We start from the raw sequence: 57,671 nt of genomic DNA on the forward strand, positions 1-57,671 counted from the left end.
AGATTCTAAAGGATCGAAAGAAGGAAACGCTAAAAGATTATCTTCGTCAACATGGCCAAGGTGTTGAAGTGGTCGTGATGGACATGAGTCCATCTTTTAAAGCAGCTGTTGATCAATCGCTAGGACGCCCTATTATCGTGGCAGATCGATTTCATTTTTGTCGCTATATTTACTGGGCTTTAGAACAGGTAAGAAGGCATGTTCAACATTCATTTGATGCGTATGATCGAAAAAAGTGTAAACGAATGCGTCATGTTTTTTATAAACATCAAGAAAAACTAACGGATAAACAACACTGGTATTTAGAGCACTACCTTCATAAATCAGATTATCTTGAAAGAGCTTATCAGTTGAAAGAGGGTTATAGAAAATGGTTTGAAATAGCGAAGGCCTGTGGCCAAGAAGGTTTAGGGGAGATCAAAGACACATTATATAGGTTTTACGATCTTGTCAAAGCGTCAGGGGTTGTTGAATTTGAAAGAGCTATTTCAACCTTTCAAAATTGGCAAAAAGAGATTTTAAATAGCTTCGCTTTTGACTTGCATAATGGCTATGTTGAAGGCATTAACAACCAAACCAAGGTTATTAAGCGTAATGCCTTTGGTTTTGGGCGATTTGATCGGTTTCGATTAAAAGTTTTATTACATCATCAATATAAAGATGTGAAGATTCGAATTGCATAAAAAATAAGGAGTGAGCGTTAGCTCACCCCAACATTTGACTTAGAACCATAATTTTTAACTTTCTTTTTCTTCTTTTTCATCTTCATGAGAGCGAACGACCAATACATCACAAGGTGCGTAACGTACGATGTTTTCAGAAACACTACCAATTAAGAAACGTTCAACGGCGTTTAAACCTGTCGCGCCACACATGATTAAATCTGCATGGAACATTTTTGCCACATATTTAGGAATGCGAACTTTCGGTGAACCGTAATCAATGTGGGTTTCAACATTTTTAACACCTGCATGAAGTGCTTCATCTTTGTAATCACTTAACAATTTGCTAGCGTAACTTTCTGAACGATTGATCATGGATTGATCATATGTTTCAGCTGTTGAGATTGTTTTCGTATCAACAACGTGTGCGATGACTAGATCACCTGCATTTCGCTTAGCTACTTCAATTGCCTTTTTAAAAGCTTTTAATGATGCATGAGAACCATCAACGGCTACGACTATTTTCTTATATTGTTCTCTTGGCATGCTCATCACTCCCTAACTAATTTATATGATACTATACCACTAATTAAATAAGTGCAAACATATAAAATGAACTTGAAAAATCTATATGGATAAATTGATACTTTGAAAAAATAACTGTATAATAACACTTGCGGATAGACGATTAGTACAGATTAAAAAGTAAGGTGGGCTTGACCTTGGCAACTAAACATGAACAAATTTTAAAGCATATTGAATCATTAAAAGTTGGAAATAAAATATCGGTTAGACAAACAGCAAAAGATTTAAATGTAAGTGAAGGTACAGCTTATAGAGCGATAAAAGAAGCTGAGAATCAAGGTTTAGTAAGTACCATTGAACGTGTGGGTACGATTCGAATTGAACAAAAAAGAAAAGAAAACTTTGAGCATTTAACGTTTGCTGAGATCATCGGTATTGTAGACGGCCAAGTGTTAGGTGGGCGAGAAGGCCTTTATAAGACATTACATAAGTTTGTCATCGGTGCCATGAAGACTGATGCGATGATGCGTTATTTAGAAAAAGACTCTTTACTCATTATTGGTAACCGATCTGAAGCGCATCGCTTAGCATTAGAAGAAGGGGCGGCTGTTTTAATCACCGGTGGCTTTGATACAGATGATCAGATTAAACGTTTAGCGGATGAAAAACAATTACCGATTATTTCGACAAGTTATGATACGTTTACAGTTGCTGCTATGATCAATCGTGCTATTTATGATCAGCTCATTAAGAAAGAAATTGTTCTTGTTGGCGATATTTATACTGATTTCGCGCAAACACATTATTTGAATCGCTCAGAACCCATAAGTAGATGGTATGAGTTGAATCATCAAACAACCCATTCAAGATATCCCGTTGTTGATGATCAAATGCGTGTTGTCGGTATTGTTACGTCTAAAGATATTATCGGGAAACCAGAGCGAACGCAGGTTGAAAAGGTCATGACGAAGAATCCTATGACCGTCTTTAAACAAACTTCTCTCGCCTATGCAGCACATATGATGGTTTGGGAAGGGATTGAAATTGTCCCTGTCGTTAATCAAAACCATAAGTTAGAAGGGCTGATTTCAAGACAAGATGTTTTAAAAGCATTACAACATGTTCAAAGGCAACCTCAAGTGGGGGAAACCATCGATGATATTGTGACGAGTGGTTTACTAATGGAAGATGAAGGGTCGACGTTTAAATTCCATTCTAAAGTAACACCCCAAATGACGAATGCATTAGGAACATTATCAAATGGTGTTTTTGTTTCTTTTATTTCTGAAGTGAGTAGTCGGATTATGACCTATATGAAAAAAGGTGATCTTGTTGTTGAGAACATTTCGGTGTATTTTATTAAACCAGTCCAACTTGAGAGTGAAATTACAATTATCCCTAAAATATTAGAAATCGGACGCAAATCGGTTAAAATAGACATTGAGATCCACCATGAAAAAGATATTGTCGGCAAAGCTGTATTAATCGGTCAACTGATCGATCGGTAATGACAGAAAGATGGGAGCATTAAAAATGACAATTAAACAAGAAATACTTAATAAGATTAAAACGTACGATACGATTATCATTCATCGTCATGTTCGACCAGACCCTGATGCGATTGGTTCACAAGTAGGTTTATTAAAAGCGATAAAAGCGACGTATCCAGAAAAACGAGTGTTTAGTGTAGGCGAGAATGATCCTTCACTTACGTATTTAGCTACGATGGATCAAGTTCAATCTGATTATTATAAAAGTGCGCTTGTGATTGTTAATGATACAGCTAATCGACCAAGAGTTGATGATGAACGCTTTTCTGAAGGTGAGGCTATTATAAAGATCGATCATCATCCAGAAGTGGATCCTTATGGAGATATTAGTTGGGTGGATCCAACCGCGAGTTCAACTTCTGAAATGATTTATCAGCTAACTGATAATACTTTAAAAAACCGATTAGAAATTACAGATGATGTAGCAAGGCTGTTGTATGCAGGTATAGTAGGCGATACAGGGCGCTTTCTTTTTCCTAGTACATCCACTCAAACATTTGAAGTTGCTTCAAACTTAGTTGCGTATAATTTTGACCGCTCAACACTCTATAACAAGATGTATGAAGTCGATCAATCTTTAGCGAAACTAAAGGGCTATTTATTACAACAAGTTGATGTTGAATCAAATGTTACAAGCGTTAAATTAACAAAAGAAATTTTAAATGAATACAAGGTAAGCCCTGATGACACAAGTAAATTAGTAGGTACTTACGGTGATATTAAAGGTGTTTCTGCTTGGGCTATATTTGTTGAAGAAGAAGATATTATTCGAGTTAGACTGCGATCAAAACAAAATGCTATTAATGAACTCGCTGCAAGGTTCAACGGTGGAGGACATGCGCTAGCAGCAGGTGCAACTGTTTACAGTTGGCAAGAAGCGGATCAATTGATTACTGAGTTACAACAATTATGTCGATGAGATTTCAAGGTAAATTTCACTTGTTTCGCTCATAAATAAGTGAAGCACTTCCACATTATATGTTTCATGATCGATCGTGTACGTTTTGTTTTCTAATGTGCTAATAAGTAATGAATAGTGTTGATTAAAGGTGTTTACCTCTTTACCTAAAAGATTGTGAACATCCTCTTTAATCAACTCTTTCATTTCAAGCAGCATAAAGCGATCTAGCTTTAATTGTTCTTCGTTAACAATAATTAATTCAATGGTTTGAATACGTGTTTTTTGCTCATACCGCTCAGTTAAATCAGATAATTTGGTTTGAAGGGTTTCGTGATCTCGTTTTAGTTCTTGGTAGGTTTGGTACATCGTAATCTGATCCTCGATTCTTTTTTCAATCATGACACCATGCATGTACAAAAACACAAAATAGGCAATGAAAGTTCCGAAAAACAAACCGCTTATAAATGTTCGCCACTTTGAATAGATTGAATAACTAGGCATACGCATTAAGCGATTTCCTCTGGTGATAACCATTCAATCATCATGAGTGCAACTTGTACACCGGCCATTGCTGTTATAATAATGAGAATCTGTTTAACAATATCGATTGTTTCTCCTTCAATAATTCCACGTTCAAAATTTGAAATAACATCAAATGTTCCTCCGATAGAAGCAACAATTGCCCAAATGCGTAGACTTCTTGCAATGCGGTTCATAAGTGAAAATGGCGGTTCACCACTTGCGAAAGCCCCAATACTTCCAATAAATGCTCCGCCCAAGACAACACCTAATGCAATAAAAAAACATTGCATAATGGTAGCAAAAAAACGTTCATCCATTAGACAATCTCCTTTAATAAACCTCGACTACTACTAAGCTATGTTAAACTAACACTAACTATGTTTAATTATAAATAGTAAAAAAAGTCTCCATTTATCAAAGTTTTCTTAATAGAAATGAGGGTTGAATATGGCATTTGTTCATTTAGATATAAAGACTGGTTATTCATTTATGAAAAGTACGATCAAAATACCAGAGTTAATTAAGAAGGCAAAAGAAGACGGGATGGAATCTCTTGCCATCACAGACGCTAAAAATTTACATGGAGCAATTCAATTTTATAAAGCGTGTAAACAGGCATCGATTAAACCCATTATTGGTATTGAACTAACAGTAGACGGATTTGATCGCGAGCAAAGAATTATAATGTTAGCTAAGAATAACGAAGGATACCAAAATCTACTTAAGCTAAGTACAAAAAATCAAAAAGAGCTTATTCCATTGGATTTTCTTTTATCACATGCTAATAACTGTGTGATAATATTGCCTTTTCATTCAACTCAAATTTCTCAATTTGTGCACGCAAGCGATGATCAAGGTTTAGTATCTTTTATAGAACAATGGCCAGATCATACGAAGATTGGGGTTTCAAGATTCGATTTAGATCATATAGATGCTCTTTCTAATTATCGTGATCACTTAGTAGCAATTGGACGTGTTGTCATGCTAGATAATGATGATTATGATGCTTATCGTTATCTTTTGAAAATGGAAAGTGAACAAACTGAAATAGATGAAAAGAGACATTATTTATTTACACAAGGAGAAGCTGAAACGTTTTTTCATAATTACCCTGAATTAATTGAACGTTCAAAGGAATTAGCAGATGAATGTAAAGTGACGTTTGATTTTGATCAACAGATGCTTCCACGTTTTCCAATTGATTCTAATCAATCAGCGATTGACTATTTGAAGGAGTTAACTTACCTGTCTTTGGAGGATTATTACTCAAATCAAAATTATTCGATCGCTAAAAAACGTTTAGACCATGAACTGTCAATCATTCATAATATGGGCTTCAGCGATTATTTCTTAATCGTTTGGGATTTTGTACGTTATGCAAAAGAACAGAATATATTAGTAGGACCAGGTCGAGGTTCTGCTGCTGGTTCGTTAGTTGCCTATTTGCTCAATATAACAGAGGTCGATCCGATTGAGTACGATTTGTTGTTTGAACGATTTTTGAATCCGGAACGTGTGTCAATGCCAGATATCGATATTGACTTTCTTGATTATAGACGTCATGAAGTGATTGAGTATGTAAAAGATAAATATGGTGAGGACTACGTCGCACAAATTGGTACGTTTTCAACTTTCAAAGCGCGTTCGATTATACGAGAGTTAGCCAAAGCATTTGATTTAAATGATGGAGATTTACAGTTTATTTTAAAAGAGATGCCATCTGATTCAAGCACTTCTATTGTGGAAGGCGTTAAACGCTCGACATCTTTACTAGACTATATAAAAAACAATCAAAATTTACAGCGCTTTTTTAAAATTGCACGTCTTTTAGAGGGGTTACCTAGAAACTTATCAACTCATGCAGCCGGTATCGTCATGCACGATGAACCACTCGTTGATCATGTTCCATTGACGCTCGATTCAAGTGATGCCTACTTAACACAGTATCCGATGGAGGACTTAGAACAATTAGGTCTATTGAAAATGGACTTTTTAGGTTTGCGTAATTTGACAACGATTGAGAACATTATGAAAATGATCAATCGATTCGAGCCAAAAAAAATTGATTTAAATTCGATTTCCTTATCCGATCCATTAACATTAAAAGCTTTAGCCCTCGGAGATACGGTCGGGGTGTTTCAATTAGAGTCAGAGGGTATGCAAAATGTACTGAAACAGTTAAAACCGAGTCAGTTTGAGGATGTCGTGGCTGTCAACGCATTATATAGACCGGGACCTATGGCATTTATTGATACTTATATTAAGCGTAAACATAATGAAGAGACAACCGAGTATTTACATGATGACTTAAAGCCTATTATTTCAAAAACATACGGTGTATTGATTTATCAAGAACAGATTATGCAGTTGGCCAATCTGTTTGCCGGGTTTAGCTATGCACAAGCAGATCTTTTAAGGCGAGCGATTAGTAAGAAGAAAAAAGAAGATATCGACCATGCCAAACTCCAATTTGTTGAAGGATGTTTGGAAAATGGTTATCAAGAGACGTTAGCAAATGAACTATTTGCTTGGATTGAACGTTTCGCAGATTATGGGTTTAACCGTTCTCATGCCGTTGCTTATAGTATGATTAGTTTCCAGCTCGCCTATTTTAAAGCGAACTACCCTGTTTACTTTTATACAGAACTTTTAAACACAACTGTTGGTCAAGCGGGGAAACGGAATCAATTGATAAAAGAAGCGAAAAGAAAAGGAATTGAGCTTTTAAAACCGGATATCAATCGTAGCTTTGCAAAAGATCAACCCGAAAAAGGCAATATAAGACTCGGGTTGTTATCGATCAAAGGTTTAAGTTATCCGGTTATACAAGAAGTGTTGAAAAAAAGATCTGATGGTCCTTACCAAAGTTTATTCGATTTTTGCTTAAGGGTTTCACTTAACATTGTTAATCGACAGTCGATTGAACTATTAGTGCTATCTGGTGCATTTGATTTATTTAACGTTGAACGTGCAAGCTTATTAGCAACAATTGATCATGCGATGGAACAAGGTGAATTATTTGGTGATGATCATGGCGAAGGAAGCTTATTGAGTGACGTCCTCCAATTGGATGTTCGTTATCAGGATGTTGAACCATTTTCGCAAATGCAAAAATTATTAAATGAAAAAGAATTGTTAGGCATGTACGTTTCGCATCATCCATTAGGTGTTAATCGTCACATCATTCGTTCAAAAGGGTTTATTGACCTTTATCATTTGAAAGATCAGCCTGATAAATCAAAGGTTCATCTCTTGGCAGGCGTCCAATCCATTCGACAGATCAGAACGAAACGAGGCGAATCAATGGCTTTTGTTCTATTAACTGACGAAACAGATGAATTTGACTCTGTTTTATTCCCTGATGTTTATCGTGATTGCAGAGCATGGTTAAAAGAAGAGCAATTTGTCAAAATAGAAGGAACAAAAGAAACGCGACAAAATAAAGATCAGATTATTGTACGTGCGATTGAGCCAATCGATATGGAACAATTGTCTGTTCAAGAAGAAGAGAAAGAGCGGTTGTTCATTAAAATGCAGAATGGCTATGATATGGATGAAGCATTACTAAAAATACAACATATTGTTGACAGGTTCCCGGGTTCGATTCCTATTTACCTTTACAAAGAAGATAACCAGAGAACTTATAAGTTGTCTGAATCATACTTTATAGACCCACATTATAAAGCCATTCAGTCATTAAAGGCGATTTTTAACGATCGCAATGTTGTATTAAAAAAAGCGAAAAACAATTAAATATTCATGAAGCATTATCAAATAATCATGTCTTTTTTAAGAAATGGTTATTTGATTTTTTTAATTAGTATAATTTATCTGAATAGACAGTCAATTAAAAAAATAAAATGGAGATATTTACACCAGGTGCTAATTTGATATAATAGAGAAGTTAATTATGTGTATGGTTTCTGATATAAGACTGATAGAAGGGTATGATGGTTGTGTCAAATCTTAAAGAAAATGCTTTATTATTACATGAACAGCATCAAGGAAAATTAACAGTTAAAGCCAAAATGGCGGTTGAGAATGAAGAAGATTTAAGTTTAGTTTATTCTCCAGGAGTAGCAGAACCATGCCGAGAGATAGAAAAGAATGAAGATCTCGCTTATAAATATACAATGAAAAGTTCTATGGTAGGTGTTGTAACGGATGGATCGGCTGTATTAGGTTTAGGCAATATTGGTGCGCAAGCAGCACTTCCAGTTATGGAAGGAAAAGCAGTTTTGTTTAAAAACTTTGCAGACGTTGATGCATTCCCAATTTGTTTAAATACACAAGACCCAGATGAAGTTATTCAAGCAGTTACACAAATGGCGCCTACTTTTGGTGGTATTAATTTAGAAGACATAAAAGCACCTCATTGCTTTTATATTGAAGAGGAATTAAAAAAAACATTAGATATTCCAATCTTTCACGATGATCAACATGGAACGGCTATTGTGACATTGGCTGGATTAGTCAATGCATTAAAGCTAACTGAAAAAGAGTTTAGCTCGATTCGTGTTGTAATTAATGGGGCTGGGGCAGCAGGTGTTGCAATTGTCAAACTTTTAAGAGCATTTGGTGTGTCTGACATGATTTTATGTGATTCAAAAGGTGCTATTTATGAAGGCCGAAATGAAGGTATGAATAAGATTAAAGACGAGATTGCTTCGTATACGAATAAAGATAGGTTAAAAGGTGACTTGCGATCTGTCATAAAAGATTCTGATGTGTTTATAGGTGTTTCTTTGGCTGATTTAGTTGATGAAGAAATGGTTAAATCGATGGCAACAGATCCAATTATTTTTGCGATGGCAAATCCTGATCCAGAAATTCGACCAGAAAAAGCTATTCAAGCAGGCGCTAAAGTCATAGGGACAGGTCGTTCAGATTATCCTAATCAAGTAAATAATGTCTTGGCATTTCCAGGTATATTCAAAGGTGCATTATCGGTGTTTGCTTCTGAAATTAATGAAGAAATGAAAACAGCCGCTGTACATGCGATTGCTAATTTAATTAGCCGCTCTGAACTTACATCTGATTATGTCATTCCAAATCCTTTTGATAAGCGAGTTAGTGAAGCTGTTGCACAAGCTGTTTCTGATATGGCGGTTAAAACAGGAGTAGCTCGGACAAGATAAGTGAATCAGCATATTTCACATGTAGGGTAGTAGGATTGGAGTCAAAGAGGGGGAAAGTCGATGCAATTGAAAAAGATTTTTACTAAAAAGAAAAAATATGCAGCGATACCGACAGAAAAAGCAAAACAAGACATTCCAGAAGGGCTCGTCATCAAGTGTGAAGGGTGCGCTAAAATATATTATGAAAAAGAATGGAAAAAACATTTAAATGTTTGTCCGTCCTGTGAGCTCCATCACAAAATGACAGCTTTTGAACGTATTGAGAGCCTTGTAGATGAAGGTAGTTTTAAAGAGTGGGATCAAGATGTTGAAACGACAAACCCATTAGATTTCCCAGATTATGATGAGAAGCTGAAGAAAGATCAAGAAAAGACAGGTTTAAAAGATGCTGTTGTTATAGGTGAGGCTGCAATCGAAGAATTACCAGTTGCTATTGTGGTTATGGATCCGCGATTTAGAATGGCAAGTATGGGAGCAGTTGTAGGAGAAAAAATAGCACGAACGTTAGAAATCGCTAGAAAAAAGAAACTGCCCGTGATTATTTTCACTGCCTCAGGTGGTGCTAGAATGCAAGAAGGCATGATCAGTTTAATGCAAATGGCTAAAACATCGATTGCAATTGAACGATTTGATCGAAGTGGCGGTTGTTTAATTAATGTCATGACGAACCCAACGACTGGCGGTGTAACGGCAAGTTTTGCATCCATAGGTGATTATCATTTTGCAGAGCCTCAAGCACTTATCGGTTTTGCTGGACGTCGCATTATTGAACAGACAATTCGTGAAAAATTACCTCAATCCTTTCAAACAGCGGAATTTCAATTAGAACACGGGCAAGTTGATCGAGTTGTACATCGATTAGAATTAAAAGAATTATTAACAAAAGTATTAAAAATGCACCGTGTAAGGAGTGATGAGTCATGAAGCATATCCTTGAGTTTGAAAAGCCTGTCTATGATTTGAAAGCTAAGATTGATGAACTAAAAGAAATGGCTAACGCAAGTGACATTGATTTATCATCCGATATTCAAAAGTTAGAAACACGGTTAAAAAAACTAGAAGATGACATATATGGTCAACTTAAGACGTGGGATCGTGTGCAAATTGCAAGACACCCAGAACGTCCAACAGCGCTTGATTATATTGATTATTTGTTTGAGGATTTCATTGAACTGCATGGTGATCGTCAATTCAGAGATGATCCAGCGATTGTTTCAGGAATTGCTTTATATAAAAATACTCCTGTGACAATAGTGGCTCAACAACGTGGTAAAAATACAAAAGATAACTTATATCGTAATTTTGCAAGCCCGCATCCTGAAGGGTATCGAAAAGCTTTGCGTCAGATGCAATTAGCAGAAAAATTTAATCGTCCTATTATAACGTTTATCGATACAAAAGGCGCACACCCTGGTAAAGGTGCAGAAGAGCGAGGGCAAGGAGAGGCTATTGCACGTAATTTAAAAGAAATGGCGCGTCTAAGTGTTCCATCTGTATCAATCGTAATTGGTGAAGGTGGAAGTGGTGGTGCACTTGGTATCGGCTTAACCAATCATATATTAATGCTAGAGAATTCAACTTATTCTGTCATCTCACCAGAGGGTGCTGCAAGCATTTTATGGAAAGATTCAGCTAAAGCTAAAGATGCAGCTAAATCCTTAAAGATAACGTCTAAAGATTTAGAAAAACTCGGTATTATTGATGGCATTATACCTGAACCAAGAGGTGGCGCACATCATGATTTGAAAATGCAAGCCGCACACCTAGATGTCTATATTGAAAAGTCTTTAGATCGTCTTAACGAATTATCTAAAGAAGAGATTATTGACGGGAAATGGGAAAAATACAAACGAATTGGTGATTGTACTTAATCTCGCATAAAAAACACTATAACTTTAGAATTTCACCCCTAAAATTATCGATTTAGGGGTGAGATTTTGTGCGCTTTCATGTATAATCTTAATTGAAATTCATTTCGGGTGTATTTGTGTTATAATGATTTGGTTAGGAAACATTTTGATTGAGGTGAATGAAATGAAGAAAATAGGTGTATTAACAAGTGGTGGCGATGCCCCAGGTATGAACGCAGCCATTCGAGCTGTTGTGAGAAAAGGTATTTATCACGATATTGAAGTTTATGGTATCTATAATGGATTTCAAGGCTTAATGGATGGCAAAATTGAGAAGATGGAGCTTGGTACGGTTGGAGACATGATCCAACGAGGTGGAACCATGCTTTACTCAGCACGTTGTGAAGAGTTTAAAACAGATGCCGGTCAAAACCAAGGTATTGAACAACTTAAAAAGTTTGGTATTGAAGGATTAATCGTTATAGGTGGCGATGGGTCTTTCCAAGGTGCATCTAAATTAACTGCTAAAGGTTATCCATGTATTGGCGTTCCAGGAACGATTGATAACGATATTCCAGGAACAGATTTCACAATTGGTTTTGATACAGCATTGAATACGATCATAGAATCAGTAGACAAAATCAGAGATACAGCAACTTCTCATGAACGTACATACGTCATTGAAGTGATGGGGCGTGACGCTGGGGACTTAGCGCTTTGGGCAGGTCTTGCAAATGGTGCTGAAAGTGTCATTATTCCCGAAAGAGACGAGCCGTTTGACAGTGTAGTCGAACGATTAAAGCGAGGTCATAACCGCGGCAAAAAGCATAGTATTATTATGCTAGCTGAAGGTGTAGGTAGTGGTATTGATTATGGTAAACGTATTGAAGAAGAAACCAGTTTAGAAACACGCGTTACTGTTCTAGGTCACATTCAGCGTGGAGGTCGTCCAACGGGATTTGACCGCGTATTAGCAAGTCGTCTAGCTGGCAAAGCTGTCGATTTATTACGAAAAGGTGAAGCTGGTAAAATGGTAGGTATTCAAAATAACGAACTCGTCCACCATGATATTGTTGATATATTAAACAAACCACATGAATTAGACATGAAGTTATATCAGCTGATGAGTGAGTTATCTATATAAATACAAATATAATTTTGTATGAAGGTGTTTAATTATGAAGGAGGAAATGAACAAATGAGAAGAACTAAGATTGTTTCTACGATTGGTCCTGCATCAGAATCAACAGAAAAACTAACAGGATTGATTGAGGCGGGTATGAATGTTGCACGTCTAAATTTCTCACACGGTGACTTTGAAGAACATGGCCAACGTATTAAAAATATTCGTGAAGCTGCTAAAAAAGCAGGTAAAACAGTTGCGATTTTATTAGATACGAAAGGGCCTGAAATCCGTACAGGTACGATGAAAGATGGTCAAGTCGACATTGTAAAAGGTCAACATATCAATGTCACAATGGATGAAACGGTACTTGGAACAACTGAAAAATTTGCTGTTACCTATCCGCAATTAATTGAAGATGTTCATGTAGGTTCTAAAATCTTATTAGATGATGGCTTAATTGAGCTAGAAGTTGTTGAGATTTTAGAAAGTGAAAAAGAATTAAAAACAAAAGCATTAAACTCTGGAATTCTTAAGAATAAAAAAGGTGTAAACGTACCTAACGTAAGTGTTAACTTGCCAGGTATGACAGATAAAGATGCTAAAGATATTCTATTTGGTATCGAACAGGGTGTCGATTTTGTTGCTGCTTCATTTATTCGTCGTGCAGCAGACGTTCTATCAATTCGTGAACATTTAGACGATAATGGTGGTAAAGACATTAACATTATACCTAAAATCGAAAACCAAGAAGGTGTCGATAATTTAGATGCTATTCTGCAAGTTGCAGATGGCTTAATGGTTGCACGTGGTGACTTAGGTGTAGAAATTCCACCTGAAGATGTACCAGTCGTTCAAAAAGAAATGATTAAAAAATGTAATACAGCAGGTAAGCCTGTTATTACAGCAACTCAAATGTTAGATTCTATGCAACGTAATCCTCGTCCAACACGTGCTGAAGCTTCTGACGTTGCCAATGCTATCTTTGATGGTACAGATGCGATTATGCTTTCAGGTGAAACAGCTGCAGGTGATTACCCAATTGAATCTGTACAAACGATGAGCAATATCGCACTTAAAGCTGAGAGTGTGTTAGATCATAAATCAATCTTGAATCTACGTACAAAAACAAGTGAAATGACAATGACCGATGCAATTAGTCAGTCAGTCAATCATACAGCGATGAACTTAGATGTCGATGCCATTTTAACGCCGACAGTAAGTGGACATACAGCACGTATGATTTCTAAGTATCGCCCTAAAGCCCCTATTATTGCGGTTACGTTTGAAGAAAAAGTAAGCCGTCGCCTTGCATTAGTATGGGGTGTACATGCGATAGTTGGTGAGTTTGCTTACACAACAGATGAAGTGCTTGACTTGGCTATTGATCGTGGACTTGCAACAAACTGCTTCCAAAGAGGCGATCGTGTAATTATCACTGCTGGTGTACCTGTTGGTGAAAGAGGTACAACGAATATGATGAAAGTTCACATTATTGGCGATGTTTTAACAAGTGGTCAAGGCGTAGGTAAAGGAAGTACAATTGGACGCGTTGTATTTGCTAACAATGCTGATGAAGCGAATGAAAAAGTTAAAACTGGTGATGTTCTTGTTACACAAGGAACCGATAAAGATATGATGCCTGCACTTGAAAAAGTAAGCGGTGTTGTAACGATTGAAGGTGGACTTACATCACATGCTGCTGTTGTAGGACTTGACCTTTCGATTCCTGTTATTGTAGGCGTTAGTGATGCCATGAATGTTATGGAAGAAGGTAAAGAAGTAACAATGGATGCTAAAAAAGGTGATATCTACGCAGGTCGTGCGAGCATCTTATAAAAAGACAATATAAGTTCTATTTGTTATAATAAAGAAGGAGTTCAAAACTCCTTCTTTTTTTATGGAAAAAGAAAGGTTTATGAAAGCAAAATTTTAAAGGACGTGCTTACATGTTTAAATGGATTTTTCTATTACTAATTATCATGCCAGCTTTGGAGATTGGCGTGTTTATTTGGGCAGGCGGTCGTATTGGTGCTTGGTCTGTTATCGGTTTTATTGTTTTGACGGGATTCGTAGGTGCTACATTAGCTAAACAACAAGGGGTTCAAACACTTAGAAAGGCTCAATCTGATATGCAATATCAACAACTACCTAAAGAGGCTATATTTGACGGTATATGTATATTAATAGGGGGGATTGTTCTTTTAACTCCTGGGTTTATTACAGATGCGATCGGTTTTTTATTGTTAATTCCTTTCACGCGTACCCCATTAAAAAATGCACTAAAAACACTTATTCAACAAATGATTGCCAATCAAAGTGTTATGATCTATAGACGATTTTAATTTTTAGGGTTATAGCCGTACTTAACATAATTAACGATTTGTTTATCAATTTGTGATAAACGAATGGTTTGAATTAGAATAATAAATAGTGGTGTTAATAAGATGCCCCAAACATCAAATAATCGGTAGGAAAAAAAACCGATTGAAATAAGAAATAGAGGTTTTAAATTCATTGATTTCGCCATTAAATGTGGTTCAAGAATGTGGTGACTAAGTAAAACTGTCGTATACATGCAGGCAAGAATTATCACAACTTGATAGTGTCCACTAAGTGCTGCGTAGACAATCCAAGGCCATATTAAAATCCCGACCCCAATAAAGGGAATCCAATCAAAAAACCCCAGTATAATAGCGAGAACAAATGCATATTCGGCTGTTATAAATAGAAATCCAACGAGTAGGATGCAGGTCGTAACACAAGAAATCAGACATTGTGTTTTTATATATGCAAACAAGGTTTGTTTGAATGGTAACACCAATGATTCTATCGTTTGAATTAATGGGCTTAGACTAGGTTTATTTATAGAACGCATGACAAAGTGCCAATCTTTACATAGTAAAAAAGTCAAAATTATAACAATGAGCGTTGTCGATGTTAATTGTAAAATCGAAATGATCCCGTCTGCTAAAGTTAAAAATAATGTTGAAAATATATCTTTAATGCCGTTTTGAATTGTATTAGAAATGTTTTGTGTGATGTCATCACTAAAATAATGGGTTAACTGTAATTTGTCTAAAGACACATTGAGGCCTTGTTCTAATCTACTTGTGAGTGATTTTATGTGTTGAAAGGTTACTTTAAAGGTTTGGTTAATGGATTGTGGTGAAATCTCTACTAATTGATGTAATTGAGAGAGAATAAAAAAACCGACTTGTCTAAGCAAAATGCCAGCGCATAGAAGAGAGCCTACTATGCTTAGTAAACTTGCCCACAGACGATTGAGCTGTGTCATACGCATGATGATCGTAATTGGCTTTTGTAATAAAGAACTTAATAAAATAACAAAAACAAACGGCATGAGGTAATGATAAGTAAATAAAAACCCATAATAGATGCCAAAACATATGATAATGCTTAAAAGTAAACGAGCTATGATACGTTGTTTAGAAGATAGCATTAAAAAAGCGCCTCCGTTGATCCCATGTTAAACATAAAGTGCAAATAAATGTTTCAAAGTTTTCTATTCGTGACAATTTATGATAAAATAAGATTCAGTCAATGAAAAGTTAAATTAAGGAGAACACCCATGTTTAATCAATCTAGTTTGTTCTTATTGATTCTATTTATTTTAGGGTTAATAGGACGTAATCAGCCGATTATTATAGCGGTATACATTTTGTTTGGTATTCAACTTTTACGCATGGATCATAAAGTGTTCCCTATTCTACAAGATCGAGGAATGACCGTTGGTGTGACCATCATTACATTATCTGTTCTCATTCCTATTGCAACAGGTGAGATCGGTTTTAAAGAACTTATAGACAGTGTTCGAAATTATTATGGTTGGATTGCATTAGGATCTGGGATGTTTGTTGCGATTGTTGCAAGAGGTGGTCTTGATCTATTAGCAAACGATCCACACTTAACAACAGCACTTATAATGGGAACAATCATAGCGGTTGTCCTATTCCAAGGTGTTGCCGTTGGACCGTTAATTGGAGCAGGGATTGCATATATGATTATGCAAATCGTTGATTTTTTTATTGCTTGATTTTTGTGGTAAAGGAGAGATTTTATGACAACATCGAAAGGTTTAGAAGGTGTGATTGTTGCAGAAACAGATATTTCGTCTATTGTTGGCGATCAACTTACATATGTTGGGTACACAATCGATGATCTAGCAGAGAATGCATTATTTGAAGAGGTCGTTTTTCTATTGTGGCACAAACGGCTCCCAAAGCAAGATGAATTAACTGAATTTAGTGAAAAATTGTTTTCTGCTATGACGATTTCAGATGATATTTTTAACCATCTAGAAATGATGGTTAAAAATGAAGCAACGCCTATGGATGTCTTAAGAACGGCTGTTTCATTATTAGGGGTATATGATACACAAAATAATTATACAGACGAAACGATCAATTTTGAGCGTGCAATTTATCTTCAAGGTCAAATGGCAGCCATTATAACAACGTATTCGAGGTTAAGAGAGAACCAAGAACTCGTGACGCCGAAAAAAACATACACGTATGCTGAGAATTTTCTTCATATGCTTAATGGAACGGATATTACGCCACTTGAATCTGAGGCATTTAATAAAGCTTTAGTCTTGCATGCTGATCATGAATTAAATGCATCAACATTCACATCTAGAGTATGTGTGGCTACATTATCCGATCTATATTCAGGTATGACATCGGCAATAGGCGCATTAAAAGGCCCTCTACATGGTGGCGCGAATGAACAAGTGATAAACATGTTGATGGAAATTCAAGAAGTCGACCAGGCAATTCCGTATATTAAAGAGAAGATAGCCAATAAAGAAAAGATTATGGGCATGGGTCATCGTGTTTATAAATCTGGCGATCCAAGAGCCAAGCATTTAAAGGACATGTCCAAAAAGCTAACAAGTAAAGTTGGCCAAGAAAAATGGTATCAAATGAGTGAAAAAATAGAATCTTATATTAAAGAGCATAAAGGTTTACCAGCAAATGTCGATTTTTATTCTGCATCAGTTTATCATAGTATGGGGATTAAACATGATCTTTTCACCCCTATTTTTGCAATGAGCAGAACCTCAGGATGGGTGGCCCATATGCTTGAGCAATACAGAAATAATCGTTTAATCCGACCGAGAGCTGAATATGTAGGTCCGACTGATCAATCTTACAAACCCATTCATGAACGCTAATCGTTAGCGTTTAATATATACTATTATTTAGGAGGAATAAACATGTCAAAAGGACAAAAAATTACAGTTGAAAATGGTGTTGTTCAAACACCAAACGAAGCAATTATACCGTTCATCGAAGGTGATGGAACTGGTGCAGATATTTGGGCAGCAGCTAAGCGTGTTTTAGAAGGGGCTGTCAAAAAAGCCTATAGCGGAGAAAAAGGCATTGTCTGGAAAGAAGTATTGGCTGGTGAGAAAGCCTATAACCAAACAGGTGAGTGGTTACCTGAAGAAACGTTGGAAGCTATTCGTGAATATAAAATCGCAATTAAGGGGCCTTTAACAACACCAATTGGTGGCGGTATTCGCTCGTTAAACGTTGCCTTACGTCAAAAGCTTGATTTATTTACTTGCCTCAGACCTGTTCGTTATTTTGATGGTGTTCCTTCTCCTGTTAAACGACCAGAGGATACAGATATGGTGATCTTTAGAGAAAATACTGAGGACATTTATGCAGGAATTGAGTGGGAAAAAGGATCAGACGAGGTAAAGAAAGTCATTGATTTCTTAGAAAAAGAAATGGATGTAAAAAATATTCGCTTCCCTGAAACGTCAGGTATTGGTGTTAAGCCAATTTCTGAAGAAGGAACTAAACGTATTGTAAAAGCAGCGATCGACTATGCGATCAAAGAAGGTCGTAAAAGTGTCACGTTAGTCCATAAGGGTAATATTATGAAGTTTACTGAAGGTGCATTTAAAAATTGGGGCTATGAGCTTGCTGAAAAAGAATATGGTGATAAAGTCTTTACTTGGAAAGAGTATGATGAGATCGTAGAAAAAGAAGGACGTGACGCGGCGAATAAAGCACAAGATGAAGCTGAAAAAGCGGGTAGAATTATTGTAAAAGATGCGATTGCTGATATCTTCTTACAACAAATATTAACGCGCCCGAAAGAGTTTGATGTTGTCGCTACGATGAACCTTAACGGTGACTATGTTTCAGATGCCCTTGCAGCACAAGTAGGCGGTATTGGAATTGCACCAGGTGCAAACATCAACTATGAAACAGGTCATGCCATTTTTGAAGCAACGCATGGTACAGCTCCAAAATACGCAGGGTTAGATAAAGTGAACCCTTCATCAGTTATCCTTTCTGGTGTTCTAATGCTTGAACACTTAGGATGGAACGAAGCAGCGGATCTCATTACGAAGTCAATGGATAAAACGATTGGTTCTAAAGTTGTAACGTATGACTTTGCACGATTAATGGATGGTGCGACTGAAGTTAAGACAAGCGAATTTGCTGATGCATTAATTGAAAATATGGACGCTTAAACAAAATAGATTCACCAAAACCCACCTTTTATATGTAATGTAATTACCATTACTTTTATAAAAGGTGGGTTTTATATGTTTAATCAAAACGACTTTGTATACATAATCTTATCGATTATTTACATAATATTAATATTGTAAACAAAATTTTACTTATTAATTGTATAAGATCAATTCACTTTCAATTTTCAAACGTGTATGATGAAAGTACGAGAGATGAGAGGGGGACGTGTATTTATGGCAGAGAAAATTTTAATAGTAGATGATGAAGAATCAATTGTGACATTACTAGAATACACGATTCAAAAAGCAGGTTTTCAGACAGAAGTGGCCTACGATGGCATTGAAGCGATCCGAAAGGCGACAACAGAGAGCTATGACTTTATAGTATTAGACTTAATGCTTCCGGGTGTTGAAGGTACAGAAGTTTGCAAACGACTTAGACAGCATAAAGTTGATACGCCCATTTTAATGTTAACAGCTAAAGATGAAGAAATTGATAAAATATTAGGCTTAGAACTTGGAGCTGACGATTATTTAACAAAACCGTTCAGTCCTAAAGAAGTGGTCGCAAGAATTAAAGCCATTATGAGACGAGCGAGAAAGCAAGAAGAATCAACAGATGTTGTGTTGACGGTTGGGTCGCTTGTGATTTATCCAGAGCAGTATGAAGCGACGATTAATGATGAACAACTTAGTTTTACGAGAAAAGAATTTGAACTTTTGCTATATCTAGCACGTCATGAAGGAAAAGTATTATCAAGAGATCAGCTTTTAAGTTCTGTGTGGAATTATGATTTTACCGGTGATACACGTATTGTAGACGTACATGTTAGTCATTTACGTGAAAAAATCGAACCCGACACGAAACAGCCGATTTACATTAAAACGGTAAGAGGTTTAGGGTATAAAATGGAGGATCCATATAAATGATGCGACATCCAAATCGAATGTTTATTCTATATGGCGTCGTGACTTTTATTCTATTTATAATCATGACCCTTATGATCGTGCCACTGACAACGGCTGGTGACCAAGTCATTGCGACGCTTGTTTTATTAGGAGCATTTGCTGTTCACCTTGTTTTGTATTATCAAGTCTACTTAAATTATATACGACCTGTTCAGATGACAAATCGTATTATCGATGAACTGGTCAAAGGCAATTATCGAGTGAATGCAAATGAATCTTTTCACCAAGATACGGGTCACCTTGCTTATTCAGTTAACCGTTTAGCCAGACATCTACAAAGCTTAAATCGGCAGGAAAAAATGCATTCCCGTCAGTTAAGAACCGTCATTGATAACATGGAAAGTGGTATCATGTTAATTGATTTTAAAGGTTATGTTGATTTAGTAAATCGAAAATTTGTTGATCTATTTGGCAAAACGGAATCAAGTTATCATAATCAAATTTATTATGATGTGATGAAGCAAAAGAATGTATATCAAGTTGTGCAAGAAGCGTTTTTATATGAACAAACTGTCAAAGATTCCATCATTGTATCAAAAGATGGATATAAGAATTATATTGAAATTGTTGGTGCACCATTCTTTAATGAAAGTGATGATATTAGAGGCGTTGTGCTTGTTTTTCATGATATTACTGATTTAAAAAAAGTAGAAGAGATGCGAAAAGATTTTGTAGCCAATGTGTCTCATGAGCTAAAAACACCAATGACATCGATCAAAGGTTTTGCGGAAACATTAATAGAAGATGATCAATTAGATCAATCGGTACGTCATCACTTCTTGTCAATTATTTATAATGAGAGTACAAGACTACAAACGTTAATTGATGATTTACTAGAGTTATCTAAGATAGAAAAGGAAGGTTTTCAATTAACGCGATTGCCTGTTGATATACACGCATTGATTAATAGTTGTTTAACCATAATTGAACCAATAGCGGAGAAAAAACAAATTAAGGTGATCAGTCGATTGGACAAAAAGGTGACCATTCATGTTGATCACGATCGATTAAAACAAGTTATTTTAAATTTATTGTTTAATGCTGTTAGCTACACTCCAGAAAATGGTGAGATTGTTATTGATGTGACGAATCAAGATCACTGGTTTAACCTTAGTATACAAGATAATGGTATTGGTATTCCAAATGATTTAAAAAATCGAATTTTTGAGCGTTTTTATCGTGTTGATAAGGCGAGAAGCCGAGAGACAGGTGGAACAGGACTTGGTTTAGCAATTGTTAAGCATATTGTCGAAGCACATGGTGGCTTTATTGAAGTTGAAAGTGAATTGAATAAAGGATCCACCTTTACGGTATCGATTCCTGATTAATAAAACGAGTGTTCAACACTCGTTTTATTTTTTTTAAATCGCTGCAAAACATGGTAAGATGTGTTTAGGTAATGATGAAAAGGAGAATTAAGATGGAATCTAAACAAAAATTAGTTTTAATTGATGGCAATAGTATTTTGTATCGTGCTTTTTTTGCTCTTCCTTTGTTAAGTAATGATAAAGGAGTTTATACGAATGCCGTCTTTGGTTTTACAAAAATGTTACTTAAAGTACTTGAAGATGAAAATCCAACACACGTGCTCGTTGCGTTTGATGCAGGTAAAACAACATTCAGACATAAGACATACAAAGAATATAAAGGTGGACGTCAGAAAACGCCACCAGAATTATCAGAACAATTTAATTTAGTTCGTGAACTATTAGATGAAAGTTCAGTAAAACATTATGAACTTGATCAGTATGAAGCGGATGATATTATTGGAACATTAGCGAATAAAGCATCCCAGCAGAATATAGATGTTCAAGTGATTACAGGCGATAAAGATATGTTGCAATTAGTGTCAGATAATGTGAATGTTCAAATTACGAAGAAAGGTCTTAGTGAAATTGATGTGTATACACCTGAGTTCTTACGTGAAACGTTCACATTAGATCCGGATCAAATCATTGACATGAAGGCGTTAATGGGAGATAACTCAGATAACATTCCAGGTGTCGCTGGTGTTGGTGAGAAGACGGCTATTAAATTATTAAATCAATTTAAATCACTAGATGGCATTTACGAACAGCTTGATGACGTTAGTGGGAAAAAGCTAAAAGAAAAACTAAAAGATAATAAAGAGCTGGCCTATATGTCTCAACAATTAGTAACGATTAATCAAACATCACCTGTTGAAGTGACGCTCGATGATTTAGCTTACAACGGCTATGAGCCACAATCCCTGCAACAATTTTTCAAAAAAGTTGGCTTTAAGTCCTTACTTGATCAAGTGGGCGAAGAAGGAGACGACCAAGACCCAAAAGAGGAGTTAGAGTCGATCGAGGTGCACCACGTTAAAGATGTTCGAGATATAACCTTAAATTCACCATGTTCATTAGTGGTCGAAATGATTGAAGAAAACTATCATACAGCGCCTATACTCGGATTTGGTATTACGGTTGATCAATCAACGCATTATTTTATTCCAGAGGATATTGCATTAGCTTCTGATGTTTTTAAAAATTGGCTTCAAGACCCGAAACAAATAAAGTGGACATTTGATGCCAAAAAATTGACTGTTGCTCTTTTAAGACATGGTATACGCATCAAAGGTATAGGGTTTGATGCCTTACTAGCTTCATATTTAACGAACCCATCTGAGACAAACCACGATATTCCTGCGATGAGTCAACGATTAGGTTATTCTAACGTCTTATTTGATGAAGAAGTTTACGGTAAAGGAAAGAAACGTCAAATTCCAGAGGTTGATCAATTAGCTGAACATATCGTTCGAAAATCCAAAGCACTCTACACATTAAAAGATCAGATTGAAGTGGAGCTAAATGATAATGAGCAAGGTGAATTGTTATATGAATTAGAACTACCGCTGTCTGTTATTTTGGGTGAAATGGAAGCAACAGGTGTTTCTGTTGATCAAGATCAGTTAGAAAAGATGAAAAAAGATCTAAAAGTTCGATTAGAAGAAATTGAAGCGAAGATTTATGACTTGGCAGGTGAAGAATTTAACCTCAATTCTCCGAAACAGTTAGGGCCCATTCTTTTTGAAAAGTTAGAATTACCTGTTATTAAAAAAACAAAAACAGGCTATTCGACGTCCGCTGATATTTTAGAGAAGTTAAAAGATAAACACCCAATTATTCCAGAAATTTTGACGTATCGTCAGCTCGGAAAATTACAATCAACCTATATAGAAGGTTTATTAAAAGTCATCCATGATGACGGTAAAATCCATACCATGTTTAATCAAGCATTAACACAAACAGGACGTTTAAGTTCAACAGAACCAAACCTACAAAATATTCCGATTCGATTAGAAGAAGGCAAAAAAATTCGCAAAGCATTTATCCCCTCTGAAGAAGATTGGGTGATTTTTGCTGCTGACTATTCTCAAATTGAATTACGTGTTTTAGCACATATAGCCAAAGATGAAAAACTTTTAGCAGCTTTTAAAGATCAGCGAGATATTCACACACAAACAGCGATGGATGTATTCCATGTTGATGCAGAAGAAGTAAATGACCTGATGCGCAGGCAAGCAAAAGCGGTTAACTTTGGTATCGTATATGGAATTAGTGATTACGGTCTATCTCAAAACTTAAATATTTCAAGAAAAGAAGCAAAGGCATTTATTGATCGGTATTTTGATAGTTATCCAGGTGTTAAAGAGTATATGGATGATATTGTTCATCAAGCAAAACAGGATGGTTATGTCACTACATTAATGCAAAGACGTCGCTATCTTCCTGAAATTACGAGTCGAAATTTTAATCAAAGAAGTTTTGCCGAACGAACGGCGATGAATACACCTATTCAAGGAAGCGCGGCTGATATTATTAAAAAAGCAATGATTGATTTAGATCATTATTTAAAAGAACATCAATTTAAAGCACGTCTCTTATTACAGGTACACGATGAGCTCATTTTAGAAGCACCGCAAGAAGAGCTGGAACAATTGAAAGAAGTGGTGCCAGAAATTATGTCGAACACAGTGGAATTATCTGTGCCACTTGATGTTGATTATGCATATGGTCATACGTGGTTTGATGCGAAATAGAAAGGTTGACAGTGATGCCAGAACTACCAGAAGTCGAAACGATTCGAAAAACATTAAAAGAATTAATCATCGGAGAGAGAATAAAAGAAGTAGAAATTCGTTATCCACAATTAATTAAACGTCCGGATGATGCCACACAATTCGGATTAAGTTTAAAAGGTGAAGAGTTAGTGGATATTAAACGTAAAGGTAAATTTCTTTTGTTTGAATTTGAACATTATACGCTTGTCTCTCATTTAAGAATGGAAGGAAAGTACGCCGTCTACTCAAGTGATGAGCGCTATGATAAACATACCCACGTCTTATTTCATTTTGAGAGCAACCGTACGCTTCATTACCGCGATGTGAGGAAGTTTGGCACGATGCATCTATTTAGAAAAGGTGAAGAATATAATCAAGTCCCACTTTTAAAAGTAGGACCTGATCCATTTGAAGAGGCGTATCAATTGACTCACATTGCCCCGCTGATTAAAAAAAGCCAGCGGGTTATTAAAAACATTTTACTTGACCAAACGGTTATTGCAGGATTGGGCAATATTTATGTTGATGAAACATTGTATCATGCATCGATTCACCCGATGCGTACAGGTGATTCTTTATCAGATGACGAAATAAAAACAGTTTTAGCTCAAGCAAAGTTAACACTAGAAGAAGCGGTTTTAAAAGGTGGCTCAACCATTCGAAGTTATGTTAACTCACAAGGTGAGATGGGTATGTTTCAACAGCAGTTATATGCATACAGTCAAGAAGGCCAACCTTGCAAGAGATGTGGCGATGAAATTGAAAAAACTAAGGTATCAAACCGAGGTACACATTTCTGTCCGACTTGCCAAAAATTATCGAGCTAATCGTATAAACACGTCATAGACTTCATCACATATACTACCTTACACAGTTATAAAGAAGAAGGTGTAAGGTATGTTACTCGATGGGTTTTCGATGCTTATACTGGCGATTGCTGTTAGTGTTGATAGTTTTATGGTCGCATTTGGTTACGGTTTGAAGAAATTGCATATCTCTTTTCAAGCGATGTGTGTGATTGCGATTAGTTCCGGTGTTTTATTTGGGGTATCAATGTTGTTAGGAAATGTTTTAACGGTCATGATGCCAAATGAATTACCTAAACAAATCGGTGCCATTATTCTAATAGGACTCGGTTGTTTTCACTTAGTGGACTGTATAAAAAATCCTAAAAATAACAAACCTAAAAAGCATGAGAATACGTGGATCCCTCATCAAATAATCGTGAGTGATCCGAATTTCATTGATCGTGACAAATCTGGAGATGTATCGGGGTTAGAAGTGTATATTTTAGGTTTTGCCCTTTCCATTGATGCGAGTGCAGCAGGTTTAGCATCGGCATTAACAGATATATCTTTAGCTGTTATTTTCGTTATTGGTTTGATGACACTAATATGCCTGTGGTTAGGTCTAAATTTAGGGCGTAAGTATGCATTTAAAAAACAAATGAGCGTTTTAGCTTTTATTCCAGGAATATTACTTATTTTATTAGGATTAAGTAGAGGATTATTTTAAATAAGAGAAGGTGTAATCATGACATTAGTAATCGGTTTAACTGGAAGTATCGCAACAGGGAAAAGCACGATATCAAAATTATTCAACCAACACTCCATTCCAGTCATCGATGCTGATGTGATTGCGCGACGTGTTGTTGAACCGAATCAACCTGCATATAAAAAAGTTGTCCGTGCCTTTGGTGAGAATATACTCGATGATGATTTGACAATTGATCGACCCAAATTAGCGAACGTTATTTTTCATGATCCGAATAAACGGCAGGAACTGGAGAGCATTGTACATCCTGAAATCATCGATCAATTAAAAAAAGAGCGAGATGCTTTGATCAAAGAAAATGTTCCTCTGATCGTATTAGATATACCACTTTTGTTTGAAAAAAAACTAGATGACTTAGTTGATATCGTATTGGTGGTGTATACTGAGAAATCGAAACAGTTGAAACGATTGATAGATCGAGATCACTTCTCAAAAGAAGAGGCACAAAAGCGAATTGATAGCCAAATCTCTATTGACAAAAAAGCTCAAAAAGCAGATGTCGTCATCGATAATTCAGCATCACTGGAGCAAACTAAACATCAATTTGATCGTTTATTGAATCAATGGCTAAATGGTAAGGGAAATGAATAGGATTACCCTTGAGATCGTTTTCTCATGTGAATCATGTTAAAATAATGTTAGACTAATAGAAGGTAAAAAAGTATTCATAAAAATAATGAGGTGTAATTATGGGGTTTAAACAAACGTGGAATAAGTTTTTTAATAATCATTCAGAATCAACAGAAAACCATTGGGATCCAAATTTAAGAACACGCTATTTTAAGACAACGAAAGATAAAGGTTTTGATAGTATTCTTGAACACTTCAATCGACGAAAAGATTGTGAAGTGAAAGCAAATTCTATTGAACATGGTGAAATTAGTTTAATGTATAAAGGAAAACGTAAAGCTTTTGTCGTGGTGACAGTTATTATGGTTAAACCATTTAGAACAGCTGTAGATTTTTCCGTAACGACAGAGGGAAGTTTGTTTGATTTAGGATTTAGTCATAACACAATTCCGAAGTTATTTAAGAGTTTGGAACAAGACCTGACACCAATTGACCGACCAAATGAGTAAATTAATAGTTTATAGATGGGAATGAATAGATATGCGTTGTCCAAATTGTCATGCCAAACATACACGAGTACTCGACTCACGTCCCATTGAAGAAGGTGAGGCTATTCGCAGGCGAAGAGAATGTGAATCCTGTCAATACCGATTCACAACTTTTGAGCGTGTTGAAGAAATGCCACTCATTGTGGTTAAAAAAGAAGGCATTAGAGAAGCATTTAGTCGAGAAAAATTGATCCGAGGATTAATAAAAGCTTGTGAAAAAAGACCGGTTGCTTTAGAACAACTTGAACAATTAGCAGTGGACGTAGAAAGTAAATTAAGAGATCAAGCTGCATCTGAAGTTAAAAGTGAAGATGTTGGTGAGCTTGTCATGGATGGATTAGCAAAAATTGATGATGTAGCATATGTCCGTTTTGCTTCTGTGTATAGACAATTTAAAGATATAAATGTATTTTTAGATGAGTTAAAAGATTTAATTCAGCAATCCGATAAATCAGAAGAATGAGTCATATGTGACTCATTCTTTAACTATTTCATTTGGAATTTTCGTGCGAAAGGAGATCACTATGCATCAATCGATTGGTAAAATATTACCTTCTGATGGCTTCTTAGTTCAAGAGAGCCCCCCTTTAACATATGAGCATTATCAAGCGCTTTATCAGCTTTATCAACCCATTATAGGTGCTAAAAGTGTTGCGGTTTACATGACATTAAATACACAAGTACTTCATACAAAAACAAGAACGCATCATCACCTCATGCAAACGATGAACCTTTCGCTTGATGAATGGTATGATGCACGTATTAAATGCGAAGCGATTGGCTTGATCCAAACTTATAAAGAAAAGAATGCTGATGTTGATCTATATTATTATCGTCTGCTTAAACCGTCTACAGCATTTGAATTTCTTCAAGATGATTTGTTAAGTCAAATGCTCTATCATCACGTTGGACAGCCGAAATATCAGGAACTATTAGAAAGAATTGAGCAAACTAAAAATTTATCATTGGATCAAAAAGACGATATTACAAAACCATTCACTGATATATTTTCCGTTGTTGATCCTATTTCTGTTCCAAAACCTAGTGCAGACTCAAATGAATCAACATCCTCAATTGATATCGATGTCTCAATTGATTGGGACTGGCTGAAGAAAGTTTTAGAAGATCGCATGCTTCCTTCTGATATCATTTTTAGTCAAGAAAATAATACGTTAATTAAACAAATGACGGCTTTATATCGTTTAGATACAAACCAGCTTGAAAAAGCACTACAATGGGCAATTGATGAAAATCATTCTCTTAACAGAACGGAATTTAAAACGGCTTGTCTAGATCTAACGACGATGTCTGAAGAGAGTCCTAAAGAAGTAAACAAAAGAGAAAAGATCAAAGATCGTTCATCTAGTAAAGAAAAGACAAAACAAGAGCGTTTTATCGATCAGATGGAAACGATCACGCCCAAAGAATTACTTGAAGATCTATCAAATGGTTCTCAAGCCTCAACACAAGATTTAAAGATGATTGCTTCTATTATGGAGCAACAAGGCTTAACGCCCGGTGTTATGAATGTTTTGATCCATTATGTAATGTTAAAAACAGATATGAAGTTAACGAAATCTTATTTAGAAAAGATTGCAAGTCATTGGTCTAGAAAGAATGTGAAAACAGTCCACCAGGCGATGACGCTTGCGAAGTCTGAGCATAAAAAGTATCAACAATGGACGCATCAACCGAAAAAGTCATATTACAACTCTAAAGCCAAAAAAGAAGTGGTTCCTGAATGGTTTAAAAATCAAAAAACGAACTCAGCAAAACAATCAAAACAAACAGACGACTCGAGTCAAGATGTCACTGATTTATTAAAATCCTTTGAAGAGCAAAAGACGCAAAAATAAAGGAGAATGACAATGGAATCCATACGAGCATCTTTGAAGAAATGGATGAATGAACGACAATCATTCCAAGAAGCTTATCAACAGATGAGAGAAGAACTATTAAATGACCCTGATATTCAATCAGTTATTCAAGCGCACCCTAAACTTGATCAAAAGGCTGTTGACCGTCAATTGATTAAATTATATGAATACTACTCACAAAATAAAGATTGTTCGAATTGTTCAGAACGTGGTGGGGGTTGTGCTGAGAATATTCTTCCAGGTTATAAGCCTGTCCTCGAGGTTGAAGGAACAACAATCCATTTAAGCTACGTGAAATGTAAGTATACAGAAATTAAGGAACAACAGATGAAGCGTACAAATTTAATAAAGAGTTTGTATATGCCTAAGGAAATATTGGAGGCGTCTATATCAACAATTGATGCTGCAGATCCTGACCGACATAACGCTATTAAAACGATTGTTAACTATTTAAAATCGATTCATGATGAAATACCCAAAAAGGGTTTTTATATCCATGGGCCATTTGGTGTCGGTAAAACTTATTTTTTAGGTGCGATTGCTAATGAGTTCGCAGATAAAAACATTGAATCCATGCTTATTTACATGCCTGAACTTGTTCGGGAAATAAAAGGATCATTCAAAGATGATTCAGTTGGTGAGAAAATCGATCGTTTTAAAAAAGTACAAGCCTTGATGATTGATGATATAGGAGCGGAATCACTGTCTTCTTGGTTTAGAGATGAAGTGTTAGGCTCAATTTTACAATATCGTATGATGGAAGGCTTACCTACTTTCTTTACTTCTAATTATTCTTTAGATCAACTTGAGCATCACTTATCAACAACAACGAAAGGCGATGTTGAGCAGTTGAAGGCTGGACGTATTATCGAACGAATTCAACAAGTAAGTGAGCCAATTGAAATTAACGCGGCTAATCGACGATAAAAGTTTTACACAATTTTGACCATTAAGTATGACCCTCTGCCATACAATGTATTAAAAAGGTTTGGTAAGGGGGCGGGATAATGGTTGAACTTCAATTTGAAACGAAAGACTCATCTCACCGCATGTATCAGCTATTAACAAAACGAATGCTTACCATTTCATCTGTGAAGTTACCTAAATTGACTATTCCAAATGAATATGAGCAACCTTTATACGATGCATGTGTTGAACTTTTTTATTTAGATTGTTTAATGCCTTTAATGGTTGATCGACTCACTTCGAACTATCATTATGATGTAGAAAAAGATTTGCGTATGGTCAATCAAATTATGCGTTTTATTTCTAGATTGTTATTGACCGATAACTTTATAAAAAGTCCATCCCTTTATGATTATAGAAGGCTAATTATAAAGCACTTTTGTTCCTCCAAAATAAACAACATGATTATGTATGCTCAGACGTGTGATGCGTTTTTCTATCGATTTGAATGGTTAATAGATGATATTATTGCCCGGGCAATAGATGAAATTAAATTAGATGAGACATATGCGGAATTTTTGCTATCGAGTCAAAAATTTTTAAAACATAAAGAAAAAGGCCCTTCAGTAACGATTCAGGCCGTGAACGGCAAAACGATTTGTTATCAAATGGGCGGTCTAACATCTGTTTCTTATGTGAAAAAAGAAGATTTATTGGCGCTACCAATAAATCTACAATGCATTGCGTATGATTTTCCAGTATTAGCATTTTTGATTCATAAAAACCCAGCTTTTATTTCATTTCCCGTCTCAATTGAAAACAAGAATTTTATTCGTTTTTTAAAACGCTTGTATGGCAATCGTATTTGTATATCGGCCGTATAAATAGATCTTGATTTTTTGCTTTGCTTAAGATATAATGCTATCCATATTCAATATTAAAAGTGTTGATGAGGACACGATCTTAGATCAATGTTCAAAAGAGAGGAAAGTGTTGGTGAAATCTTTCCGTTCAATTGTCTAATGATTACCACCTCTGAACTCTATATCTGAACTGATATTCAGATAAGATATAGCGTCTTTCTACGTTACAGAAAATGAGCCAAACATGTAGAGTGTTTGGGAATCTAAGGTGGAACCACGAGCTAACGCTTGTCCTTTTGCGAAAATGCAGAAGGATGAGCGTTTTTATATGGTTGTCAATAAGATTAATGAAGGAGTGGATGAATGTGTCAAATGAAGTGATGATTACATTTCCGGATGGAGCGAGTAAACCGTTTCCTGAAGGTGTAACAGGTGAAGAAATTGCCCAATCAATTTCACCGGGGTTAAAAAAGCAAGCTTTAGCAATTACGTTGGACGATGTTTATTATGATTTGCGCACGCCGTTAAAACAGGGTGGTTCAATTGCGATCATTACAACAAAACAACAAGAAGGTTTAGAGATCTTGCGACACTCAACAGCCCACATTATGGCTCAGGCAATCAAAAGGTTATATGGTGAGGGTGTTAATCTAGGTGTTGGTCCGACGATTGAAGATGGGTTTTATTATGATATCGATATGGATGAGACATTAACGCCAGAAGACCTACCTAAGATTGAAAAAGAAATGAAACAAATCGTAGATGAAAATTTAGAGTTTAAACGTATAGAAGTCACACGTGATGAAGCTAAGGAACGTTATCAAGCGATTGGTGATGACTTAAAACTTGAATTACTCGAAGCCATTCCAGAAGATGAAACGGTAACGATTTATGAACAAGGTGAATTCTTCGATTTATGCCGTGGTGTTCACATTCCATCGACGAGCAAAGTAAAAGTATTCAAGCTACTTAATATATCAGGTGCTTACTGGCGCGGTGATAGCAATAACAAAATGCTTCAACGTATTTATGGAACAGCTTTTGCAAAGCAATCAGAACTTGATGAATACCTTAGATTAAGAGAAGAAGCAAAAGAACGTGATCATCGAAAATTAGGTAAAGAACTTGGTATTTTCACCGTTTCTCAAAAAGTAGGTCAAGGATTGCCGTTGTGGCTTCCTAAAGGTGCAACGATTCGTCGAACAATTGAACGTTATATTGTTGATTTAGAGGAACGCCTAGGTTATGACCATGTTTATACACCTGTACTTGGAAATGTTGAGTTATATAAGACAAGTGGACACTGGGATCATTATAAAGATGATATGTTTCCAACGTTAGAGATGGATAATGAAGATCTCGTTTTACGTCCAATGAATTGCCCGCATCATATGATGGTATATAAAAACCAAAAATATAGCTATCGTCACCTCCCTGTTCGGCTTGCCGAACTTGGAACGATGCATCGACATGAAATGTCAGGTGCGCTTGCCGGTTTGCAACGTGTTCGAGCAATGACGCTAAATGACGCACACATTTTTGCTAGACCCGATCAACTGAAAGAAGAATTTATCCGCGTTGTTGAGATGGTTCAAAATGTTTATCAAGATTTCGGTATAGATGATTATTACTTCCGACTCTCTTATCGCGATCCTGAAGATAAATCAAAATATGTTGATAATGATGAGATGTGGGAAAAAGCGCAAGCCATGTTAAAAGAAACAATGGAAGATATGGAACTTGATTATGTTGAAGCAACAGGCGAAGCAGCATTTTACGGCCCTAAACTAGATGTGCAAGTTAAAACAGCGCTAGGAAAAGACGAAACATTATCAACGGTCCAACTTGACTTCCATTTACCGGAACGGTTTGATTTAAGTTATGTAGGAGAAGATGGTCAAGATCATCGTCCAGTTGTTATTCACCGTGGTGTTGTTTCAACTATGGAACGATTTGTGGCATTTCTTATCGAAGAGTATAAAGGAGCTTTCCCGACATGGTTAGCGCCTGTTCAAGCCCGAATCATTCCTGTTTCTACTGATGTTCATTTAGATTATGCGAAAAAAGTAGAAGACCAGTTGCGCTTGAACGGTGTTCGAGTGGAACTTGATCACAGAGATGAAAAGATCGGTTATAAAATTCGTGAAGCGCAAACAGAAAAGATACCATTTGCAATTGTTGTGGGCGATAAAGAGATGGAAACAAACTCAGTTAACATACGTCGCTACAGTGAGCAAAATTCAGAAACAGTGGAACTTGACGCTTACATTGATCTCATTAAAAATGAAATCAATCAACGTGTGATGAGATAATCACAACTAGATAAAGATTTTAATTTGATTTGACAACCTAAAGTCCTCATGGTATTATAGTTTAAGTGAAATTGAATATGATCTATTGACAAGTAGAGGCACCCGCTTCTCGCCTGTATGACACATTTAAATGTAGTTGCCAGGTTCAAACGATTCTGAATTAAACAGGATATGTGTGGGTGCAGTGTGCACTCACACTTTTTTATTTATAAGGTTATGATTTAAAGGTTGATATTCACACTTATAAGTAGACTTGTCAATTGACCGTAATGGTTTAGTTGCTGCTTTTTTCAACTCTTAAGCAGCAGGTCATGATTCATGCGCTTTTATAAAACACGGAGGTGGATGATTATTAGCAAAGATATGAATGTCAATGAGAAGATTCGTGCACGTGAAGTACGACTAATTGATTCGAACGGAGACCAATTAGGTGTTAAATCTCGTCAGGAAGCTTTGGATATTGCCGCAACACGAAACTTAGATTTAGTTTTAGTTGCACCGAATGCAAAACCGCCTGTATGTCGTATTATGGATTACGGAAAATACCGCTTTGAACAACAAAAGAAAGAAAAAGAAGCGCGTAAAAAGCAAAAAACAATTAATGTTAAAGAAGTGCGTCTAAGCCCAGGAATTGAAGAGCATGACTTTAATACAAAATTGCGTAATGCCCGTAAGTTCTTAGACAAAGGTGACAAAGTGAAAGTATCGATCCGTTTCCGCGGACGTGCTATTACACACAAAGACCTCGGTCGTAAAGTTTTAGAGCAAATGGCTGATGCATGTAAAGATGTATCAACTGTTGAGCAAAAACCTAAAATGGAAGGTCGCAGCATGTTCTTAATGCTTGCACCTGTTAATGAAAAAAACTAGTTAGCATTTAATGCTTTAAGGAGGAACCACTTATGCCAAAAATGAAGACACATAAAGGCACACAAAAACGTTTCAAGAGAACAGCAACAGGAAAGCTTAAACGCTCTCACGCGTACACAAGCCACATGTTCGCTAATAAATCACAAAAGCAAAAACGTAAACTACGTAAAAGTGCAGTTGTTTCTGCAGGCGATCAAAAACGTATCGATCAAATGATACCAAGATAATTAAACTAAAGATATTTTCGGTTACACATATAGGAGGGAATTATTATGGCACGTGTTAAAGGTGGAACAGTTACACGCAAGCGTCGTAAACGCATATTAAAATTAGCAAAAGGTTATTATGGTTCAAAACATTCGTTATTTAAAGTAGCGAAACAACAAGTATGGAAATCAGGTCAGTATGCATACCGTGACCGTAAACAGAAAAAACGTGACTTCCGTAAATTATGGATTTCTCGTATTAACGCAGCAGCGCGTTTAAATGATTTATCATATAGCCGTTTAATGCACGGTCTAAAATTAGCGGGTATTGAAGTTAACCGTAAAATGCTAGCAGAACTTGCTATTTCAGATGAAAAAGCATTTGCACAAATAGCAGACCAAGCTAAAGCTGCATTGAATAAATAATCTAGAATAATAAGTTAAAAAGGGGTTGTTTCTTATCTAGAAACAACCCCTTTAAAGTAGGCACTTATTGTATTGTTTGTTACAATGGCACAGTAGAAATAAGAGGGGTTGTAAATATGTCGCTTCAGTTGGTGACCTATCTCATTGTCGTTAACGTTATCGGTTTATGGATAATGAAGACAGACAAAAAAAGAGCAGCAAAAAGACAATGGAGACTATCTGAGAAAAGCATTTGGTCTATTAGTTTGGTTGGAGGGGCTTTTGGTGTATTTTGTGGCATGAAACTTTTTCGCCACAAAACGAAACATGCCACTTTTCGTTTCGGGATACCAGCATTAATCATTCTACAACTCGTATTGTTAACTAAAATGGGTGGGTTTCTATAATCATATTCCATTCTCTAATTTCATAAATTAAAAGGACTCAGAAAGGAGGCGAATTGGCATGGAAGAAATTGAAGGTTATATCCAGTTAGTACGTGAATCACATATTTTAATAGCACCACTTTTGTTTGTTTTATTACACGTCATTCGTCCCATTTTATTTATTCCTGTAGTTCTTATCTTTATTGCGGGTGGTTTGATTTTTGGCATTGTACCTGGCATTGTGTTGTCGATTATAGGTGTTGTTTTATCAAGTGCGACCTTTTACCAATTAACGCGTATGTTACCGGGTTTTACAAATCGATTATTGCGTATGAAAAGCAAAATGTTCGGTAAAGATGCTCATATGCAAACAGGTCAAATTGCAATTTTAAGATTAATCCCCTTTATTCATTATCATTTGTTATCGTTTTTAATCTATGAATCTTCTCCTGATTTTAAAACGTATATAGAATCGTCATTTTATTCGGCAATACCAAGTGCTATTGTCTATACTGCGATCGGGCAGTCAATTACAAATTTTTCGCCGATTTTAACATTTGGGCTAGTGATCGGGCTGATTCCATTGTTCTTTGTTTTTGGTAAAAAGAACAATCAAATCACTGTCCGTGAGTTCACGAGATAAAAGGAGAATATATATGCAATGGGAAAAGCTATTCGATATGCAACAAAAATTAGATCAGTACATTCAGTCTAATCATAACGTTTCAAGTGAAGAAATATTTGATCACAAAATATTGGCATTGTTTGTGGAGTTAGGAGAACTAGCTAACGAAACGCGAACGTTTAAATTTTGGAGTGTGAAAGAAGCTTCTTCTAAATCTGTTTTGTTAGAAGAGTTTGTAGATAACATTCATTTTCTTTTGTCTCTAGGTTTAGACGATGGACATAAGCCAGCATCGATTGATCATATGCCATATGAAGGTGATTTAACGGGTTTATTCAATCAGTTGTATCGAGCGATCGATTACTACCGAGATGACCGGTCAATCGCAAGCTATTTGACTGTATTCGGGCTTTATTTAACACTAGGCGATCAGTTAGGATTTTCAGACCAATCTATACAACAAGCTTATATTGATAAAAATGAAGTGAATTACAAGCGTCAAGACGAAAATTATTAGAACAATTCATTTGTTTCGTTACTTAGAAAAAGATATAATTGATAAAGAAAGGAAGGCGATTACATAATGAGTGATACACTTAAATTATTTAAAGATTTAACAGAAGCAAATGGTATTTCAGGTAATGAACGAGAAGCACGAGCAGTGATGAAAAAGCATATCGAACCCTATGCAACATCTGTTTATACAGATCATTTAGGCAGTTTAATCGCTGAGAAAGTTGGACAAAAAGAAGGGCCTAAAGTTATGGTTGCGGGTCATTTAGATGAAATTGGTTTAATGGTAACTCGAATTGATGACAATGGCTTTTTATACTTCCAAACTATTGGGGGCTGGTGGAATCAAGTAATGCTAGCTCAACGTGTAACCGTGATGACGAGTGAAGAAAACTTAGTAGGAATTATCGGATCTAAACCACCTCATATTATGACAGCAGAGGCACGTAAAAAACCTTACGAAATCAAAGATATGTTTATCGATATCGGTGCAACGTCTAAAGAAGAGGCAGAATCTTTCGGTGTTAAACCAGGTGATTCCGTCGTTCCATATTTTGAATTTCAGTCGATGAAAAATGAGAAGTTATTATTAGCTAAAGCATGGGATAACCGAATCGGTTGTGCGATTGCAGTAGAAGTTCTAAAACAATTACAAGATGTTGAGCATCCTAACACGGTTTATGGTGTGGGAACTGTTCAAGAAGAAGTTGGTTTAAGAGGTGCTAAAACAGCTGCTAATTCAATAAATCCAGATATTGGTTTTGCGGTTGATACAGGTATAGCAGGTGATACACCGGGTATTACTGCGAATGAAGCGGATAGTAAAATTGGTGAGGGTCCTCAAATCATCATTTATGATGCCTCTATGATTTCGCACAAAGGCTTAAGAGATTTTGTCATTAAGACAGCTGAAGACAATGATATACCTTATCAATTTGCGACACTTGCTGCCGGTGGAACGGATAGTGGTTCAATTCATTTAACATCTAATGGCGTTCCAACCCTTTCAATCGGTATTGCGACGCGTTACATTCATTCACACGCTGGTATTATTCATCGTGATGATTTTGATCATACAGTAAAACTTATGGTAGAAATCATTAAAGGATTAGACCAAGAACAAGTAAAGCAGATTACGTTTGATTAACTGATTTAAAAAAGATGTTCACTCAAATTTTGAGTGAACATCTTTTTAGTTATTTTTCATCTTTTTTCTTGTCTTTCTTATTTGCCTTTTTCTTTGGTTTTTTATCTTTAGTTGAATTCATTTCTTCTTGTTCTTCTGTTAGAACTTCAGAAACAGCATCGACTAATGCATCATCATGGACAGCAGATGAAATGACTTCTGTGATGACGTGGTCATCCGCTACTTTTTTAAGTTCCTGACTAACACTTTGCTCGATTTCATACTCTTGTTTTAGTCCCATATTTAACGAATAGATCATAATCAATAGAATGATCGCAAACGGAAGCCCTGTAATGATTGAAGCTGTTTGTAAAGCGGTTAGTCCACCACCTACAAGTAATGTTGCAGCGACAACACCTTCCATAACAGCCCAGAAAATCCGCTGAGGTACAGGTGAATCAAGTTTACCACCAGACGTTAAGTGATCGACAACGAGTGAACCAGAGTCTGACGAGGTAACGAAAAAGATCGTTACAAGAATAATGGCAATGAATGATAAGACACTTGATATTGGTAGATTATCCACCATCGCAAATAAGGCAAGAGACTCATCTTGTGCGACAAACCCAGCAATATCTCCAATGCCATTTACTTCTTGGAAAATGGCTGTGCCTCCGAATACTGACATCCATAAAAATGAAATAATTGTAGGAATAAGTACAACACCAAAAATAAATTCTCTTACAGTACGTCCTTTAGACACACGCGCAATAAACATACCAACGAATGGAGACCAAGAAATCCACCATGCCCAGTAGAACACGGTCCATCCACCTTGCCAATCGGTAGCTCGGAACGTTTCGGCCCATAAACTCATTTCCATGAAATTTGCAATGTAAAAACCAATGTTTTGTGTGAAACCGCTTAAAACGTAAACGGTAGGTCCAGCGATCATCACAAAAACTAAAAAGACTCCTGCCAAGATCATGTTAATTTCACTTAATCGTTTAACACCACCATCAAGCCCCATAATGACAGAAATCGTTGCAAAACCAGTAATAATTGCAATAAGTGTCACTTGAACACCGACACTAATATCGATATCGAATAAATGGTTAAGTCCTGCATTCACTTGAGAAACTCCGAGCCCAAGTGATGTCGCGAGTCCTGTCAAGGTTGCTAAGACAGATAGAATATCGATCAGGTTTCCCCAAAATCCATAAATTTTATTACCGATGAGTGGATAGAACAACGATCGAATCGTGAGTGGTAAGCCTTTGTTGTATGAGAAAAAGGCTAGACCTAAACCGACTATTGCGTAAATCGCCCAAGGATGAATACCCCAATGGAAAAATGTATTAGCCATAGCGGCCTGAGCTGCATGAGCTGAATACGGTTCACTTCCAAACATCGGTGATGGAGAATCAAGGTGCATAATAGGCTCAGCAACACTCCAGAATAAAAGCCCAATCCCCATACCAGCACTTAAAAGCATGGCATACCATGCAAAAGTTGAAAACTCAGGAATAGCTCCTTTACCACCAATCACAATCTTACCGTAACGGCCAAATGCAAAATAAATTCCGGCTACTATAAAGATATTGGCAACAAAGATCATAAACCAACCTGTTTGGGTTGTTATGTATTCCAATGTATTTTCAAATAATGTCTCTGCTTGGCTTGGGAATAGTAGAGTAAGTGATATAAAAGCAATTAAAATTACAGATGAAATAATCGTAACTTGAGGATGAATATCAAAGCCAAATCCTTGCCAATTATTCTCTCCAACCTCTTCTTTACCTTCTTCATCAAAAAGTGAAACAGTCGGGATGATCTGTAACCCTTTAAATGGCTTGCGATTTTTGATCGCTCTTTTACGTGCTTCTGCTTCTGCCTTTTTTAGTTTTTTCTCAAGCCTTCGTTGAGATTCTAATTCTTCACGTGTTTGTTTATCCATGTAATCAACCTTTTTCTATTATTTTTGTCTTCTAAATTATACTAGCTTCATGGTCTATATTCAATTGTATAAACGACAAAAAAGCCAAGATCCCGATAAGATCTTAGCTTTTATGCCTGATAAGAAGATAACACTTTCTTAACATAGTTTTGTGTCTCATTAAAAGGTGGAATGCCACCGTGTCGATCGACATTGCCAGGTCCAGCATTATAAGCAGCTAAGGCAAGCGTCGTGTCTTGATCGTAACGATCTAACATTTGTTTTAAATATCTTGTACCACCAAAGATATTTTCTTGAGGATCAAAAGAATTAGTGACACCTAATCCTCGAGCAGTTTCGGGCATAAGTTGCATCAATCCTTCGGCACCAGCATGACTAACGGCATTGGGGTCAAAGTTTGATTCGGTTTCAATAACTGAACGAATTAATGAAGGATCGACGTTATATTCTTCGCTTGCCATATTGACGATCGAATCAATATCAGATGACATATTCATTTTCAAAGGTGAGGCATAGGCCTCAACTTGCTCAAATCCAGAAGGGCGACCTTCAACAATATCTCGAATACTCATCTCATTTGATGTTTGTGCTGATGAAGCTTTTTGCATCAACATTTCCAACATGGGATTGAACGATGATTGCATCTGCGATTGACTTTGGTCTGAACGTAATCCTCTGATCGCTTGTGTTTGCATCATTGATTGTAATTGATTAATATCCATCGTGTCATTTCCTTTCATATTAAACCATTATCATTAGTTTAAGCGAAAGGAAACGATTTGACAAGGTAAATTAACTCACTTGGACGGCGCCTTCAAGCTTTTCAAGTAAAGATTCTTTCTCAACAGGGGAAGAACTTTGCCATATCTGTTCAAACAAAACACCTAAACCTGGCAACATTTTCTCTTCACCGCTTGTAATCGCATCAACAATTGTTTCTTCTAAATCATCTTTTTTGTTATCTGATACATTTTTAAGAATTGCTTCTCGTAAATTCAAGTCCATACTCGATCACCTCAATTTAGATTTATAAAAATAGTTTGACCTAATCGATCAACAATATGTATGATAAAGCTAATAAAAGTTGAATAAAAGGATGTGCACAAGTGATTACGTCTGTGAAGAATGAAACAATTAAAAATTGGTCAAAGCTAAAAAAGAAAAAATATCGAGAAAAAATGCAACAATTTATTATTGAAGGAGATCATTTAATTGAAGAAGCGATCTCAAGTGGTTGGGAAATTGATGCGATTGTTGCAGTAGAGAATAAAACATTTGATCATTCTGATAACAGTTTGAAGGTTGTGCGTGTTACGGAACCAGTGATGCTTCATCTTTCTGAAACGAAGAGCCCACAAGGGATTTTAGCAATTGTCAAGATGAAGGCTTTTAATATAACAACGCAAAAGCGATTATTATTACTGGATGAAATTCAAGATCCAGGTAATTTAGGAACGATGATTCGAACAGCAGACGCTGCTGGATTTGATGCGGTTTTATTAGGGCGTGGAACAGTAGATGTCTATAATGATAAAACTATTCGTTCAACACAAGGGTCGTTGTTTCATTTGCCGATTCTTCCTGTTGATCTGTTAGAAGAAATACCACGCTTAAAAGCAGAAGGTGTTAATATTTTAGTATCAACGTTAGAACGAGCAAAAACGATAGATCAAGTTAATCCAACTGATAAAATGGGCTTAGTTGTAGGGAATGAAGGAAATGGTGTGAGTGATGCCATTTTAGAATTGGCTGATGAGCGGATTCATATCCCAATATACGGTCAAGCAGAATCGTTAAATGTGAGTGTAGCTGCAGGCATTATGATGTATGCCTTACAAATGAAATGATATAAATTTAATTAAAACAGAAAAAAAGTTGCATATTTAAACTTACTTTCCTATAATAAAACAAAGATGAATAGTTAAAAGCAATGAAAGAGCTAGTAAGCTTTTTAAATTTGATGAAAAAAAGGGATGCACTGCCACGACTGAAAGCATGCACATCAAAAAAAGCTGAAATTTCACTCTGGAGCTGGCGCTTGGACCTTGGATTAACAAGTAAAGGCGTACCGGATTGTTAATCCGTTATGAATGAATGAAGTGAGTAACTGACGCTGTCGTTACTAACAAGGGTGGTACCGCGAACAATAAGCCTCGTCCCTTTTTTTAGGGATAAGGCTTTTTTTATATGCTTTTTTATAGGCGCACATAAGAATAAGGAGGTAATCGAATGAAGGAAAAGTTAGAATCATTAAAACAAGAAGCTTTAGAACAAATTGATCAAGCCCAAACAGCCGATGATTTACAAAGCGTACGCGTATCTTATTTAGGAAAAAAAGGCCCGATTACAGAAGTATTAAGAGGTATGGGTAAATTACCAGCCGAGGAGCGTCCTGTTGTAGGTGAGCTTGCCAATAAAGTTAGACAAGTGATTGCTGAAGCGATTGATGAGAAAAAAGCTATCATTGAAGAGAAAGCAATTAATGAGCAATTAGAAAAAGAATCAATTGACGTGACGCTACCAGCCCGTCCTGTTCATGTTGGGGGTCCTCATTTATTAACGCGCATGATTTCAGAAATTGAGGACTTATTCATTGGTATGGGATTTGAAGTAAGAGAGGGTCCAGAAGTTGAGACCGATTATTATAATTTTGAAGCCCTTAATCTACCGAAAGATCACCCAGCACGCGATATGCAAGATTCATTCTATATTACAGAAGAATTGCTCATGCGTACGCATACATCACCTGTTCAGGCGCGTACGATGAATGCGTATAAAGGGAACAAGCCTGTGAAGATGATTTGCCCGGGTAAAGTGTATCGACGTGATACAGATGATGCGACCCACTCCCACCAATTCATGCAAGTGGAAGGGTTATATGTGGATAAAAATGTACGAATGAGTGATTTAAAAGGTGTTTTAAATCAGTTTGCCAAACAGTTCTTTGGCGAAGAGCGTGAGATTAGATTACGACCTAGTTTCTTCCCATTCACTGAACCTTCTGTTGAAATGGATATTTCATGTAAGGTATGCCAAGGCGAAGGATGTTCTGTATGTAAAAAGACCGGTTGGATTGAGATACTTGGTGGCGGAATGGTTCACCCACGAGTATTAGAAATGGCTGGATACGATCCTGAAATCTACAGTGGTTTCGCATTTGGAATGGGGCCAGAACGAATTGCGATGTTGAAGTATGGTATTGATGATATTCGTCACTTCTATACAAATGATCGCAGGTTCTTAAAACAATATCACCAAGCCTAAATAGAAGGAGGATAATTTATGCTAGTCTCACTGAATTGGTTAGAACAATATGTTAATTTAGGAAATGATACACCAGAAGCATTAGCTGAAAAAATAACAAAAACAGGAATTGAAGTCGATGCGATCCATCATGTTGCACAAAAGAGTGAAGGGGTCGTCGTTGGATATGTTGAAGACTGTTACGGGCATCCTAATGCAGATAAATTAAATGTATGTGACGTAAATGTCGGGGAAGAGTCGTTACAAATTGTTTGTGGAGCACCCAATGTTGCAAAAGGCCAAAAAGTTGCCGTTGCCTTACCAGGTGCTGTCTTACCAGGCAATTTTAAAATTAAGAAAACCAAATTAAGAGGCGTTGAATCAAACGGTATGATCTGTTCTCTTAATGAATTAGGAATTGAGGAAGCGTACCTTCCTAAAGGAAGTGAAGATGGGATTTTTGTTTTCCCAGATGATGTAGAAGTCGGTCAATCCATCACACAATACTTAAACTTAGATGATGTCATTTTAGAATTTGACTTAACGCCGAACCGATCAGATGCATTAAGTATGTTAGGCGTTGCTTATGAAGTCGCAGCTATATTAGATGAGGAAGTTAAACTCCCACTTATTGAACTCGATGAATCAAATGAAAAAGCAACTGACTATATAGATGTAGACGTACAGGCAAAAGAGGATAACCCATACTATGGTGCTTTTATGGTGAAAAATATAACGGTGAAACCTTCTCCATTATGGATGCGTAACTATTTAATGGCAGCTGGGATTCGCCCGATCAATAATGTAGTGGACATTACCAATTTTGTTCTACTTGAATATGGTCAACCGTTACATGCGTTTGACTATGATAAATTCAATGCAAAACAAGTTCTTGTAAGACGTGCCACAAAAGATGAAACGATAAATACATTGGACGACCAAGAGCGTGTGTTAAATGAAGAGCACCTCGTCATTACTAATGGTGAGAAACCGACTGCGATTGCAGGTGTTATGGGGGGAAGTGATTCTGAAGTTGATGAATCAACGACGACTGTTTTACTAGAAGCGGCGTACTTTGAACCTAAACGTGTTCGTAGAGCTGTGAAGGATCATCAACTAAGAAGTGAATCCAGTGCACGTTTTGAAAAAGGTGTCGATCCTAACCGTGTTAAAGAAGCAGGACAAAGAGCAGCAAGCCTACTTCAAACGTATGCAAATGGACAGGTGCTAGAGGGAGTTAGTGAATTTGACCAACTCGATCGTTCGCATAAACAGGTTGAATTTACAAGTGCTCGAGTGAATGCTCGTTTAGGGACGTCAATTTCTGATGATCAGATCGGTATTATTTTAGATAAATTAGGTTTTACGTACCAACAAGATGGTGAAAATTTTGTTGCAACGATTCCAACAAGAAGACAGGATATTGTCCGTTTTGAAGATATGTTGGAAGAAGTGGCTAGAATCTATGGCTACGATCAATTAGACTACACGTTACCACAGGGAGCGCAACAAGCAGGGGGGTTAACACAGAAACAATCGCTTAAACGATACGTGAAAAGCTATATGGAAGGTGCCGGTTTAATGGAGGCTATCACCTATTCATTAACGAGTGAAGCACGTAGTCAGCAATTAGTTTCACCAGAAGTCGCATCCGTACATCCAACACCTGTTCGTTTGTCGATGCCGATGAGTGAGGAACATAGTACACTTCGCTTAAGTGCACTACCTGAGATGTTAGCGACATTATCTTATAATAGTGCCCGTAAACAACAAGATTTAGGATTTTATGAACTGGGTAGTGTATTTGTTTCTAAGGAATTAAATGTGACGAAACAACCGGAAGAACAGACGCGTCTAGCAGCTGCTTTAACAGGACAATGGTTAACTCATGCTTGGCAACAGGAAGTGAAAAAAGTAGATTTCTTCTTAATTAAAGGTGTTCTTGAAGGTCTATTTGAGCGACTTGGGGTTAAAGCAACTTACAAACCGGTGCAAATGGATGGTATGCATCCAGGAAGAACAGCTCAGATCTACATTGATTCTGTTCCGGTTGGATTTGTTGGACAAATTCATCCACTCACACAAAAAGCGTATAACTTGAAAGAAACGTATGTTTTTGACATCGATTTTGATCATTTGGCGACAGTGTATGATGATGTACCAAGATTTGAAAAGATAGCGCGTTATCCTTCAATTTCACGTGATGTTGCTTTAGTTGTGGATGAATCCGTGACAGCCCATGATTTAATTGAAACGATTGAACAACATGCTGGTCATTTATTAAAATCTGTTCATGTCTTCGATCAATATCAAGGTGATAACTTAGAGGATGGGAAGAAATCTCTAGCCTTTAACTTGCTTTATCTAGATCCAGATCGAACATTAACAGATGATGAAGTTGAAGCTTCATATCAGGCGATTACAGAAGCAGTAGCCAAGGAACATCAAGCATCACTAAGAAGCTAAAACACAGACAAAAGCAGCACTTATTATAAATAAGTTGCTGCTTTTTCAGTGTTTTTAAAGTGTGTTTTGGCTACTTGATTTAAATAACTCTTTCCTCTTGATTTTATAACTTTTGAAGCGGCTAAGTCGACTTGTTTAGAAGCCCCTTTAGGTAAAGTGAACCCAACTTGTTTACTCAGTTTATCCATTTCTTTAACAAAACTTGCTCTGGCGATAATAGACGCTGTCGCCACACTAATCGCATGACTTTCAGCTTTAGTCATAAAGTAGGTGTTTTCAGGCATCGATTTTTGTTCGGATTTTAAGTGTTTTTCATAAACATGAGGCTCTGAAAATTGATCAATTAAAATGCCGTCTGGCTGAATCGGTTCCATTTTTTTTATGGTGTTTGTAATGGCTGTATGATGAAGCATTGTTTTCATCTTCCCCTGTGTCCAGCCTTTTTGATTTAATTGATTGTATTTAGAGTTGTGTAAAATAACTAGAGAATAAGGGATCTCCATTTGAATAATCCGTTTAGCGATCGATGCGATGGATCGATCTGTTAGGTTTTTAGAATCTTTTACACCAAGTTCTTTTAATAATTCGATTTGATCGGACTTTACGAAACATGCGCACACGGTGATCGGCCCAAAATAATCGCCTGTTCCGGCTTCATCGGATCCGATTATTGATTGGGTAAAAAGATCAGCAGGTGGATGATACGCATGTTTGTTAACTGCTTTTGTTTTATTAGGTTTTGATGTCACTTCGCCCCATTTATTCGCTTCACCATCTGGGTCACTCCCTTGAAATAATACTTTGCCAGATTGATAAGCCGTGATTTTGCAGTGAGGCAATTTGGCAGAAAAAATGGCAGAAGGAGGTGTTTTAACCATTTGGGATGAATAATGATGTTTCATTTTTTCGATGGTGTCTTTAGAAAGATTTAAAACAGATTGGCTCATAAGCGCTCCTTTACTAAAACGTGAATTAACCATATTATAGTATAGAAGTGAAACGATGACTAGAAACGTTTCCTAAATGGCACTGTTCATGTTAAGATAAGTACGAGGATTTGATAAAAGGGGGAATCTGCGTGTCCCAATCAAAAAAAACACGGACAACAGTTGATATATATGGTAAGAACTACACATTAATCGGTGAAGAAAATGTTCATCATATGAGAATGGTAGCCAGCATGGTGGATGAAAAGATGAGAGAAATCTATCAATCCAACAAAAGCTTAGACACAACTCGATTATCAGTTCTAACAGCGGTTAATGCTGTTAATGACTATGTGAAACTAAAAGAAGATTACGATGCGTTACTCAAAAAATTAGAACAGAAAGAGGATTAATATACTTATGTTAGACATCATCTTGTTAGCCCTTTTAGTTCTTGGTGTTTTCAGGGGACTTAAAAGAGGTTTTATTTTACAAATTTTTCATCTCGTTAGTTTTGTTATAGCATTTATCGTTGCTACACAATTTTATGATCGATTAGCTAGTCACATTGAAATGTTTATCCCGTATCCTAGAATCACAGGAGATGAGTGGGCATTTTTTAGTGATTCGTTTCAGTTAGAAAATGCGTATTATAATATGATTGCATTCGCACTTATATTTTTCGGTGTGAAAATTGCATTAAGTATTATCGCATCAATGCTTGACTTTATTGCTGAATTGCCATTCCTTAGTGCAATTAATGGCGTATTAGGTGCAGTATTTGGATTTGTTGAACAATATTTAGTTCTATTCCTTGTCATTTATATTGCTTCATTATTGCCTGTTTCACAAATACAATCAATATTAAACAATTCAAGCCTTGCCGGATTCATGATTGAACAAACACCCGTGTTATCTGAGCGAGTGATGACATTGTGGTTTGAACACATAATTAACGATTAAACCCTTGTTATTCTATTACAAGGGTTTTTCTATCATAATGAGGAGGTAGGCAGATGGCGGATATTAATAAGAAAGATGTTATTAAATTACTTGAAGATATAGCGGTTTTATTAGAGCTAAAAGCTGAAAACCCATTTAAAATACAAGCTTATCGAAAAGCGGCTCAAATTTTAGAGACGGATCAGCGCTCTTTAAGAGAGTTTGATGACCTAACCAAAATAAACGGAATCGGTGCAAAAACAGCTGCTACAATTCAAGATTATATTGAAAATGGTTATTCTGAAACGTTACAAGCATTACAGAAACAAGTGCCAGAAGGTTTAATTCCATTACTCGATTTACCGGGTCTTGGAGGCAAGAAGCTGTCAAAACTTTATCATGAATTAGATGTCATTGATATCACCTCACTTGAGGAGGCCTGTCAAAATGAAAAAGTTTCGGCATTAAAAGGTTTTGGTAAGAAAACGGAAGAAAATATTTTAAAAGCGATCCAAGATTATAAAAAACAACCAGAAAGACTGCCTGTTGATGATATGTTAAAAGTATCTAAACAAGTTGAAAGCTATTTAGATTCAATTGAAGCAATCGATCGTTATTCAATAGCTGGCAGTATGAGACGCCTCAGAGAAACAGTGAAAGATTTAGATTTTATTATTTCGACAAAGGATTTTGATACGGTAAGAAAAGCTTTAATTGAAATGCCAAATATTAAAGAGATTATAGCCAACGGACAAACCAAAATATCTATTATAATTACTTGGGATTACGATGTTTCAATTGATTTTCGTTTAGTAGAAGATCATCAATTTGCAACAACCTTGCATCACTTCACAGGTTCTAAAGATCATAACGTCGCCATGAGACAACGAGCGAAGGCACAAGGAAAAAAGATCAGTGAGTATGGTGTTTTAGATATTGAGACTGGAGACATTGAAACTTTTGAATCAGAAGAGGACTTCTTTCAATCTTTTGGTCTTACCTATATCCCACCCGAAAGAAGGGAAGCAGACGGTGAGCTCGACAGGTTTGAAGAAGCGGTTGATTTAGTTGAGAGTTCAATGATTAAAGGTGATTTGCATATGCACACGACTTGGAGTGATGGAGCGGAGTCATTAGAGGACATGGCACAGTTTGTGACGGATAAAGGCTATCATTATATGGCTGTTACCGATCATTCAAAGTTTTTACGTGTGGCGCATGGGTTAAATGAGAAACGTTTAAGAGACCAAATAAAAGAAATAGAACGTGTCCGTCAACTCTATCCGGATCTAACGATATTCTCAGGCATAGAGATGGATATCTTGCCAGATGGCACGCTCGATTTTGACGATACGGTACTAGCTGAATTAGACTTTGTTATTGCTTCGATTCACTCTAGCTTTAATCAGACAGAAGATCAAATTATGTATCGACTCAATCAAGCAATGGAAAACCCTTATGTTCATATGATTGCTCACCCGACGGGACGAATCATTGGAAAACGAGAAGGATACGCCGTTGATGTCGATAAACTTATCACTAAAGCAAAAGAAACAAAGACAATTTTAGAATTAAACGCCAATCCAAAGCGTCTTGACTTAAATAGTGTATGGTTGAAAAAAGCCCAAGAAAAAGGGGTTAAGATTGCCATTAACACAGATGCTCATAGAAAAAGCAATCTTGATTTTATCAATGAAGGTGTGAAAATGGCAAGAAAAGGGTGGCTTAATCCTGATTCAGTCATCAACACGTATTCAGTTGATCAATTAAAATCCGTTTTGAAAGAAAAGAAGAATAGGTGATATAAGAATGAATGAGCGCATATATAGTGTGTTGGAATTTGATCGTATTATTAGTCAATTAACAGATCAAGCGTCCACTTCTTTAGGAAAAGAAAAAACACAGCAACTTAAACCGTATACTGAGTTAGAATCTGTACAAAATAAGCAGGCGGAAACAGATCAAGCTTTGCAAATTATTCGCTTGCATGGAAATATGCCATTTGGCAGTATTACTGATATTAGACCCAGTTTAAAACGCGTAAACATTGGTGGCTTTTTAAACGCTTCAGAATGTTTGCAAGTTGGGAACTTATTGTACGGTGCAAAAACCCTCAAACGTGCGATTAACCAATTAGAAGAACCAGAATCGCCTTTAATAAGAGAAAAAGCAGCGAGCATTGTGCCTCTTACAGAGTTAGAAAGAGAAATTAAAAATTGCATAGATGAAGATGGAACTGTTATGGACTCAGCATCTGACAAATTACGTTCCATTCGTACTAAAATTCGCACAAACGAGAATCGGATAAGAGATCGCTTAGCTGGCTTTACAAAATCAAGCAGTCATATGCTTTCGGATGCAATCGTGACGATTCGAAATGATCGATATGTACTCCCTGTTAAACAAGAATATAGGGGTGCGATTGGTGGAATTGTTCATGATCAATCCTCTTCGGGTCAAACGTTGTTTATGGAACCACAAGCTGTGGTTGAAGCGAATAACACATTGTCTGAAGCTAAAGCGGATGAAAAAATTGAAGTGGATCGCATCTTACGTGAACTATCCATGTTAATCGCAGCTGATGTAGAACCTCTTAGTGAAAACGTTAAAGTCTTAGCTGAATTAGATTTTATTTTTGCACGTGCGAATCTTGCTATGTCAATGAAAGCAGCAATGCCTGAGATGAATGATGAGGGCATTATTGATGTCAAACAAGCAAGACACCCGTTACTATCAGATGATGAAGTCGTCAGTAATGATATTGCGTTAGGAGAAGATTTTCATGCCATTGTTATTACAGGGCCCAATACGGGTGGTAAAACAGTGACCCTTAAGCTTGTCGGTCTATTAACATTAATGGCTCAATCAGGTCTGCAAGTTCCTGCATTTGATGGATGTCGGTTAGCGGTCTTTGAAGATGTGTTTGCAGACATCGGTGATGAACAGTCGATTGAACAAAGCTTAAGTACATTCTCTTCACATATGACAAACATTGTCGATATTCTAGACAAAATTACTGATAAAACACTCGTTTTATTTGATGAATTAGGTGCAGGAACGGACCCGCAAGAAGGGGCTGCGCTTGCGATGGCTATTCTAGACAATGTTGTCAACAAAAGAGCGCGTGTGATTGCGACAACGCACTATCCTGAATTGAAAGCTTATGGCTACAATCGTGAAGAGGTAATTAATGCATCGGTAGAATTTGATGTCGAAACGTTAAAACCGACTTACCGTTTATTGATCGGTGTACCAGGACGAAGTAATGCTTTTGATATTTCAAGACGATTAGGGTTAAGTGAGGATGTCATTGATTCAGCGAAGCAATTGATCGGAACGGAAACAACTGATGTTGAGAACATGATTGAATCATTAGATTATGCACGTCGTGAAGCAGAGAAAGACTATGAAGCGGCACAAGTAACATTAGAAGAGGCTAACCAACTAAAAGCCGATCTAGAAAAGGCATGGAACCAGCTTGAAAATAAAAAAGAAGACCTATACAAAAAAGCAGAAGAAAAAGCAAAACAAGCTGTTGAAAAATCGAAGCAAGAAGCAGAAGAGATTGTTAGCACATTAAGAAGTATGAAGCAGGATGCCTCACTAAAAGAACATGAGTGGATTGAAGCGCGTAAATTGTTTGACGAAGCTAAGCCGAACTTACAAACAACACAAACGAAATCAGAAGAAGTTAAAAAAACAAAAACAGATGAGGATTTAGCCGTTGGTGATGAAGTTAAATTATTAACACTAGACCAAAACGGGACGATCGTTGAAGTCGTTAATAAAAATACCTTTCAAGTACAGGTTGGTATGATGAAGATGAAAGTAAAAAAGAATGATTTACAGCGTCTTAAGAGAAAACAACCAGTTGAAGAACAGCCGCGTACAATGGTCAAAGGTTCCACGTCTCATGTTAAACCGGAATTAGATTTACGTGGTGAGCGCTATGAGGATGCGATGCAACAGCTTGATAAATATATTGATGAGGCTTTACTAGCAGGTTATAATAACGTATCGATTATACACGGAAAAGGAACAGGTGCACTTAGAAAAGGTGTTCAAGAATTCGCCAAAAAACATCGTAAGATTAAATCAGCAGCTTCAGGCAATATGAACGAAGGTGGCAGTGGAGTCACAATATTTGAATTGAGCTAATCCATATGTTATCAATGGTTATGTTGATGATTTAATGAAGTGAGCAAGTTACTAGCTTAAAAATGCCCCTAGGTGGTATACTATCATTTGAATCCATTATTAATATAAATTTAGGAGGAATTTTAAATGGCAATTGTACACGCAACTGATGCAACTTTTAAACAAGAAACAGGATCTGACTTAGTATTGGTGGACTTCTGGGCACCATGGTGTGGACCTTGTAAAATGATTGGACCCGTATTAGAGGAATTAGACGCTGAAATGAGCGATAAAGTTAAAATCGTTAAGCTTAACGTTGATGAAAACCAAGAAACAGCTGGTCAGCACGGTGTTATGAGTATCCCAACGTTGTTATTCTTTAAAGATGGTGAAATCGTTGACCAAGTTGTTGGTTTCCAACCAAAAGAAGCTTTAGAAGAGCGCATTAACAAACATGCATCATAAAGATAAAAAAGCAATCACCTAGAGTGGTTGCTTTTTTTTCGCTGTTTAACGGATTTGTTTGTTATACTAGTAGTGGTGAAGAATACGAAGGTTGTGGAGTGTCATTTATGTCAAGTTCAATTCAAGAAAAGTTAACCGTTTTACCACAGCAACCAGGCTGTTATTTAATGAAAGATAAACATGGAACAGTCATTTACGTTGGAAAATCAAAGAAATTAAAAAATCGAGTCAGGTCTTATTTCACTGGAGCAAATGATCAAAAGACGCAACGCTTAGTTCAAGAGATTGTTGATTTTGAATATATTGTGACTTCTACCGAAATTGAAGCTTTAATCTTAGAGATGAATTTAATTAAAAAATATGATCCTAAATACAATGTTTTATTGAAAGATGATAAAAGTTACCCATACTTAAAAATCACGAATGAGCGTCATCCGAGATTGATCATTACAAGAAAAGTATATAAAGATAAGGGGAAATACTTCGGTCCGTACCCAAACGTCATTGCAGCACGTGAGACAAAAAAGTTATTAGATCGAATGTACCCACTCAGAAAGTGTAAAAACAATCCCGGCGATTATTGTTTATATTATCATCTAGGACAGTGTTTAGCATGTGCAAAAAATCCACCTTCAAAAGAAGAATATAAAGAGATGACCCAAGAGATTGTCTCGTTCTTAAACGGTGGCCACCAATCGATCAAGCAATCATTGAAAGAAAAGATGGAAGCTGCAAGTGAGGAATTGAATTTCGAACGGGCAAAAGAATTACGTGATCAAATGCATCACATTGATTCTGTGATGGAACAACAGAAAATGACCTTGAATGATCAAGTGAATCGTGATGTATTTCATTATGCATACACAAAAGGGTGGATGTGTGTTCAAGTGTTCTTCATTCGACAAGGTAAATTAATAGAACGTGATGTATCGATCTTTCCTTTCTTTGATGATCCGGAAGAGACGTTTACAACGTTCATTGGACGTTTTTATTTACACCATAATCATCCGAAACCGAAACAAATTTTGGTGCCCGCACCCATTGATTATGAATTGTTAAGCGAATTACTAGAAGTTAATGTTTCGATTCCTTACCGAGGACGTAAACGAGAGTTGTTAGAATTAGCTGGTAAAAACGCGCAAATCGCATTAGATGAAAAGTTCACGTTAATTGAGCGCAATGAAGAACGGACGATTAAAGCAGTGGAAAAGTTGGGAGAATATCTATCAATTGAAACCCCTCATCGTATCGAGGCCTTTGATAACTCAAATATACAAGGGACAGACCCAGTGTCAGCGATGGTTGTATTCATTGATGGAAAACCGAGCAAAAAAGAATACCGTAAATATAAAATAAAAACAGTCGATAAACCCGATGATTATGAAACGATGAGAGAAGTCGTGAGGCGCCGGTATACGCGTGTTCTAAAAGATGAGTTGCCATTACCTGATTTAATATTGGTCGACGGGAGTAAAGGTCAGATGTCAGCAGCGATTGATGTTTTGGAAAATGAATTAGGATTAGATATTCCATTAGCTGGTCTGGCAAAAGATGATAAGCATAAAACAAGTGAACTACTGTATGGTCAACCACCAGAAATTGTTCAACTCGAACGACAATCACAAGTGTTTTATTTAATTCAAAGAATTCAAGATGAAGTGCACCGATTCGCGATTACATTTCATCGTCAGTTGCGAGGGAAAAGTGCTTTTAAATCTGAACTCGATGACATCCCAGGTGTAGGTGAGAAACGACGTAAATTGTTGCTAACACACTTTAAAACACTTCAAGAGATTAAAGAAGCTCCGCTCGAGATGTTAATCCGTTTAGGTATTCCTACCTCAACAGCTGAGGCGATTAAAGAACACTTAACGGACAAAAAGCCGAACACCCATAATTAGCAAGTGGTTGCTAACGATGGGCAATTCGGCTTTCTTTTTTTATTTAAAACGAGCGCTAAAAACGTTGGATGCGCAGTTCTACATAATTTTTCTTAGGCTTTTCTTCTTCTATACATTCACACGACTCAGGAAAAAGCTGTTCCATGGAGGCGGCTAAAAAACCAGCTTCAAGTCGATAATCTGTCTGTATACCTTCTTCATGACGTTTTGAAATGATGCGCGTTTGTAACTTAAAAATATGATCATGCTTTTTTTCTTTTATTAATTCTAGAGATCCCCAACCAGTTTGGTGGAAAAATTGGATAATTTCATCGATAGAGGTGAAGGTCATTTGCCTTGCTATGTTTTTTCCTAATACATAGAGAATGCTCGGAGCATCTTCTCCTAGGAGTTCAGGTAATGCAACATATCGTAAAAGGTCGTGACCTGTTCCTGTTGTCTCTAGTTGACTTGTAATTGTCTCAATTTTATTCATATTTTGGTGCATATGTAGCTCCCCCTTAAAAAACTTATCTTTATTATCACCTCAATCACGTGATAATGCAATTATTTTTGTATCATAAAAAGTGACTGTTACATAAAATAAATAGACTCCCTGAATAATCCATAAGACATGAAGTAGAACCAAAAGGGGAGGATTGGCTTGGCAGATGAACAGACACATCATCAACAATTATTGACAAAACGGGAACGAGAGGTATTTGAACGATTAGTACAAGGCAAATCAACGAAAGAAATTGCTGAAGCACTTTTTATTTCACAAAAAACAGTAAGAAACCACATTTCAAATGTCATTCTTAAACTAGGTGTCAAGGGGCGTTCACAGGCTGTTGTTCATTTAATTCGACTAGGTGAACTCGAACTATAATTAAACCGACTTTCAAAACGAAAGTCGGTTTAACGCGTTTATGGCAATGTGTTTCCAGCACTTAAATAAAGTTCGTACCATTCTTCACGGGTTAATTCCACTTCACTCGCGCGTGCGATCGCTTTTAGTCGGTCAGGATTCATTGTGCCAACAATTGGTTGAATCTTTGCGGGATGTCTTAAGATCCAAGCAATCGCGATGGCTGAATTGGTTACACCCTTTTTCTCGGCTAGTTCATTAAGTTTGGCGTTCAACTCTGGAAAATCAGGGTTATCCATAAATGTACCTTCAATCATGCCGTATTGAAAAGGTGACCAAGCTTGGATCGTCATATCATGTAGTCGACTGTAATCGAGTACACTATGGTCATAATTTATGGCACGGTCATGTCTCATGTTAACGTTGAGTCCAGCATCAATCATCGGTGTGTGCATCAAACTTAATTGCATCTGATTGATGATTAATGGATCGTTTAGTGACTTTTGAAGCAATTCAATTTGCATAGGATTTTGATTACTAACACCGAAATGCTTTACTTTTCCTGTCTCTTTTAATGTGTTGAATGCTGATGCAACTTCATCCGGCTCAACGAGTGCATCGGGTCTATGTAACAATAATGTGTCTAAATAATCCGTATTTAAGCGTTTTAAGATTTGATCGACAGATTGAATAATATGTGCCTTAGAAAAATCAAAAAAGCCACTTCGAATTCCACATTTAGATTGTAAGTACATGTTTTCTCTTTTGCTTGGATTCATCTCGATTGCCTCAGCAAATCGTTCTTCTGAGGCACCCTTACCATAAATGTCTGCATGATCGAAAAAGTTGATGCCAAGATCTAATGCATTTTCAATTGTATATTGCGCCTCTTTTTTTGATAACCCACTCATACGCATACAACCAAGCCCAATTTCACTTACGTTTAATGAGCTTGAACCTAAATTTAATGTTTTCATGATTTTTGCCTCCTTTGTCATATTGTTAGTTTAACATGTCGATTGAAAAACAAAAAATGAAAACGCTACACCGAGGTGTAACCATAAATCCTATTTACACAAATACACTAAAAAATGTTATGATACAAAGAAGAATAAGAGATGGAAAGGAGCTTATCTGGTGGAAGAAGATCAACTTGACCGCCCCATTGCTCAAATCGAAAAACATATGCGTTATATCAATGGCATTATAAAATATAAAGGTCGTGAGTTATTAAAAGATTACTGCATCACGACACCGCAATTTATTGCGTTGCAGTGGCTACTTGAAGATGGTGATTTAACAATTGGTGAACTGTCAAATAAAATTAATTTAGCTTTTAGTACAACGACTGACCTCGTTGATCGAATGGAGAATAATGATTTAGTAGAACGCAGGCGTGATACGAAAGATAGACGTGTAGTACGCATTCATTTATTAGATAAAGGAACTGAAATTATAAATGAAGTTATTGAAAAAAGACAACGCTACTTGCAAGGTATTTTAGAAGACGTACCTTCAAGTGAAGTGGATACGCTTAATGACGTGTTAACTACTTTACTAGATAAAATGAAAATTGACCACGACCAAAATAAGAAAGAAGAGAAAATGAGGGATTAAATTGGATCGACCCATTGGCGTAATTGATTCAGGTGTTGGGGGGCTGACCGTTGCTCGTGAACTGATGCGACAATTGCCAAAAGAACAACTGATCTATTTAGGTGATACCGTTCGTTGTCCATATGGACCAAGACCGAAAGAAGAGGTCGTCCGTTTTACAACTGAGATGGTCACCTTTTTAATGGAAAAACAAATAAAAATGCTCGTGATTGCATGTAATACCGCCACAGCTTTTACACTTGATTATTTAAGAGAAAAGCTGACAATTCCTGTTATTGGCGTGATCGACCCAGGCGCAAGAGCGGCTATAAAAGTGACAGAAACGAAAGCGATTGGTGTTATAGGCACAGAAGGAACGATTAAGTCACAAGCATACCCGGAAGCTTTAAAACAAATATCAGCAGGACTTAATATTTACGATTTAGCTTGTCCTCAATTTGTTCCACTTGTTGAAAGTGGTCACTTTTCGAGTGAAGCGGCTGAACAAGTCGTCGAAACGTCATTAGAACCACTAAAACGACATAAAGAACTAGATACGTTAATTTTAGGTTGTACACATTATCCATTATTAACGGATTGGATTCAAAAAGCGATGGGAGAACATGTGTCAATCATTTCTTCAGGTGAAGAAACAGCACGCGAAGTGAGTGCGATTATGAGTTATCAAAAAATCGCTTGTGACGGCAAAAGAATACCTGATCATCAATTCTACACGACAGGCTCGCCGATTTTATTTGAACAAATTGCGAACAGGTGGATGGACTATCCTGTAAATACTGTTGAACAGATTGTTATTGATCAAACTTAAAAAAGGTATCAAGACATCCGTCTATTTTAGGTCTATTTTAAACGAATAGCTCGTATACATGGTAGTACAAACTCATCTGAGGAGGATGTGACATGTATTGCGAGAAAAGGACTAAACGTACGATTGGTTTTATCATGATTATCTTGGTTAGTTTTTTAGTAATAGGCTGTACACGCTCTCAATCAACAAATAGTGAAGATGATTCGAAAGTTAATGATGAATCATACGAAACAAATGATGAACAAGAAGAGACAACCTCAAGAGAAATTTATTTATTAAGTGAAAGTGGATTGGTTGTCCCGCAAGTGATTGACATGCCTCAAGCACAATCGAATGAGGTAGCCTTACAAACGCTCCATTATTTGATTAAAGATGGACCAGTTACCGAGCAACTACCAAATGGGTTTGAAGCGGTTTTACCAGCAGGAACTGAGGTTTTGGGGTTAAATTTAGAGGAAGACGGAACGCTTGTCATTGATTTGAATGAACACTTTATTGAATATGATGGTGATAAAGAAGAACAGCTTTTACAAGCTTTAACATATAGCCTTACACAATTCGATAATGTTGAACGCATTAAATTATGGGTGAATTCACAAGAGTTAACAGAAATGCCGATTAATCAAACGTCACTTGTAGGTGGCTATTCAAGAGATCGTGGAATTAACCTTGTTCAAACAGATGGTATTGACTTGTTAGAGAGTGAATCGATGACGGTCTATTATCCAACAGACATCCATTCACAAATTGTTCATGTTCCCGTTACGAAGCGAGTTAATATGAGTGAAAAATCTTTAGATGAGGCGTTAGTTGAATCTTTATTGGAAGGGCCTGCTTATGATATTCCACTGCTTCATGTGTTTAATCCAAATGTAGAATTACTAGATGTTGATTTTTTAACAGATGGCGACATCGCTCTAACATTTAATGATGCGATTCTATCGGATTATGAGATGAACTTGATTGGTGATGAAGTGATGGAAACCCTTGTATTATCTCTCACTGAACAACCCCATATATCGTCTGTTTCCATTGTGGTGGATGGTGTCGATCAAGTCTTCAATCGACACGGCGTACCGTATGACCAACCTGTGACGCGCTCTGCTTTAAATGATAAGAATGCATCTTAAGCTGATTCTTCAGCTTCTTTTTTTTGAGGCGGATTTGTTTTGAATTTACAAAGAAATCGAATAGATCCATGTATAGGGGTCAAAATATGTTAGGATAAAAAGGTATGTAGAATGAAGGAGGAACAAATAATGAGAGCAAGTGAACGAGAACTGGATCAACTGAGATCCATTACAATTGATACGGAGTTTACTAAACACCCAGAAGGTTCTGTTTTAATCACAGTCGGTGATACAAAAGTTATCTGTAATGCAAGTATTGAAAATAGAGTCCCACCCTTTATGAGAAATCAAGGTAAAGGGTGGATCACAGCAGAATATTCAATGCTACCACGTGCAACTGAATCAAGGAATATTAGAGAATCATCTAAAGGTAAAGTATCAGGTCGAACGATGGAAATCCAACGCTTGATTGGTAGAGCCTTAAGATCGGTTGTTAATTTAGATCATTTAGGTGAGCGAACCATATGGGTGGATTGCGATGTGATCCAAGCAGATGGTGGTACGAGAACAGCATCGATTACTGGTGCATTTGTTGCGGTGACGTTAGCTGTTGGGAAATTAGTAAAAGATGGTGAGATTGACACATTCCCGATTACAGATTTTTTAAATGCTATATCAGTTGGCATCATG

56 protein-coding genes and 3 other annotated features (2 of these 59 cut by a window edge) are annotated in these 57,671 nt (G+C 36.6%); of the genes, 46 read left to right on the plus strand and 10 right to left on the minus strand.

Features of this window, described 5'->3' with window-relative positions; genetic code table 11:
* A protein-coding gene (locus BLR62_RS04840) for an ISL3 family transposase (protein WP_090793940.1) crosses the window boundary here: on the plus strand, window positions 1–683 show its 3' portion. It extends 541 nt beyond the left edge of the window; 683 of the gene's 1,224 nt are visible here — the last part of the coding sequence; the start codon falls outside the window, past its left edge; its stop codon occupies window positions 681–683.
* Between the two features lie 54 nt (window positions 684–737).
* On the opposite strand, the gene BLR62_RS04845 is transcribed toward BLR62_RS04840, so the two are convergent.
* A complete protein-coding gene (locus BLR62_RS04845) occupies window positions 738–1,208 on the minus strand; it encodes a universal stress protein (protein WP_090793943.1) in 471 nt (156 codons plus the stop codon).
* 176 nt (window positions 1,209–1,384) lie between these two features.
* Between BLR62_RS04845 and BLR62_RS04850 the strand changes: the two genes are divergently transcribed.
* Together BLR62_RS04850 and BLR62_RS04855 are read left to right on the plus strand one after the other, a co-directional pair.
* Window positions 1,385–2,695, plus strand: coding sequence for a DRTGG domain-containing protein (locus BLR62_RS04850; RefSeq protein ID WP_090793946.1), 1,311 nt, complete (start codon window positions 1,385–1,387; stop codon window positions 2,693–2,695).
* Window positions 2,696–2,720: 25 nt separating this feature from the next.
* Window positions 2,721–3,656 carry a DHH family phosphoesterase gene (locus tag BLR62_RS04855; protein ID WP_090793947.1) on the plus strand — a complete coding sequence of 312 codons (936 nt, stop codon included), beginning with the start codon at window positions 2,721–2,723 and terminating at the stop codon, window positions 3,654–3,656.
* On the opposite strand, the gene ytrI is transcribed toward BLR62_RS04855, so the two are convergent.
* On the minus strand, window positions 3,645–4,145 hold the full coding sequence (gene ytrI / locus BLR62_RS04860; RefSeq protein WP_090793950.1) for a sporulation membrane protein YtrI: 501 nt from the start codon (window positions 4,143–4,145) through the stop codon (window positions 3,645–3,647). The genes BLR62_RS04855 and ytrI overlap by 12 nt on opposite strands.
* A complete protein-coding gene (gene ytrH / locus BLR62_RS04865) occupies window positions 4,145–4,477 on the minus strand; it encodes a sporulation membrane protein YtrH (RefSeq protein ID WP_090793952.1) in 333 nt (110 codons plus the stop codon). Before ytrH ends, ytrI begins: the two co-directional genes overlap by 1 nt.
* Window positions 4,478–4,607: 130 nt before the next feature.
* On the opposite strand from ytrH, the gene dnaE reads away from it, so the two are divergent.
* From dnaE to BLR62_RS04900, 7 genes are all read left to right on the plus strand, one after another.
* Window positions 4,608–7,913 carry a DNA polymerase III subunit alpha gene (gene dnaE / locus BLR62_RS04870; RefSeq protein ID WP_090793955.1) on the plus strand — a complete coding sequence of 1,102 codons (3,306 nt, stop codon included), beginning with the start codon at window positions 4,608–4,610 and terminating at the stop codon, window positions 7,911–7,913.
* Between the two features lie 197 nt (window positions 7,914–8,110).
* The gene (locus BLR62_RS04875; RefSeq protein WP_090793956.1) at window positions 8,111–9,298 is read left to right on the plus strand and encodes an NAD(P)-dependent malic enzyme; all 1,188 of its coding nucleotides are present in this window, start codon (window positions 8,111–8,113) and stop codon (window positions 9,296–9,298) included.
* Between the two features lie 60 nt (window positions 9,299–9,358).
* Window positions 9,359–10,222: an acetyl-CoA carboxylase, carboxyltransferase subunit beta gene (accD, locus tag BLR62_RS04880; RefSeq protein ID WP_090793959.1), complete on the plus strand. Its 864-nt coding sequence runs from the start codon at window positions 9,359–9,361 to the stop codon at window positions 10,220–10,222.
* The gene (locus BLR62_RS04885; RefSeq protein WP_090793962.1) at window positions 10,219–11,169 is read left to right on the plus strand and encodes an acetyl-CoA carboxylase carboxyltransferase subunit alpha; all 951 of its coding nucleotides are present in this window, start codon (window positions 10,219–10,221) and stop codon (window positions 11,167–11,169) included. Before accD ends, BLR62_RS04885 begins: the two co-directional genes overlap by 4 nt.
* A 163-nt stretch (window positions 11,170–11,332) precedes the next feature.
* Window positions 11,333–12,292, plus strand: coding sequence for a 6-phosphofructokinase (pfkA, locus tag BLR62_RS04890; RefSeq protein WP_090794799.1), 960 nt, complete (start codon window positions 11,333–11,335; stop codon window positions 12,290–12,292).
* A gap of 54 nt (window positions 12,293–12,346) precedes the next feature.
* Entirely contained in the window at window positions 12,347–14,110 is a 1,764-nt protein-coding gene (gene pyk, locus BLR62_RS04895; RefSeq protein WP_090793965.1) for a pyruvate kinase, read from the plus strand.
* Window positions 14,111–14,220: 110 nt separating this feature from the next.
* Window positions 14,221–14,616, plus strand: coding sequence for an FxsA family protein (locus BLR62_RS04900; RefSeq protein WP_090793967.1), 396 nt, complete (start codon window positions 14,221–14,223; stop codon window positions 14,614–14,616).
* On the opposite strand, the gene BLR62_RS04905 is transcribed toward BLR62_RS04900, so the two are convergent.
* Window positions 14,613–15,734, minus strand: coding sequence for an AI-2E family transporter (locus tag BLR62_RS04905; protein WP_090793969.1), 1,122 nt, complete (start codon window positions 15,732–15,734; stop codon window positions 14,613–14,615). The two genes, BLR62_RS04900 and BLR62_RS04905, sit on opposite strands and share 4 nt — an antisense overlap.
* 129 nt (window positions 15,735–15,863) lie before the next feature.
* Between BLR62_RS04905 and BLR62_RS04910 the strand changes: the two genes are divergently transcribed.
* The 22 genes from BLR62_RS04910 (at window position 15,864) to BLR62_RS05015 (ending at window position 36,623) form a co-directional block, all read left to right on the plus strand.
* A complete protein-coding gene (locus tag BLR62_RS04910) occupies window positions 15,864–16,328 on the plus strand; it encodes a DUF441 domain-containing protein (protein ID WP_090793972.1) in 465 nt (154 codons plus the stop codon).
* A gap of 24 nt (window positions 16,329–16,352) precedes the next feature.
* Window positions 16,353–17,468 carry a citrate synthase gene (gene citZ / locus BLR62_RS04915; protein ID WP_090793976.1) on the plus strand — a complete coding sequence of 372 codons (1,116 nt, stop codon included), beginning with the start codon at window positions 16,353–16,355 and terminating at the stop codon, window positions 17,466–17,468.
* A 42-nt stretch (window positions 17,469–17,510) separates the two neighbouring features.
* On the plus strand, window positions 17,511–18,785 hold the full coding sequence (icd, locus tag BLR62_RS04920; RefSeq protein WP_090793979.1) for an NADP-dependent isocitrate dehydrogenase: 1,275 nt from the start codon (window positions 17,511–17,513) through the stop codon (window positions 18,783–18,785).
* A 237-nt stretch (window positions 18,786–19,022) separates the two neighbouring features.
* Complete coding sequence (locus BLR62_RS04925) at window positions 19,023–19,718, plus strand: response regulator transcription factor (protein WP_090793983.1); 696 nt, start codon at window positions 19,023–19,025, stop codon at window positions 19,716–19,718.
* On the plus strand, window positions 19,715–21,085 hold the full coding sequence (gene pnpS, locus BLR62_RS04930; protein WP_245719397.1) for a two-component system histidine kinase PnpS: 1,371 nt from the start codon (window positions 19,715–19,717) through the stop codon (window positions 21,083–21,085). Before BLR62_RS04925 ends, pnpS begins: the two co-directional genes overlap by 4 nt.
* 92 nt (window positions 21,086–21,177) lie before the next feature.
* Window positions 21,178–23,820, plus strand: a complete 2,643-nt coding sequence (polA, locus tag BLR62_RS04935; protein WP_090793986.1) for a DNA polymerase I — start codon at window positions 21,178–21,180, stop codon at window positions 23,818–23,820.
* Window positions 23,821–23,834: 14 nt separating this feature from the next.
* Complete coding sequence (mutM, locus tag BLR62_RS04940) at window positions 23,835–24,668, plus strand: DNA-formamidopyrimidine glycosylase (protein ID WP_090793989.1); 834 nt, start codon at window positions 23,835–23,837, stop codon at window positions 24,666–24,668.
* Between the two features lie 70 nt (window positions 24,669–24,738).
* Window positions 24,739–25,356 carry a sporulation membrane protein YtaF gene (ytaF, locus tag BLR62_RS04945; protein WP_090793994.1) on the plus strand — a complete coding sequence of 206 codons (618 nt, stop codon included), beginning with the start codon at window positions 24,739–24,741 and terminating at the stop codon, window positions 25,354–25,356.
* Between the two features lie 18 nt (window positions 25,357–25,374).
* Window positions 25,375–25,986: a dephospho-CoA kinase gene (gene coaE / locus BLR62_RS04950; protein ID WP_090793996.1), complete on the plus strand. Its 612-nt coding sequence runs from the start codon at window positions 25,375–25,377 to the stop codon at window positions 25,984–25,986.
* A 98-nt stretch (window positions 25,987–26,084) separates the two neighbouring features.
* Window positions 26,085–26,474: a cytosolic protein gene (locus tag BLR62_RS04955; RefSeq protein ID WP_090793999.1), complete on the plus strand. Its 390-nt coding sequence runs from the start codon at window positions 26,085–26,087 to the stop codon at window positions 26,472–26,474.
* 31 nt (window positions 26,475–26,505) lie between these two features.
* Window positions 26,506–26,976 carry a transcriptional regulator NrdR gene (gene nrdR / locus BLR62_RS04960; protein ID WP_090794002.1) on the plus strand — a complete coding sequence of 157 codons (471 nt, stop codon included), beginning with the start codon at window positions 26,506–26,508 and terminating at the stop codon, window positions 26,974–26,976.
* Window positions 26,977–27,037: 61 nt separating this feature from the next.
* Window positions 27,038–28,369 (plus strand): replication initiation and membrane attachment family protein, encoded by a 1,332-nt coding sequence (locus BLR62_RS04965; RefSeq protein ID WP_090794005.1) that lies wholly within the window; start codon window positions 27,038–27,040, stop codon window positions 28,367–28,369.
* A 12-nt stretch (window positions 28,370–28,381) separates the two neighbouring features.
* Complete coding sequence (gene dnaI, locus BLR62_RS04970; RefSeq protein ID WP_090794008.1) at window positions 28,382–29,317, plus strand: primosomal protein DnaI; 936 nt, start codon at window positions 28,382–28,384, stop codon at window positions 29,315–29,317.
* Window positions 29,318–29,397: 80 nt separating this feature from the next.
* Window positions 29,398–30,180, plus strand: a complete 783-nt coding sequence (locus BLR62_RS04975; RefSeq protein ID WP_090794011.1) for a hypothetical protein — start codon at window positions 29,398–29,400, stop codon at window positions 30,178–30,180.
* Between the two features lie 53 nt (window positions 30,181–30,233).
* Window positions 30,234–30,458 (plus strand) — a binding site (T-box leader).
* Between the two features lie 81 nt (window positions 30,459–30,539).
* On the plus strand, window positions 30,540–32,471 hold the full coding sequence (thrS, locus tag BLR62_RS04980; RefSeq protein WP_245719412.1) for a threonine--tRNA ligase: 1,932 nt from the start codon (window positions 30,540–30,542) through the stop codon (window positions 32,469–32,471).
* Between the two features lie 84 nt (window positions 32,472–32,555).
* Window positions 32,556–32,681: a sequence feature (ribosomal protein L20 leader region), on the plus strand.
* 153 nt (window positions 32,682–32,834) lie between these two features.
* A complete protein-coding gene (gene infC, locus BLR62_RS04985) occupies window positions 32,835–33,341 on the plus strand; it encodes a translation initiation factor IF-3 (RefSeq protein ID WP_143008356.1) in 507 nt (168 codons plus the stop codon).
* A 32-nt stretch (window positions 33,342–33,373) separates the two neighbouring features.
* Window positions 33,374–33,568, plus strand: coding sequence for a 50S ribosomal protein L35 (gene rpmI / locus BLR62_RS04990; protein ID WP_090794020.1), 195 nt, complete (start codon window positions 33,374–33,376; stop codon window positions 33,566–33,568).
* A gap of 45 nt (window positions 33,569–33,613) precedes the next feature.
* Entirely contained in the window at window positions 33,614–33,973 is a 360-nt protein-coding gene (rplT, locus tag BLR62_RS04995; protein ID WP_090794023.1) for a 50S ribosomal protein L20, read from the plus strand.
* Between the two features lie 116 nt (window positions 33,974–34,089).
* Window positions 34,090–34,359 carry a DUF1294 domain-containing protein gene (locus BLR62_RS05000; RefSeq protein ID WP_090794026.1) on the plus strand — a complete coding sequence of 90 codons (270 nt, stop codon included), beginning with the start codon at window positions 34,090–34,092 and terminating at the stop codon, window positions 34,357–34,359.
* Between the two features lie 58 nt (window positions 34,360–34,417).
* On the plus strand, window positions 34,418–34,981 hold the full coding sequence (locus BLR62_RS05005) for a TVP38/TMEM64 family protein (RefSeq protein WP_090794029.1): 564 nt from the start codon (window positions 34,418–34,420) through the stop codon (window positions 34,979–34,981).
* Window positions 34,982–34,994: 13 nt separating this feature from the next.
* Window positions 34,995–35,480: a dUTP diphosphatase gene (locus BLR62_RS05010; protein ID WP_090794032.1), complete on the plus strand. Its 486-nt coding sequence runs from the start codon at window positions 34,995–34,997 to the stop codon at window positions 35,478–35,480.
* Window positions 35,481–35,546: 66 nt separating this feature from the next.
* Window positions 35,547–36,623 (plus strand): M42 family metallopeptidase, encoded by a 1,077-nt coding sequence (locus BLR62_RS05015; protein ID WP_090794034.1) that lies wholly within the window; start codon window positions 35,547–35,549, stop codon window positions 36,621–36,623.
* 49 nt (window positions 36,624–36,672) lie between these two features.
* Here the strand turns inward: BLR62_RS05015 and BLR62_RS05020 are convergent, their stop codons facing one another.
* The 3 genes from BLR62_RS05020 to sspI form a co-directional block, all read right to left on the minus strand.
* Window positions 36,673–38,559 (minus strand): BCCT family transporter, encoded by a 1,887-nt coding sequence (locus BLR62_RS05020; protein WP_090794037.1) that lies wholly within the window; start codon window positions 38,557–38,559, stop codon window positions 36,673–36,675.
* Window positions 38,560–38,669: 110 nt separating this feature from the next.
* Entirely contained in the window at window positions 38,670–39,299 is a 630-nt protein-coding gene (locus BLR62_RS05025; RefSeq protein WP_245719398.1) for a lytic transglycosylase domain-containing protein, read from the minus strand.
* 52 nt (window positions 39,300–39,351) lie between these two features.
* Window positions 39,352–39,564: a small acid-soluble spore protein SspI gene (gene sspI / locus BLR62_RS05030; RefSeq protein ID WP_090794043.1), complete on the minus strand. Its 213-nt coding sequence runs from the start codon at window positions 39,562–39,564 to the stop codon at window positions 39,352–39,354.
* A 113-nt stretch (window positions 39,565–39,677) separates the two neighbouring features.
* Between sspI and BLR62_RS05035 the strand changes: the two genes are divergently transcribed.
* The 3 genes from BLR62_RS05035 (at window position 39,678) to pheT (ending at window position 44,268) form a co-directional block, all read left to right on the plus strand.
* Window positions 39,678–40,406 carry a TrmH family RNA methyltransferase gene (locus BLR62_RS05035; protein ID WP_342706532.1) on the plus strand — a complete coding sequence of 243 codons (729 nt, stop codon included), beginning with the start codon at window positions 39,678–39,680 and terminating at the stop codon, window positions 40,404–40,406.
* Between the two features lie 74 nt (window positions 40,407–40,480).
* Window positions 40,481–40,723, plus strand: a binding site (T-box leader).
* A 65-nt stretch (window positions 40,724–40,788) separates the two neighbouring features.
* Window positions 40,789–41,823 (plus strand): phenylalanine--tRNA ligase subunit alpha, encoded by a 1,035-nt coding sequence (gene pheS, locus BLR62_RS05040; protein WP_090794049.1) that lies wholly within the window; start codon window positions 40,789–40,791, stop codon window positions 41,821–41,823.
* Window positions 41,824–41,841: 18 nt separating this feature from the next.
* Window positions 41,842–44,268 (plus strand): phenylalanine--tRNA ligase subunit beta, encoded by a 2,427-nt coding sequence (gene pheT, locus BLR62_RS05045; protein ID WP_090794050.1) that lies wholly within the window; start codon window positions 41,842–41,844, stop codon window positions 44,266–44,268.
* 23 nt (window positions 44,269–44,291) lie between these two features.
* On the opposite strand, the gene rnhC is transcribed toward pheT, so the two are convergent.
* Entirely contained in the window at window positions 44,292–45,215 is a 924-nt protein-coding gene (gene rnhC / locus BLR62_RS05050; protein ID WP_090794053.1) for a ribonuclease HIII, read from the minus strand.
* 131 nt (window positions 45,216–45,346) lie between these two features.
* Between rnhC and zapA the strand changes: the two genes are divergently transcribed.
* The 6 genes from zapA (at window position 45,347) to uvrC (ending at window position 52,639) form a co-directional block, all read left to right on the plus strand.
* Complete coding sequence (zapA, locus tag BLR62_RS05055; protein ID WP_090794056.1) at window positions 45,347–45,607, plus strand: cell division protein ZapA; 261 nt, start codon at window positions 45,347–45,349, stop codon at window positions 45,605–45,607.
* A 7-nt stretch (window positions 45,608–45,614) separates the two neighbouring features.
* A complete protein-coding gene (locus BLR62_RS05060) occupies window positions 45,615–46,157 on the plus strand; it encodes a CvpA family protein (protein ID WP_090794059.1) in 543 nt (180 codons plus the stop codon).
* A gap of 53 nt (window positions 46,158–46,210) precedes the next feature.
* Window positions 46,211–47,938, plus strand: coding sequence for a DNA polymerase/3'-5' exonuclease PolX (polX, locus tag BLR62_RS05065; RefSeq protein WP_090794062.1), 1,728 nt, complete (start codon window positions 46,211–46,213; stop codon window positions 47,936–47,938).
* A 7-nt stretch (window positions 47,939–47,945) separates the two neighbouring features.
* Window positions 47,946–50,294 carry an endonuclease MutS2 gene (locus BLR62_RS05070; RefSeq protein ID WP_090794065.1) on the plus strand — a complete coding sequence of 783 codons (2,349 nt, stop codon included), beginning with the start codon at window positions 47,946–47,948 and terminating at the stop codon, window positions 50,292–50,294.
* Window positions 50,295–50,420: 126 nt separating this feature from the next.
* Window positions 50,421–50,738 carry a thioredoxin gene (gene trxA, locus BLR62_RS05075; protein WP_090794068.1) on the plus strand — a complete coding sequence of 106 codons (318 nt, stop codon included), beginning with the start codon at window positions 50,421–50,423 and terminating at the stop codon, window positions 50,736–50,738.
* 107 nt (window positions 50,739–50,845) lie between these two features.
* Window positions 50,846–52,639: an excinuclease ABC subunit UvrC gene (uvrC, locus tag BLR62_RS05080; protein ID WP_090794071.1), complete on the plus strand. Its 1,794-nt coding sequence runs from the start codon at window positions 50,846–50,848 to the stop codon at window positions 52,637–52,639.
* Between the two features lie 55 nt (window positions 52,640–52,694).
* On the opposite strand, the gene BLR62_RS05085 is transcribed toward uvrC, so the two are convergent.
* The gene (locus BLR62_RS05085; protein WP_090794074.1) at window positions 52,695–53,126 is read right to left on the minus strand and encodes a YslB family protein; all 432 of its coding nucleotides are present in this window, start codon (window positions 53,124–53,126) and stop codon (window positions 52,695–52,697) included.
* A 156-nt stretch (window positions 53,127–53,282) separates the two neighbouring features.
* On the opposite strand from BLR62_RS05085, the gene BLR62_RS05090 reads away from it, so the two are divergent.
* The gene (locus BLR62_RS05090; protein ID WP_090794076.1) at window positions 53,283–53,507 is read left to right on the plus strand and encodes a helix-turn-helix domain-containing protein; all 225 of its coding nucleotides are present in this window, start codon (window positions 53,283–53,285) and stop codon (window positions 53,505–53,507) included.
* 38 nt (window positions 53,508–53,545) lie between these two features.
* Here the strand turns inward: BLR62_RS05090 and BLR62_RS05095 are convergent, their stop codons facing one another.
* A complete protein-coding gene (locus BLR62_RS05095; protein ID WP_090794079.1) occupies window positions 53,546–54,463 on the minus strand; it encodes an aldo/keto reductase in 918 nt (305 codons plus the stop codon).
* A 160-nt stretch (window positions 54,464–54,623) separates the two neighbouring features.
* Between BLR62_RS05095 and BLR62_RS05100 the strand changes: the two genes are divergently transcribed.
* The 4 genes from BLR62_RS05100 to rph form a co-directional block, all read left to right on the plus strand.
* The gene (locus BLR62_RS05100) at window positions 54,624–55,103 is read left to right on the plus strand and encodes a MarR family winged helix-turn-helix transcriptional regulator (protein WP_090794083.1); all 480 of its coding nucleotides are present in this window, start codon (window positions 54,624–54,626) and stop codon (window positions 55,101–55,103) included.
* Between the two features lies 1 nt (window position 55,104).
* The gene (gene racE, locus BLR62_RS05105) at window positions 55,105–55,911 is read left to right on the plus strand and encodes a glutamate racemase (protein ID WP_090794086.1); all 807 of its coding nucleotides are present in this window, start codon (window positions 55,105–55,107) and stop codon (window positions 55,909–55,911) included.
* Between the two features lie 92 nt (window positions 55,912–56,003).
* Window positions 56,004–57,041, plus strand: a complete 1,038-nt coding sequence (locus tag BLR62_RS05110; RefSeq protein WP_090794089.1) for a GerMN domain-containing protein — start codon at window positions 56,004–56,006, stop codon at window positions 57,039–57,041.
* Between the two features lie 129 nt (window positions 57,042–57,170).
* Window positions 57,171–57,671, plus strand: partial view of a ribonuclease PH gene (gene rph, locus BLR62_RS05115; protein WP_090794092.1) — the 5' portion only. It continues 249 nt past the right edge of the window; 501 of the gene's 750 nt are visible here — the first part of the coding sequence; the start codon lies at window positions 57,171–57,173; its stop codon lies beyond the right edge, outside the window.

This window comes from Pelagirhabdus alkalitolerans, assembly GCF_900096905.1.
GTDB lineage: Bacteria > Bacillota > Bacilli > Bacillales > Amphibacillaceae > Pelagirhabdus > Pelagirhabdus alkalitolerans.

Bases quoted from the DNA above. Each gene is read 5' to 3' on its own strand.
- icd (WP_090793979.1), top strand. From the start codon at position 17,511: ATGTCAAAAGGACAAAAAATTACAGTTGAAAATGGTGTTGTTCAAACA.
- BLR62_RS04875 (WP_090793956.1), top strand. From the start codon at position 8,111: ATGGTTGTGTCAAATCTTAAAGAAAATGCTTTATTATTACATGAACAG.
- BLR62_RS05010 (WP_090794032.1), top strand. From the start codon at position 34,995: ATGCAATGGGAAAAGCTATTCGATATGCAACAAAAATTAGATCAGTAC.
- polA (WP_090793986.1), top strand. From the start codon at position 21,178: ATGGAATCTAAACAAAAATTAGTTTTAATTGATGGCAATAGTATTTTG.
- BLR62_RS05005 (WP_090794029.1), top strand. From the start codon at position 34,418: ATGGAAGAAATTGAAGGTTATATCCAGTTAGTACGTGAATCACATATT.
- BLR62_RS04965 (WP_090794005.1), top strand. From the start codon at position 27,038: ATGCATCAATCGATTGGTAAAATATTACCTTCTGATGGCTTCTTAGTT.
- coaE (WP_090793996.1), top strand. From the start codon at position 25,375: ATGACATTAGTAATCGGTTTAACTGGAAGTATCGCAACAGGGAAAAGC.
- sspI (WP_090794043.1), bottom strand. From the start codon at position 39,564: ATGGACTTGAATTTACGAGAAGCAATTCTTAAAAATGTATCAGATAAC.
- citZ (WP_090793976.1), top strand. From the start codon at position 16,353: ATGACAACATCGAAAGGTTTAGAAGGTGTGATTGTTGCAGAAACAGAT.
- BLR62_RS05025 (WP_245719398.1), bottom strand. From the start codon at position 39,299: ATGAAAGGAAATGACACGATGGATATTAATCAATTACAATCAATGATG.
- BLR62_RS04900 (WP_090793967.1), top strand. From the start codon at position 14,221: ATGTTTAAATGGATTTTTCTATTACTAATTATCATGCCAGCTTTGGAG.
- BLR62_RS04845 (WP_090793943.1), bottom strand. From the start codon at position 1,208: ATGCCAAGAGAACAATATAAGAAAATAGTCGTAGCCGTTGATGGTTCT.
- BLR62_RS04925 (WP_090793983.1), top strand. From the start codon at position 19,023: ATGGCAGAGAAAATTTTAATAGTAGATGATGAAGAATCAATTGTGACA.
- accD (WP_090793959.1), top strand. From the start codon at position 9,359: ATGCAATTGAAAAAGATTTTTACTAAAAAGAAAAAATATGCAGCGATA.
- uvrC (WP_090794071.1), top strand. From the start codon at position 50,846: ATGTCAAGTTCAATTCAAGAAAAGTTAACCGTTTTACCACAGCAACCA.
- BLR62_RS05070 (WP_090794065.1), top strand. From the start codon at position 47,946: ATGAATGAGCGCATATATAGTGTGTTGGAATTTGATCGTATTATTAGT.
- ytrH (WP_090793952.1), bottom strand. From the start codon at position 4,477: ATGGATGAACGTTTTTTTGCTACCATTATGCAATGTTTTTTTATTGCA.
- ytaF (WP_090793994.1), top strand. From the start codon at position 24,739: ATGTTACTCGATGGGTTTTCGATGCTTATACTGGCGATTGCTGTTAGT.
- BLR62_RS05015 (WP_090794034.1), top strand. From the start codon at position 35,547: ATGAGTGATACACTTAAATTATTTAAAGATTTAACAGAAGCAAATGGT.
- BLR62_RS04955 (WP_090793999.1), top strand. From the start codon at position 26,085: ATGGGGTTTAAACAAACGTGGAATAAGTTTTTTAATAATCATTCAGAA.
- dnaE (WP_090793955.1), top strand. From the start codon at position 4,608: ATGGCATTTGTTCATTTAGATATAAAGACTGGTTATTCATTTATGAAA.
- pnpS (WP_245719397.1), top strand. From the start codon at position 19,715: ATGATGCGACATCCAAATCGAATGTTTATTCTATATGGCGTCGTGACT.
- BLR62_RS04905 (WP_090793969.1), bottom strand. From the start codon at position 15,734: ATGCTATCTTCTAAACAACGTATCATAGCTCGTTTACTTTTAAGCATT.
- BLR62_RS04975 (WP_090794011.1), top strand. From the start codon at position 29,398: ATGGTTGAACTTCAATTTGAAACGAAAGACTCATCTCACCGCATGTAT.
- trxA (WP_090794068.1), top strand. From the start codon at position 50,421: ATGGCAATTGTACACGCAACTGATGCAACTTTTAAACAAGAAACAGGA.
- infC (WP_143008356.1), top strand. From the start codon at position 32,835: ATGAATGTCAATGAGAAGATTCGTGCACGTGAAGTACGACTAATTGAT.
- rpmI (WP_090794020.1), top strand. From the start codon at position 33,374: ATGCCAAAAATGAAGACACATAAAGGCACACAAAAACGTTTCAAGAGA.
- pheT (WP_090794050.1), top strand. From the start codon at position 41,842: ATGCTAGTCTCACTGAATTGGTTAGAACAATATGTTAATTTAGGAAAT.
- thrS (WP_245719412.1), top strand. From the start codon at position 30,540: ATGATTACATTTCCGGATGGAGCGAGTAAACCGTTTCCTGAAGGTGTA.
- nrdR (WP_090794002.1), top strand. From the start codon at position 26,506: ATGCGTTGTCCAAATTGTCATGCCAAACATACACGAGTACTCGACTCA.
- rplT (WP_090794023.1), top strand. From the start codon at position 33,614: ATGGCACGTGTTAAAGGTGGAACAGTTACACGCAAGCGTCGTAAACGC.
- dnaI (WP_090794008.1), top strand. From the start codon at position 28,382: ATGGAATCCATACGAGCATCTTTGAAGAAATGGATGAATGAACGACAA.
- BLR62_RS04885 (WP_090793962.1), top strand. From the start codon at position 10,219: ATGAAGCATATCCTTGAGTTTGAAAAGCCTGTCTATGATTTGAAAGCT.
- rnhC (WP_090794053.1), bottom strand. From the start codon at position 45,215: ATGAGCCAATCTGTTTTAAATCTTTCTAAAGACACCATCGAAAAAATG.
- ytrI (WP_090793950.1), bottom strand. From the start codon at position 4,145: ATGCGTATGCCTAGTTATTCAATCTATTCAAAGTGGCGAACATTTATA.
- pyk (WP_090793965.1), top strand. From the start codon at position 12,347: ATGAGAAGAACTAAGATTGTTTCTACGATTGGTCCTGCATCAGAATCA.
- BLR62_RS05000 (WP_090794026.1), top strand. From the start codon at position 34,090: ATGTCGCTTCAGTTGGTGACCTATCTCATTGTCGTTAACGTTATCGGT.
- pheS (WP_090794049.1), top strand. From the start codon at position 40,789: ATGAAGGAAAAGTTAGAATCATTAAAACAAGAAGCTTTAGAACAAATT.
- BLR62_RS05095 (WP_090794079.1), bottom strand. From the start codon at position 54,463: ATGAAAACATTAAATTTAGGTTCAAGCTCATTAAACGTAAGTGAAATT.
- BLR62_RS04910 (WP_090793972.1), top strand. From the start codon at position 15,864: ATGTTTAATCAATCTAGTTTGTTCTTATTGATTCTATTTATTTTAGGG.
- BLR62_RS05110 (WP_090794089.1), top strand. From the start codon at position 56,004: ATGTATTGCGAGAAAAGGACTAAACGTACGATTGGTTTTATCATGATT.
- BLR62_RS05085 (WP_090794074.1), bottom strand. From the start codon at position 53,126: ATGCACCAAAATATGAATAAAATTGAGACAATTACAAGTCAACTAGAG.
- mutM (WP_090793989.1), top strand. From the start codon at position 23,835: ATGCCAGAACTACCAGAAGTCGAAACGATTCGAAAAACATTAAAAGAA.
- BLR62_RS04855 (WP_090793947.1), top strand. From the start codon at position 2,721: ATGACAATTAAACAAGAAATACTTAATAAGATTAAAACGTACGATACG.
- pfkA (WP_090794799.1), top strand. From the start codon at position 11,333: ATGAAGAAAATAGGTGTATTAACAAGTGGTGGCGATGCCCCAGGTATG.
- polX (WP_090794062.1), top strand. From the start codon at position 46,211: ATGGCGGATATTAATAAGAAAGATGTTATTAAATTACTTGAAGATATA.
- BLR62_RS05060 (WP_090794059.1), top strand. From the start codon at position 45,615: ATGTTAGACATCATCTTGTTAGCCCTTTTAGTTCTTGGTGTTTTCAGG.
- BLR62_RS05020 (WP_090794037.1), bottom strand. From the start codon at position 38,559: ATGGATAAACAAACACGTGAAGAATTAGAATCTCAACGAAGGCTTGAG.